At 69.4% G+C, this 55,774-nt stretch carries 56 protein-coding genes (2 of these 56 cut by a window edge); 13 read left to right on the top strand and 43 right to left on the bottom strand.

Annotation, left to right across the window (positions count from 1 at the left end):
* The 9 genes from QRN21_RS12090 to rsmI all read right to left on the bottom strand — a co-directional run.
* On the bottom strand, nt 1-535 hold the start of the coding sequence (locus QRN21_RS12090; RefSeq protein WP_285364225.1) for a molybdopterin-dependent oxidoreductase. The gene continues 1,007 nt to the left of window position 1, outside the view; only the first 535 of its 1,542 coding nucleotides appear in the window; the start codon lies at nt 533-535; its stop codon lies beyond the left edge, outside the window.
* A gap of 43 nt (nt 536-578) precedes the next feature.
* Nucleotides 579-1,748, bottom strand: a complete 1,170-nt coding sequence (locus QRN21_RS12085; protein WP_053097102.1) for a glycoside hydrolase family 1 protein — start codon at nt 1,746-1,748, stop codon at nt 579-581.
* A gap of 12 nt (nt 1,749-1,760) precedes the next feature.
* Nucleotides 1,761-3,485: an ABC transporter ATP-binding protein gene (locus tag QRN21_RS12080; protein WP_083569357.1), complete on the bottom strand. Its 1,725-nt coding sequence runs from the start codon at nt 3,483-3,485 to the stop codon at nt 1,761-1,763.
* On the bottom strand, nt 3,482-4,396 hold the full coding sequence (locus QRN21_RS12075) for an ABC transporter permease (RefSeq protein WP_053097105.1): 915 nt from the start codon (nt 4,394-4,396) through the stop codon (nt 3,482-3,484). Before QRN21_RS12075 ends, QRN21_RS12080 begins: the two co-directional genes overlap by 4 nt.
* Nucleotides 4,393-5,373, bottom strand: a complete 981-nt coding sequence (locus QRN21_RS12070; protein WP_285364224.1) for an ABC transporter permease — start codon at nt 5,371-5,373, stop codon at nt 4,393-4,395. The genes QRN21_RS12075 and QRN21_RS12070 overlap by 4 nt, the downstream gene beginning before the upstream one ends.
* Nucleotides 5,370-7,034, bottom strand: a complete 1,665-nt coding sequence (locus tag QRN21_RS12065; RefSeq protein ID WP_232224459.1) for an ABC transporter substrate-binding protein — start codon at nt 7,032-7,034, stop codon at nt 5,370-5,372. The genes QRN21_RS12070 and QRN21_RS12065 overlap by 4 nt, the downstream gene beginning before the upstream one ends.
* Nucleotides 7,035-7,212: 178 nt before the next feature.
* A complete protein-coding gene (locus QRN21_RS12060) occupies nt 7,213-8,319 on the bottom strand; it encodes a LacI family DNA-binding transcriptional regulator (RefSeq protein ID WP_072591560.1) in 1,107 nt (368 codons plus the stop codon).
* 49 nt (nt 8,320-8,368) lie between these two features.
* Nucleotides 8,369-8,989 (bottom strand): class I SAM-dependent methyltransferase, encoded by a 621-nt coding sequence (locus tag QRN21_RS12055; RefSeq protein ID WP_285364221.1) that lies wholly within the window; start codon nt 8,987-8,989, stop codon nt 8,369-8,371.
* Nucleotides 8,989-9,807, bottom strand: coding sequence for a 16S rRNA (cytidine(1402)-2'-O)-methyltransferase (rsmI, locus tag QRN21_RS12050; RefSeq protein WP_056279993.1), 819 nt, complete (start codon nt 9,805-9,807; stop codon nt 8,989-8,991). Before rsmI ends, QRN21_RS12055 begins: the two co-directional genes overlap by 1 nt.
* Nucleotides 9,808-9,855: 48 nt before the next feature.
* Here rsmI and QRN21_RS12045 point away from each other — a divergent pair, with 48 nt between their 5' ends.
* Nucleotides 9,856-11,421: a dolichyl-phosphate-mannose--protein mannosyltransferase gene (locus QRN21_RS12045; RefSeq protein WP_285364219.1), complete on the top strand. Its 1,566-nt coding sequence runs from the start codon at nt 9,856-9,858 to the stop codon at nt 11,419-11,421.
* A gap of 28 nt (nt 11,422-11,449) precedes the next feature.
* On the opposite strand, the gene QRN21_RS12040 is transcribed toward QRN21_RS12045, so the two are convergent.
* The 5 genes from QRN21_RS12040 to QRN21_RS12020 all read right to left on the bottom strand — a co-directional run bounded on the left by QRN21_RS12040 (nt 11,450) and on the right by QRN21_RS12020 (nt 17,441).
* A complete protein-coding gene (locus QRN21_RS12040) occupies nt 11,450-12,859 on the bottom strand; it encodes an amino acid permease (protein WP_285364218.1) in 1,410 nt (469 codons plus the stop codon).
* Nucleotides 12,860-12,937: 78 nt separating this feature from the next.
* On the bottom strand, nt 12,938-14,737 hold the full coding sequence (locus QRN21_RS12035; RefSeq protein ID WP_285364217.1) for a thioredoxin domain-containing protein: 1,800 nt from the start codon (nt 14,735-14,737) through the stop codon (nt 12,938-12,940).
* A 37-nt stretch (nt 14,738-14,774) separates the two neighbouring features.
* Nucleotides 14,775-15,344 (bottom strand): FMN reductase, encoded by a 570-nt coding sequence (gene msuE / locus QRN21_RS12030; protein WP_053099190.1) that lies wholly within the window; start codon nt 15,342-15,344, stop codon nt 14,775-14,777.
* Between the two features lie 76 nt (nt 15,345-15,420).
* Entirely contained in the window at nt 15,421-16,257 is an 837-nt protein-coding gene (locus QRN21_RS12025) for an aldo/keto reductase (protein ID WP_053097128.1), read from the bottom strand.
* On the bottom strand, nt 16,254-17,441 hold the full coding sequence (locus QRN21_RS12020; RefSeq protein ID WP_285364216.1) for a heparan-alpha-glucosaminide N-acetyltransferase domain-containing protein: 1,188 nt from the start codon (nt 17,439-17,441) through the stop codon (nt 16,254-16,256). The genes QRN21_RS12025 and QRN21_RS12020 overlap by 4 nt, the downstream gene beginning before the upstream one ends.
* 25 nt (nt 17,442-17,466) lie before the next feature.
* Here QRN21_RS12020 and hrpA point away from each other — a divergent pair, with 25 nt between their 5' ends.
* Together hrpA and QRN21_RS12010 are read left to right on the top strand one after the other, a co-directional pair.
* Nucleotides 17,467-21,345 (top strand): ATP-dependent RNA helicase HrpA, encoded by a 3,879-nt coding sequence (gene hrpA / locus QRN21_RS12015; protein WP_285364215.1) that lies wholly within the window; start codon nt 17,467-17,469, stop codon nt 21,343-21,345.
* Nucleotides 21,346-21,354: 9 nt separating this feature from the next.
* Nucleotides 21,355-22,299 (top strand): quinone oxidoreductase family protein, encoded by a 945-nt coding sequence (locus QRN21_RS12010; protein ID WP_285364214.1) that lies wholly within the window; start codon nt 21,355-21,357, stop codon nt 22,297-22,299.
* A gap of 5 nt (nt 22,300-22,304) precedes the next feature.
* Here the strand turns inward: QRN21_RS12010 and QRN21_RS12005 are convergent, their stop codons facing one another.
* From QRN21_RS12005 to QRN21_RS11945, 13 genes are all read right to left on the bottom strand, one after another.
* A complete protein-coding gene (locus QRN21_RS12005; protein WP_285364213.1) occupies nt 22,305-22,589 on the bottom strand; it encodes a WXG100 family type VII secretion target in 285 nt (94 codons plus the stop codon).
* A complete protein-coding gene (locus tag QRN21_RS12000; RefSeq protein ID WP_072591568.1) occupies nt 22,586-23,071 on the bottom strand; it encodes a hypothetical protein in 486 nt (161 codons plus the stop codon). The genes QRN21_RS12005 and QRN21_RS12000 overlap by 4 nt, the downstream gene beginning before the upstream one ends.
* On the bottom strand, nt 23,068-23,553 hold the full coding sequence (locus QRN21_RS11995) for a hypothetical protein (RefSeq protein WP_187250524.1): 486 nt from the start codon (nt 23,551-23,553) through the stop codon (nt 23,068-23,070). The genes QRN21_RS12000 and QRN21_RS11995 overlap by 4 nt, the downstream gene beginning before the upstream one ends.
* Entirely contained in the window at nt 23,550-24,842 is a 1,293-nt protein-coding gene (locus QRN21_RS11990; protein ID WP_285364212.1) for a putative T7SS-secreted protein, read from the bottom strand. Before QRN21_RS11990 ends, QRN21_RS11995 begins: the two co-directional genes overlap by 4 nt.
* Complete coding sequence (locus QRN21_RS11985; RefSeq protein ID WP_187250526.1) at nt 24,842-25,144, bottom strand: hypothetical protein; 303 nt, start codon at nt 25,142-25,144, stop codon at nt 24,842-24,844. The genes QRN21_RS11990 and QRN21_RS11985 overlap by 1 nt, the downstream gene beginning before the upstream one ends.
* A gap of 132 nt (nt 25,145-25,276) precedes the next feature.
* Nucleotides 25,277-25,873 (bottom strand): alkylhydroperoxidase domain protein, encoded by a 597-nt coding sequence (locus QRN21_RS11980; RefSeq protein ID WP_285364210.1) that lies wholly within the window; start codon nt 25,871-25,873, stop codon nt 25,277-25,279.
* On the bottom strand, nt 25,870-26,490 hold the full coding sequence (locus QRN21_RS11975; protein WP_285364208.1) for a CMD domain protein: 621 nt from the start codon (nt 26,488-26,490) through the stop codon (nt 25,870-25,872). The genes QRN21_RS11980 and QRN21_RS11975 overlap by 4 nt, the downstream gene beginning before the upstream one ends.
* A complete protein-coding gene (locus QRN21_RS11970; protein ID WP_230100347.1) occupies nt 26,487-27,506 on the bottom strand; it encodes a putative FMN-dependent luciferase-like monooxygenase in 1,020 nt (339 codons plus the stop codon). The genes QRN21_RS11975 and QRN21_RS11970 overlap by 4 nt, the downstream gene beginning before the upstream one ends.
* On the bottom strand, nt 27,503-29,131 hold the full coding sequence (locus tag QRN21_RS11965) for a dipeptide ABC transporter ATP-binding protein (RefSeq protein ID WP_056279969.1): 1,629 nt from the start codon (nt 29,129-29,131) through the stop codon (nt 27,503-27,505). Before QRN21_RS11965 ends, QRN21_RS11970 begins: the two co-directional genes overlap by 4 nt.
* Nucleotides 29,128-30,024, bottom strand: a complete 897-nt coding sequence (locus QRN21_RS11960) for an ABC transporter permease (RefSeq protein WP_285364206.1) — start codon at nt 30,022-30,024, stop codon at nt 29,128-29,130. Before QRN21_RS11960 ends, QRN21_RS11965 begins: the two co-directional genes overlap by 4 nt.
* Nucleotides 30,021-30,968 carry an ABC transporter permease gene (locus tag QRN21_RS11955; protein WP_053097150.1) on the bottom strand — a complete coding sequence of 316 codons (948 nt, stop codon included), beginning with the start codon at nt 30,966-30,968 and terminating at the stop codon, nt 30,021-30,023. The genes QRN21_RS11960 and QRN21_RS11955 overlap by 4 nt, the downstream gene beginning before the upstream one ends.
* A gap of 22 nt (nt 30,969-30,990) precedes the next feature.
* The gene (locus QRN21_RS11950; protein WP_285364205.1) at nt 30,991-32,625 is read right to left on the bottom strand and encodes a TIGR04028 family ABC transporter substrate-binding protein; all 1,635 of its coding nucleotides are present in this window, start codon (nt 32,623-32,625) and stop codon (nt 30,991-30,993) included.
* Nucleotides 32,626-32,789: 164 nt separating this feature from the next.
* On the bottom strand, nt 32,790-34,208 hold the full coding sequence (locus QRN21_RS11945; RefSeq protein WP_285364204.1) for an NtaA/DmoA family FMN-dependent monooxygenase: 1,419 nt from the start codon (nt 34,206-34,208) through the stop codon (nt 32,790-32,792).
* A gap of 340 nt (nt 34,209-34,548) precedes the next feature.
* Between QRN21_RS11945 and QRN21_RS11940 the strand changes: the two genes are divergently transcribed.
* Nucleotides 34,549-35,544 (top strand): Gfo/Idh/MocA family protein, encoded by a 996-nt coding sequence (locus tag QRN21_RS11940; protein WP_056279965.1) that lies wholly within the window; start codon nt 34,549-34,551, stop codon nt 35,542-35,544.
* Nucleotides 35,537-36,547 carry an NYN domain-containing protein gene (locus tag QRN21_RS11935; protein WP_053097157.1) on the top strand — a complete coding sequence of 337 codons (1,011 nt, stop codon included), beginning with the start codon at nt 35,537-35,539 and terminating at the stop codon, nt 36,545-36,547. Before QRN21_RS11940 ends, QRN21_RS11935 begins: the two co-directional genes overlap by 8 nt.
* A gap of 21 nt (nt 36,548-36,568) precedes the next feature.
* On the opposite strand, the gene QRN21_RS11930 is transcribed toward QRN21_RS11935, so the two are convergent.
* From QRN21_RS11930 to QRN21_RS11895, 8 genes are all read right to left on the bottom strand, one after another.
* Entirely contained in the window at nt 36,569-36,862 is a 294-nt protein-coding gene (locus QRN21_RS11930; RefSeq protein WP_285364203.1) for a Dabb family protein, read from the bottom strand.
* The gene (locus QRN21_RS11925) at nt 36,859-37,884 is read right to left on the bottom strand and encodes a sugar phosphate isomerase/epimerase family protein (protein WP_285364202.1); all 1,026 of its coding nucleotides are present in this window, start codon (nt 37,882-37,884) and stop codon (nt 36,859-36,861) included. Before QRN21_RS11925 ends, QRN21_RS11930 begins: the two co-directional genes overlap by 4 nt.
* Before the next feature lie 27 nt (nt 37,885-37,911).
* Entirely contained in the window at nt 37,912-38,763 is an 852-nt protein-coding gene (locus tag QRN21_RS11920) for a sugar phosphate isomerase/epimerase family protein (protein ID WP_285364200.1), read from the bottom strand.
* 83 nt (nt 38,764-38,846) lie between these two features.
* The gene (locus QRN21_RS11915) at nt 38,847-40,055 is read right to left on the bottom strand and encodes a substrate-binding domain-containing protein (RefSeq protein WP_285364199.1); all 1,209 of its coding nucleotides are present in this window, start codon (nt 40,053-40,055) and stop codon (nt 38,847-38,849) included.
* 2 nt (nt 40,056-40,057) lie between these two features.
* Complete coding sequence (locus QRN21_RS11910) at nt 40,058-41,107, bottom strand: ABC transporter permease (protein WP_285364197.1); 1,050 nt, start codon at nt 41,105-41,107, stop codon at nt 40,058-40,060.
* Complete coding sequence (locus tag QRN21_RS11905) at nt 41,104-42,186, bottom strand: ABC transporter permease (protein WP_285364196.1); 1,083 nt, start codon at nt 42,184-42,186, stop codon at nt 41,104-41,106. Before QRN21_RS11905 ends, QRN21_RS11910 begins: the two co-directional genes overlap by 4 nt.
* Nucleotides 42,183-43,691, bottom strand: coding sequence for a sugar ABC transporter ATP-binding protein (locus tag QRN21_RS11900; protein ID WP_053099192.1), 1,509 nt, complete (start codon nt 43,689-43,691; stop codon nt 42,183-42,185). Before QRN21_RS11900 ends, QRN21_RS11905 begins: the two co-directional genes overlap by 4 nt.
* A complete protein-coding gene (locus QRN21_RS11895) occupies nt 43,688-44,797 on the bottom strand; it encodes a Gfo/Idh/MocA family protein (protein WP_053097173.1) in 1,110 nt (369 codons plus the stop codon). Before QRN21_RS11895 ends, QRN21_RS11900 begins: the two co-directional genes overlap by 4 nt.
* A 112-nt stretch (nt 44,798-44,909) precedes the next feature.
* On the opposite strand from QRN21_RS11895, the gene QRN21_RS11890 reads away from it, so the two are divergent.
* Nucleotides 44,910-46,106, top strand: coding sequence for an ROK family transcriptional regulator (locus QRN21_RS11890; RefSeq protein ID WP_056279954.1), 1,197 nt, complete (start codon nt 44,910-44,912; stop codon nt 46,104-46,106).
* Nucleotides 46,107-46,135: 29 nt separating this feature from the next.
* Here the strand turns inward: QRN21_RS11890 and QRN21_RS11885 are convergent, their stop codons facing one another.
* Together QRN21_RS11885 and QRN21_RS11880 are read right to left on the bottom strand one after the other, a co-directional pair.
* Nucleotides 46,136-47,275 carry a Gfo/Idh/MocA family protein gene (locus QRN21_RS11885; RefSeq protein WP_053097175.1) on the bottom strand — a complete coding sequence of 380 codons (1,140 nt, stop codon included), beginning with the start codon at nt 47,273-47,275 and terminating at the stop codon, nt 46,136-46,138.
* Entirely contained in the window at nt 47,275-48,081 is an 807-nt protein-coding gene (locus QRN21_RS11880) for a sugar phosphate isomerase/epimerase family protein (RefSeq protein WP_285364195.1), read from the bottom strand. The genes QRN21_RS11885 and QRN21_RS11880 overlap by 1 nt, the downstream gene beginning before the upstream one ends.
* 109 nt (nt 48,082-48,190) lie before the next feature.
* On the opposite strand from QRN21_RS11880, the gene QRN21_RS11875 reads away from it, so the two are divergent.
* From QRN21_RS11875 to QRN21_RS11865, 3 genes are read left to right on the top strand one after another with little or no spacing between them, the layout of a single operon-like run.
* Nucleotides 48,191-48,802, top strand: a complete 612-nt coding sequence (locus QRN21_RS11875) for a TetR/AcrR family transcriptional regulator (protein ID WP_285364194.1) — start codon at nt 48,191-48,193, stop codon at nt 48,800-48,802.
* Between the two features lie 9 nt (nt 48,803-48,811).
* Nucleotides 48,812-49,441, top strand: coding sequence for a DUF4166 domain-containing protein (locus QRN21_RS11870; RefSeq protein WP_285364193.1), 630 nt, complete (start codon nt 48,812-48,814; stop codon nt 49,439-49,441).
* Between the two features lie 8 nt (nt 49,442-49,449).
* Nucleotides 49,450-50,424, top strand: coding sequence for an epimerase (locus QRN21_RS11865; RefSeq protein ID WP_285364192.1), 975 nt, complete (start codon nt 49,450-49,452; stop codon nt 50,422-50,424).
* On the opposite strand, the gene QRN21_RS11860 is transcribed toward QRN21_RS11865, so the two are convergent.
* Genes QRN21_RS11860 through QRN21_RS11850 form a run of 3 tightly spaced genes read right to left on the bottom strand, consistent with a single transcriptional unit; the run spans nt 50,421 to nt 52,015 of the window.
* Nucleotides 50,421-50,819 (bottom strand): PLDc N-terminal domain-containing protein, encoded by a 399-nt coding sequence (locus QRN21_RS11860; RefSeq protein WP_285364191.1) that lies wholly within the window; start codon nt 50,817-50,819, stop codon nt 50,421-50,423. The two genes, QRN21_RS11865 and QRN21_RS11860, sit on opposite strands and share 4 nt — an antisense overlap.
* Nucleotides 50,820-50,857: 38 nt before the next feature.
* The gene (locus QRN21_RS11855; RefSeq protein ID WP_187250541.1) at nt 50,858-51,787 is read right to left on the bottom strand and encodes an aldo/keto reductase; all 930 of its coding nucleotides are present in this window, start codon (nt 51,785-51,787) and stop codon (nt 50,858-50,860) included.
* Between the two features lie 18 nt (nt 51,788-51,805).
* Complete coding sequence (locus tag QRN21_RS11850; RefSeq protein ID WP_053097185.1) at nt 51,806-52,015, bottom strand: helix-turn-helix domain-containing protein; 210 nt, start codon at nt 52,013-52,015, stop codon at nt 51,806-51,808.
* 94 nt (nt 52,016-52,109) lie between these two features.
* Between QRN21_RS11850 and QRN21_RS11845 the strand changes: the two genes are divergently transcribed.
* The 3 genes from QRN21_RS11845 to QRN21_RS11835 are packed head-to-tail and all read left to right on the top strand — an operon-like array spanning nt 52,110 to nt 53,588.
* On the top strand, nt 52,110-52,487 hold the full coding sequence (locus tag QRN21_RS11845) for a helix-turn-helix domain-containing protein (protein WP_285364190.1): 378 nt from the start codon (nt 52,110-52,112) through the stop codon (nt 52,485-52,487).
* A 22-nt stretch (nt 52,488-52,509) separates the two neighbouring features.
* Nucleotides 52,510-52,950 (top strand): ImmA/IrrE family metallo-endopeptidase, encoded by a 441-nt coding sequence (locus QRN21_RS11840; protein ID WP_082297859.1) that lies wholly within the window; start codon nt 52,510-52,512, stop codon nt 52,948-52,950.
* Between the two features lie 35 nt (nt 52,951-52,985).
* Nucleotides 52,986-53,588 carry a GNAT family N-acetyltransferase gene (locus QRN21_RS11835; RefSeq protein WP_053097187.1) on the top strand — a complete coding sequence of 201 codons (603 nt, stop codon included), beginning with the start codon at nt 52,986-52,988 and terminating at the stop codon, nt 53,586-53,588.
* Here the strand turns inward: QRN21_RS11835 and QRN21_RS11830 are convergent, their stop codons facing one another.
* On the bottom strand, nt 53,589-53,792 hold the full coding sequence (locus QRN21_RS11830; RefSeq protein WP_053097189.1) for a hypothetical protein: 204 nt from the start codon (nt 53,790-53,792) through the stop codon (nt 53,589-53,591).
* Between the two features lie 105 nt (nt 53,793-53,897).
* On the opposite strand from QRN21_RS11830, the gene QRN21_RS11825 reads away from it, so the two are divergent.
* A complete protein-coding gene (locus QRN21_RS11825; RefSeq protein WP_056279938.1) occupies nt 53,898-54,509 on the top strand; it encodes a flavodoxin family protein in 612 nt (203 codons plus the stop codon).
* A gap of 1 nt (nt 54,510) precedes the next feature.
* Here QRN21_RS11825 and QRN21_RS11820 read toward each other — a convergent pair whose 3' ends face one another.
* Together QRN21_RS11820 and QRN21_RS11815 are read right to left on the bottom strand one after the other, a co-directional pair.
* Nucleotides 54,511-54,843 carry a DUF7882 family protein gene (locus QRN21_RS11820; RefSeq protein WP_053097194.1) on the bottom strand — a complete coding sequence of 111 codons (333 nt, stop codon included), beginning with the start codon at nt 54,841-54,843 and terminating at the stop codon, nt 54,511-54,513.
* Between the two features lie 27 nt (nt 54,844-54,870).
* Nucleotides 54,871-55,774, bottom strand: partial view of a hypothetical protein gene (locus tag QRN21_RS11815; RefSeq protein ID WP_285364189.1) — the 3' portion only. It continues 140 nt past the right edge of the window; only the last 904 of its 1,044 coding nucleotides appear in the window; its start codon lies beyond the right edge, outside the window; the stop codon is at nt 54,871-54,873.

Raw genomic sequence — 55,774 nt, 5'->3', positions numbered from 1 at the left:
GCGCCACGACGCCGGTCGCGGCGACGCCGGCGGTCCACAGCAGGAACTGGCGGCGTTCCTCATGCTCGGCGCGGAGATAGGGGATCGGATGCACCTTGCGCATGAGCAGCCGCAGCGCGACGACCGCGGTCGCGCCGGCGACGAGACCGGGGAGCCAGGCGAAGGGGCCCGCGCCCGGACGGATCATCGCGGCCACCAGCGCCAGCACGCCGAGAGCGGCGAGGATCGCGGATCCCACGCCCGCGCGGCGGGATTCCAGGATGCCGGCGAGCGCGGCGACCCCGACGAGCACCACCGCTATCCCGGTGATCAGCGCCACCTTGTCGCCGGTGCCGAACAGTGCGATCGCCGCATCCTTCGCCCAGCTGGGGGCGAGATCGATGAGACCGCTGCCGATCACGGCGAAGGGGCTCGCGCTCGGCTCGACGATCGCTGCGACCAGCTCTGCCAGGCCGACCGCGACGACGGCCGCGCTCAAGCCGGCGGCCGCCGATCGAAGCCTGTCTCCGCGCTTCGCGCGGACTGCGTGGGTCATGATCAGAGCGTAACCCCGGGGCTGGGCCCCGAGGTTATGCGGCTCAGAGCCCGTTGCGGCGTGCGACCTCTCCCAGCCAGGCGAGCGAGGGCTTCGGCGAACGCTCGAACGTCTCGTGATCGAAGCCGATCAGGCCGAAGGTCGGGCGGAATCCGCTCGCCCACTCGTAGTTGTCGAGTGCGCTCCAGTGCTGGTAGGCCTTGACCTCGATGCCGTCGGAGATGGCACGGTGTAGGCCCTCGAGAGCGCCCTGGGTATAGGCGATGCGCCGCGTGTCGTCGCCGGTCGCGATGCCGTTCTCCGTGACGAGCACCGGCACGCCGCCGCTGCGCTCCCACGCGCTGCGCACGCCCATCTCGAGCGCCTCGGGGAAGAACTCCCAGCCGGTGAGCGTGGTCTCGACGTCGTCGGCGACCGGACGCGGGCCCTCGGGGCCGATGAAGGTGCGGGTGTAGGCCTGCACGCCGACGAAGTCGTCACCGGCCGACTGATCGAGGTACCAGTGGTCGCGGGGGTCGCCGTACTCGGCCAGCATCTCGTCCGCCCCCGGCTCACCGGTGGAGTGGAAGGCCTGCGTCGCGATCGTCCATCCGGCCTGCACGCCCGAGACGGAATGCAGGATCTCGGAGGCCCGGTGGTGCGCGTCGAGCAGCGTGTCCGCGACGGCGAGGTCGGGGTTCGGCAGTCCGAAGGCGACGAGGTTCGAGGCATCCTCTCCCCCGGCGAGCATCGCCGCGATGTTCGGCTCGTTGATCGTGCAGACGTAGGTCACGCCCTCGAGGATCGGCAGCACGGTCTCGACGTAGCGGGAGAACAGGTCGACCGCGTCGTCCGCACGCCAGAAGCCGTCCTTCTGGAACCACTGCGGCACCGTGAAGTGCATCAGCGTCACCGTCGGGTCCAGACCGTTCTCCCGGGCCGTGTCGATCATGCGGCGGTAGTGATCCAGCATCGCCCGCGACACGAAGCCGCGCTCGGGCTCGATGCGCGCCCACTCCATCGAGAAGCGGTACGAGTTCAGACCGGCATCCGCCAGCAGCCGCATGTCCTCCGGGTACCGGTGGAAGTGGTCGGCGGCATCGCCCGAGGGCTCCACCATCGTCGAGCCCGGAGCATGCTCCATGGCCCACCAGTTGCTGGTCGTGTTGTTCCCCTCCACCTGATGGGCTGCGGTCGCAGCGCCCCAGAGAAAGCCGTCAGGGAATGTGAGCACGAGTGCTCCTCTCTATTTCGAGATTCGGGATGGGTTGGGCACGGCGTCGAGCAGCTGCACCGTGTACGGGTCCTCCGGATGCTGGAGGACCTGAGAGGTCTCACCGCGCTCGACGACGCGACCGCCGTTGAGCACGAGGATGTTCTCGGTGACGAGCCGCGCGCTGAGCAGGTCGTGCGTGATGTAGAGCATGCTGATGCCCCACCTCTCGCGCAGGTCTTCGAGCAGCGCGAGCACTCCGGCACGCAGCGACACGTCGAGCATCGACACCGGCTCGTCGGCGATCAGCACCTGCGGATCGCTCGCGAGCGCCCGGGCGATGACCACGCGCTGACGCTGACCGCCTGAGAGCTGATGCGGCAGCTTGGCCGCGAACTGCTCGACAGGTGTCAGGCCCACGGTCTCGAGGAGCTCGAGCACGCGGGCTCTCGCCTCATCACCGCGCAACGGCGTGTAGTTGCGGATCGGTCGGCTCAGCGCGTACTCCACCGTGTGCAGCGGGTTGAGCGCGGCATACGGATCCTGGAACACCATCTGCACGTCCTTGCGCAGGTCGCGCAGGCCCGCACGGCGCAGGGCCGCGACGTCGACATCGCCGAAGCGCACCGTGCCCTCGGTCGGCTTCTCGACACCGGTGATCAGCTTCGCGATCGTCGACTTGCCCGAACCGGAGGCGCCGACGAGTGCCAGGGCCTCGCCGGGTTCGAGTCGGAACGACACATCGTCGACCGCGGTGACGGGCTGCTCGCCCCGACGCGGAGCCGGATACCGCTTCGACACGCCCTCGACCACGATCGCGGCGTCCGCCCGGCGCGTGTCGCGCTGCGACACGGTGGGCAGGGTCTCGGTCAGGTCGGTGCGTGAGCGCCCCTCGCGACGGCGCGTGCCGAGGTCGACGAACCCGGGGATCGAGATCGACTCGGCCCGAGGATCGGCGTAGTGGCTCAGCAGCATCCGCGTGTACTCGTCCTGAGGACGCTGCAGGATGTCGAGGCTCGGCGCGTCTTCGACGATCCGACCCTCATGCATGACCATCACCCGATCGGTCGCCTCGAGCACGATGCCCAGGTCGTGGCTGATGAGGATCGCGGTGAAGTGCTCGGTGCGCTGGAGATCCTTGATGGTGTCCATGACGGCGTGCTGCACGAGCACGTCGAGCGCCGTGGTCGGCTCATCGAACACCATCAGCTGCGGCTCGAGCGACAGTGCCAGCGCGATCGAGGTGCGCTGCCGCATGCCGCCCGAGAGCTCGCTCGGGTATCTGGCCAGCACTGCGGGGTCGAGACCGACCTTGCCGATCAGCTCGCGCGCCCTCGCATCCCGATCGTCGCGGGCCACGTGTCCGTGCGCGGCGAAGATGTCGCGGAAGTGGTTGCCGATCGTGCGCACCGGGTTCAGCGCGTTCATGCCCGACTGCAGCACCATCGCGAACCCGCCCTGGCGCTGACGGCGCAGCTCCTCGGCGTCGAGCTCGCGGATGTCGCGCCCGTCGAACAGGATGCGCCCGCCGCTGATGCGAGCCGGCGGCTTCTGGAGCCGTGTCAGCGCGAAGCCGAGCGTCGACTTGCCCGAGCCGGACTCGCCGACGAGACCGACGAACTCGCCGCGACGCAGCGTGAACGAGACGTCCTCGACGGCGGTGACCGGCGTGGTGCCGGGCGAGGCGTACTCGACCGACAGGCCCTGGACATCGAGCAGCACGTCATCCGTGGGGATGTTCGCTTCCATGGCGCTCATCGGCCCTTCCCCTCTCGCAGGCGCGGATTGGAGATCCCGTCCACGCCGAAGTTGATCAGTGTCAGGCTCAGGGCGAGCAGGGCGATGCAGAGACCAGGGGCGAACAGCAGCAGCCACTGCCCGGTGAGCAGCGAGTTGGAGTTCTGCGCCCAGTAGAGCATGGTGCCCCAGCTGACGATGCTCGAGTCGCCGAGCCCGAGGAACTCGAGGCCCGCCTCTGCGAGGATCGCCGCGGTCGCCGCTCCGAAGAGCGTGCCCGCGATGATCGAGGTCATGTTCGGCAGGATCTCGCGGAACACGATGCGCGCCCTGCTGTCACCCGAGAACTGCGCCGAGGTGACGAAGTCGTTGCCTCGCAGCGACTGCGTCTGGCTGCGCAGCACGCGCGCACCCCAGGCCCAGCCGGTGACGACGATCACCGCGATGATCATCAGGATGCCGCCGTTCTGCAGGTACGCGGCGATCACGATCATCAGCGGCAGACCGGGGATCACCAGGAAGAGGTTGACGATGAAGCCGACCACCTCGCCCAGGAATCCGCGCATGTAGCCCCAGCTGAGCCCGATCAGCACGGCGACGATCGTCGAGAGGATGCCGGCGGCCATGCCGACCAGGAGGCTGATCTGCGAGCCGTAGATCAGCTGACTCAGGACGTCTTCGCCGGCGGCGGTGGTGCCGAGCCAGTGCGCGGCCGACGCGTCGGCGTTGCGCTCGAAGGTGTTCTCCTTCGGTCCGTACGGGGCGAGCAGCGGAGCGAACACCGCCACCAGCACGAACAGACCGAGGATGATGAGGCCCAGACGTGCCTTGCCGTTGGACCAGAGGGTGCCCACCATCCGGGCGAACGAGCGCCACGGGCTGGGAGCCGCGATCCGGTCGGAGGGAACCTTGACATTCATGGTGGAGGTCATCGGCGGGTCCTTGGATCCAGCACGCCGTACAGGATGTCGACGAGGAAGTTGGCGACGAGCACGCTGACGGTGATCATCAGGAAGAGCGCCTGCATGAGCGGGTAGTCCTGCCCGATCACGGCGTTGAAGAGCAGGTATCCGATGCCGGGATAGCCGAACACCTGCTCCACGAGGATCGATCCGCCGACCACGCCGCCGAGCGTGAGCCCGAAGCCGGTGAGGTTCGGCAGGATCGCGTTTCGTGCGGCATAGCGGAGGGCGATGGTGCGACCGTGCAGGCCGTTCGCCTCGGCGAACGTCACGTAGTCGTCACCCAGCGTGTTGATCATCGCGTTGCGCATGCCGATGATCCATCCGCCGAGAGAGGTCAACAGGATCGTGACCGCCGGGAGGACCGCATGCTGCACGAGATCGATGAAGAAGTCCCAGGTGAAGCCCGGCGTGGTCGTCGCCGAATACGCGCCGGTGGTCGGGAACCAGTGCAGCACGTACCCGAAGAAGAACAGCAGCAGCAGCGCTGTCCAGAAGTAGGGGAAGGTGCTGAGGAAGGAGCCGGTCAGCGTCGGCAGCGAGTCCAGCCACGTGCCGCGGCGCCAGGCGGCGGCGGTGCCGATCAGGGTGCCGATCACGAACGCGAGGATCGTGACGATGCCGACGAGGCCGATCGTGTACGGCAGCGCGGTCGAGACCATGCTCGACACGGTCTGAGGGTAGAACGTGTACGAGACACCGAAGTCGAGTCGTGCGACCTGACCGAGGTAGGCGACGTACTGATCCCAGATCGAGCCGGTCGGCACACCGAGCTGCGCCTCGATCGCGGCGCGCGTCGCATCGGACACCGGGCCGTTCTGCGAGAGCTTGGCGATGGCGGCGTCGGCAGGCGAGCCGGGCATCAGCCGCGGAAGGAAGAAGTTCAGGGTGATGGCCGCCCACAGCGTGAGGACGAACAGCCCGATCTTCTGGAAGACGTACTTCATCGGTCGTCCTCCTTCACGCGCTCGAGCCGGGTGAAGATGCCCAGCGGTGCCGAGTCGTAGTTCTGCGGGATCATGTACGGGTCATCCTCTGAGGGCCAGCCGGTGAACTTGGAGTCGTTGAACAGGCCCCAGATGCCGCCGTAGTAGAGGCCGATGACCGGCATCTCCTCGTAGACGATGGCCTGCAGCTCCTGCACGATCTCGGTCTGGCGGGCGGGGTCGACCGTCTCGCGATACTCGGCGAGCAGCGCGTCGGCCTCATCCGACCGATACCGCTCGAAGTTGTTCGCGGTCGTCTCGCCGGACGGCACGTAGAACTCGCTCGAGAGCAGGTTGTTGTATGCCTGGTAGACGTCGCCGTTGCCCATGCCGCCGATGGCCATCTCGAAGTCGCCGTTGCTGATGGCGCTCTGGTATCCGGCCGGCTGCGGGAGCTTGAGCGTCACCTTGACGCCGACGTCGGCGAGTTGGCTCTGCACGGTCTGCGCCGCGCGGGTCCAGTCGGAGAATCCGTTGGCCGTCGTGAGCGCGAACTCGAGCTGCTCGCCGTCTGCACTCACCAGCCGGTCGCCGTCGAGGGTGTACCCCGCCTCGGCGAAGGCCGCGAGTGCGGCATCCCTGTCCTGCGTGATCATGCCCTGATCGGGGATGCCGGGGTCGAGGAACTCCTCCTGGTTCGGGAGCACGAGGCCGGTCTGCCCTGCGGGCTCCATGTAGCCCTCGGAGGCGGTCTCGGCGATCTCCTCGCGGTCGAGCGAGAGGGCGATGCCGCGGCGCACGTTCACGTCGTCGAACGGCGCGACCTCGAGGTTGGGCATCAGCGCGATCACGCCTCCCGGCGGGAACCACCAGTCGTTGTTCTCACTGGCCGCACCCCACGTGCCCTCGACGTCGGAGATGAACGAGTACGCCCAGTCGTAGCCGCGGGTCACGGTGTCGAGCTGCGAGTTCGTCGACGGCAGGATGATGTGCTCGATCTCGATCTTGTCGGCCTGCCAGTAGTCGGGGTTCTTGTCCATCGAGTACTGCTGGTCGTTGTAGTTGCCCAGCACGAACGGGCCGGTGCCGACCGGGTTCTCATTGCGGTACGTGCCCGGGTCCTTCACGTCCGACCAGAGGTGCTCCGGCACGATCATGGTCTGGCCGAGGATCGGCAGCGAGGGCGCGTCATCGGTCTGCAGGTGCATGATGACGTCGTCGCCGTCGACCTCGACGGTCTCGAGGTGCTGCCAGGCGCCCTTGATGTCGAGGGAGGGGTTGTCCTTCAGCAGCTGGAACGTGAACGCCACGTCGTCGGGTGTCAGCTTCTCGCCGTCGCTCCACTCGACGTCATCGCGGATCGTCATCACGACCGTCCGGGCATCGGGCTGCGACCATTCGCTCGCGAGCCACGGGTTCTCGGTTCCGTCGAGCGGGTTCACCAGGATCAGGGGCTCATAGATCCACCGCGACGCGGTGCGCGTGTTGGTGAGATACGGGTTGAAGTTCCGCGTGAAGAACGGGTTCCCCTTGTCCGCGTTGATGAGCATCGTGTCGTCGCCGATCGATGGATCGGGCTGCGAACTGATCTGGATGCTGCAACCGCTGAGCACGACGGCCGCTGCCGCCAGTCCCACGATCGCGGCTCTCCGCCAGCGCCGGAGCATGTGCGTCTTCGCCACACTGCCACCTCATGTCGTCTGTGTCATGAAGGGGGTCCCACGGGTCGGGGCACCCCGCGGCCGAAGCCGCATCAGCAATTGTAAGCGCATACATTTGACCGCTGCAACCCCCTCGCATGACTCCGAGAGCCCCCACTCCCCTGCGACGACCGGCGTGGGAGCGGTATCAAATCCCGTCTCAGTCGGGGCGCTGGGAGCTCTCGCGGACGAGGATCTGCACGGGCAGGCGCACCGTCATCGGCTCGCCGTCCGGGTTCTCGAGACGTCGCGAGAGCAGCTGCACGGCGGCCCGCCCGAGATCGATCATCGGCTGGCGGACGGTGGTGAGGGCGGGACGCGACAGCGCCGCCGCCTCGATGCCGTCGAAGCCCGTGACCCGGACATCGTGGGGCACGCGGATGCCGGCCGATCGGAACGCGTCGATCGCCCCGAGGGCCATCTGGTCGTTCGCGGCGATGAGTGCGGCGGGGACGCCGTCGGCGATCAGCTGTTCGGCCGCCCGCCGCCCGGATGCGCGGGTGAAGTCGCCGCGCAGCACCGTCACGGCATCCGTCGCGATGCCCGCCTCGGCGACCGCCGCGGCGAAACCCTCCCAGCGCTGGGCGCCGTCGGGCGAGTCCTCGGGGCCGGCGAGAAAAGCGAGCGTCCCCTGATCGGCTTGGGCGAGCACCAGTCTGGTCAGCTCCGACATCGCCTCGGCGTTGCTGACGGTCACGTGGTCGTAGCTGTCGCCGCGCGCCGGCCCCGAGAGCACCACCACGGGGATCCGCTGAGCGAGCCGGGCGAGCACGTCGTCGGGCACGCTCTGCGCCAGCACCATCAGCCCGTCGACGCGTCCGGCGATGTCCCGCACGGTCTCGCGCGTCGGATCGTCACGGCCGACGCCGATCATGAGCACGAAACCCTGCTTCCAGGCTTCGAGCTCCGCTCCGCGCAGCACCTCGTCGAGGAACAGCATGGTCGGATGCGGTGCGCCCGCGTCGGCGGACGCCTGCTCGACCGTGAACGGCGGGGCCTCGCCCTGGTCATCGGCCAGCACGTCGAGGACGGGCGCGTCCTCCGAGGCATCGAAACCGGGGAAGTACAGCCCGAGCACGCCGGTGCGGCGCTCGGCCAGACCGCGCGCGCTGCCGCTGGGCACGTAGCCGAGCGCCGAGACGGAGTCGAGCACGCGCTCGCGCGTGGCGGGGCGCACGGCATCCGGCTGCCGCAGCACGCGGGAGACCGTCGCGATCGACACTCCGGCGCGGTCTGCGACGTCGTAGACGGTCGCCCTCTTGCTCACGCTCGGTCCTCCTCCGCTTGCGTGTGCACCAGGCTACCCGGCGAGCGAGTCACCGCCTGCGTGCTTCGAGTGAGCCGTGAGGGCGGGCGCTGATCTCGCCGGGTTCGCGGCCCCGGGTGTCACTCGACACGACCTCGAAGCCCGCGTCGGCGAGAAGCCCGGCGAGCGCGTCGGCAGACCAGAAGTACGCCGGAGCGACGGCATGCGCGAACGGCTCGCGCGGCTCGCCGTCGAAGAAGCCGATCAGGATGCTGCCTCCGGGAGCCAGCACGCGGGCGAACTCTTCGAGGATCCCGGGGATGTCAGCCGGCGAGGTGTGGATCAGTGAGTACCAGGCGAGGATGCCTCCGACCGACCCCGCCGCGAACGGCAGGTCGCGGAACGAGCCGACGTCGAAGGAGATGCCCGGATGCCGTTTCCTCGCCGTCGCGATGAACTCCTCCGACAGGTCGATCCCCTGCGCCACGCGTTCGCCGAGACTCAGGAGCTGGGTCCAGTGCCCGGGCCCGCAGCCGGCATCCAGCAGCAGGCCGGAGGCCGTGTCACGCCAGGCCTCGATGACCGCAGCATCCCGGGCATCCATCTGCTCGATCGCACCGGCGAGCTCCACGTACTCCGCGGCCCGCTCGTCGTAGGCAGCGGCGACGCCCGCGTCCAAGGTGCCTTCCATCAGCTGCGCGCGGCGAGGGCTGCCTGATACAGGTCGCGCGACGACAGGCCCGTCGCCGCGGCGACCTCGGCGCAGGCCTCCTTGAGACGCACGCCGGATGCCACGAGTCGCTGCACCTGCGCGAGAGCGTCTTCCGCCGACGCCTCACGAGGCGCTGCACCCTCGACCACCACGACGATCTCACCCTTGACGCCCGCCGTCGCCCACTCGACGAGCTCGGCGGAGGTGCCGCGGCGCACCTCTTCGTAGAACTTGGTCAGCTCGCGGCAGACGGCGATGCGGCGGTCGTCGCCGAAGGCTGCGCCCATGTCGGCGAGCGACGACGCCAGGCGGGCGGGAGATTCGAAGAAGACCATGGTGCGTGGCTCTGCGGCGAGCGCCCGCAGCGTCGAGCGCCGATCCCCGGGCTTGCGCGGCAGGAACCCCTCGAACGTGAAGCGGTCGGTCGGCAGTCCCGAGATGGAGAGCGCCATCAGCACGGCGCTCGGCCCGGGGATCGCCGTCACCGTCACTCCCTGAGCGACGGCCTCGGCGACGAGCCCGTACCCGGGGTCGCTGATGGCCGGCATCCCCGCGTCGCTCACGACGACGACATCCGTCTCGACCGCGAGTGCGGCGAGCTCCGCCGCTCTCTGCTTCTCGTTGTGATCGTGCAGTGCGATCAGCCGGGGGCGGTTCGAGATCTGCAGAGCCTGCATGAGCCGCTGCGTGGTGCGCGTGTCCTCCGCGACGACCACCTCGGCGTTCTCCAGCACCTCGACGAGGCGACGCGAGACATCCCCGAGGTTTCCGATCGGTGTTGCGGCGAGGATGATCACCCGCCCAGCTTAGGCGGCGCCCATCGGCGGAGTGTCTAGGCTGGTGCGGTGACCGCGCCCCTGCCTCTGCTGCCTCCGCCCGAGCAGCGACTGACGCGCTACGAGCGACTGCGCGACCGCGTGCTGCAGGACCCCGACTGGGGGCGCATGGTGCGCTGGTTCGCGCCGCTCGTGGTGACGGCCCTGGCCGCCGTGCTGCGCCTGGTCAACCTCGGCCATCCGCACCAGCTCGCCTTCGACGAGACCTACTACGTCAAGGACGCCTGGTCGCTGTGGACTCTCGGATACGAAGGCACCTGGGGCAAGGATGCGAACGAGGCGTTCATCACACTGCAGCAGCTGCCGCTGTCGGATGCCGGGTCGTTCGTCGTGCATCCGCCCCTGGGCAAATGGCTGATCGCCCTGGGGATGGCCATCGGAGGACCCGACAACACGGTGGGCTGGCGCATCGCGACGGCACTGCTGGGCGCCGCCACCGTGCTGCTCGTCTATCTGGTCGCCCGCCGCCTGACCGGCTCGATCGTGGTGGCGACGGTCGCCGGCACCCTGCTGGCGATCGACGGCCTCAGCATCGTGATGAGTCGCACGGCCCTGCTCGACGGCCCTCTGACGTTCTTCCTCATGCTCGGCGCGCTCTTCATCCTGATCGACCGCGACCGGGTGATCCCCGTGCTGGAACGCGCAGACCCCGATACCGACTCCGACTCCCCCGCGCCGATGTGGGGTCCTGTGCTCTGGCGGCGTCCGTGGCTGATCGCCGCAGGTGTCGCGCTCGGCGCCGCCTGCGCCGTGAAGTGGTCGGGGCTCTATGCGCTCGCGGCCTTCGGCCTGTACGTCGTGGTGACGGATGCCCTGGCACGACGCCGCGCGGGCGTCGTGCTCTGGCCCACCGCGGCGGCCTTCCGTCAGGGACCGGTCTCCTTCGTGCTGCTCGTGCTGCCGGCGCTCGCCACCTACCTCGCCAGCTGGACCGGGTGGCTCGTCACCGCCGGCGGCTATGCCCGGCAGAGCGATCCGAATCCGCTGATCGCGCTGTGGAACTACCACGAGGCGATCCTGAACTTCCACGTCGGTCTCAGCAAGGGCCACCCGTACGCGAGCCCCGCGTGGGAGTGGCCTCTGCTGCTGCGCCCCACAGCCGTCTGGGTGGGCAGCGACCCCGGGCCCTGCGGCGTCGATCACTGCATCGCGGTGATCTCGACGATCCCCAACCCGCTGATCTGGTACGCCGGTGTCGCCGCGGCTCTCTACCTGCTCTACCGCCTCGTGCGCGGGTGGGCCGAACGTCGCCCCGTCGGTCCAGCCCTCACGTTCCCCCTGGTCGGGCTCGCGGCGACGTACGTGCCCTGGCTGCTGTTCCCTGAGCGGACGATCTTCCAGTTCTACACGGTCGCGATGGCGCCGTTCCTCGTGATCGCACTCGCGGTCGTTCTCCGTCAGATCGCGGGACGCCGGGAGGATCCGCTGCACCGCCGGCAGTCGGGCGAGCGCACCGTGATCGTCTTCCTCGCCGTCGTGGTGCTGGTCTCCGCGTTCTTCTATCCGGTGTGGACCGGCATGAGCGTGCCCTACCAGTTCTGGCTCCTGCACAACTGGCTGCCCGGCTGGATCTGACCCGACCAGCGGCAGCACGTGCGCGCGGTCAGCCCTCGACCACTCCGTCGCGCTCGCCGGCCACCCCCGGGCGAGAGACACCGCGTGTCAGGCGGGCGACGACCAGCAGCATCGCAGTGAGGCCGATCGTGAGCAGCAGCTGCACACGCGCAGCCTCGTCGATCATGGTGAGCGCGATCACTCCGGCGAGCAGCGCCAGGCACAGCCACGACAGCCAGGGGAAGCCCCACATGCGCATCGGCATCGCCGCACCCTCACGATCGGCACGGCGGCGGAGGATGATCTGCGAGACCGCCGTCGCCGTCCAGATGATGAGCAGCGTCGATCCGACCACGTTGAGCAGCGCCGGCAGCACCACATCGGGGAACGCCCAGTTCAGCCCGACCGTGATGAAGCCGAACGCGACGGAGGCGAGCACGGCCACGACCGGCACGCCCGTCGACGTCGTTCGCGTCGCCGCGAGCGGTGCGAGCCCGCGCTCACCGAGCGAGTAGGCCATTCGCGACGCGCCGTAGATGTTCGCGTTCATCGCCGACAGCAGCGCGATCACGACGATGAGGTCCATCACGAGGCCGACGCCCGGCAGCCGCAGCGTGTCGAGCACTGCGGAGAAGGGACCGTCCTTGACGGCGGGATCGTTCCACGGGAGCACCGACACGATCACGAAGATCGAGCCGACGTAGAAGATCAGGATGCGCACGAGGACCTCGCGCACGATCCGGCGGATGTTGCGCGCGGGGTCGTCGGACTCCGCCGCCGCGATCGCGACGACCTCGGTGCCGCCGAACGCGAAGACCACGATGAGGAGCGCCGCCGCGATGCCCGTGAGGCCGTTCGGAGCGAAGCCGCCGTTGTCGACGAGATTGCCGATGCCGGTCGCGGGCACGCCGGGGATGAACCCCAGGATCGCGCACACGCCGACCACGAGGAACACGATGATCGCCGCGACCTTGATCGCCGCGAACCAGAACTCGAACGTGCCGTAGTTGCGCACCCCGAAGAGGTTGACCGCGGTCAGGGCGACGACGAAGACGAGCACCCACACCCAGGCCGGGATGCCGGGGATCCAGGCCGCGATGATCCCGGCGGCGCCGGTGGCCTCGGCGGCGATCACGACGACGAGCTGGATCCAGTAGAGCCACCCGACCGCGCTGCCGGCGCTGCGGCCCATCGCCTTCTGCGCGTATGAGCTGAAGGCTCCTGAGCTCGGGCGGGCGGCGACCATCTCGGCGAGCATCGCCATGATCAGCACGACGATGCCGCCGGCGACGAGGTACGAGATGAGTACGGCAGGACCGGCGATGCTGATCGCCTGTCCCGACCCGACGAACAGCCCGGCGCCGATCGCCCCGCCGAGCCCCATCATCGAGATCTGCCGACGGGTCAGCCCGGGGTGCAGACCCTTGGTCGTGGTCGTCGTGGTGGGAACCTCGGTCATGCGCGTGCCTCCTGCGTGCGATGAGCAGACTGCTCAGCCTACGCGGCTCCGCCCGCCGTCCAGGATCGCAGCCTGAGCTCACCGCGCGAGCGGGAGGTCTGCGGGGTCGCGCACCGGGAGCCGGCACACGAACGAGCGGCAGTCGAACGCCTGCTCCATCGCGTCGCCCTTGCCGTCGAACAGCTCGAAGCCGGCATCCGCGAATGCCTGGGCCTGCACCGGGGTGACGATCGCGACGACGTCCGCGTCGGCCCTGCGGGCTGCCGAGGCGAGTGCACCCTCGGGCGTCTCGGTGACGACGACGAGCTGCCTCGGCGCATCGACGAGCCCCGCTGCCACACGCAGCAGGCTGCCGTGCGCGAACGGCTGTGCGATGGCGGGCGCGGCATGCTCGCGCACGCGTTCCGCGGCTGCCTCGCGATACCGATCCCCCGCGCCGAGACGCCAGGCGGTGAGGGATGCCGCAGCCACGGCCGCCGAATCCGACGGCAGATCGCCGTCGGTCTGATCGGGCGCTGTGGCGATCCCGTGCTCGGCGAGCAGCGGGTCGCCCACGAGGCCCTCGATCGCCGCGTCGAGCAGTGTGCGTGCCTCCACCGCCCACGCCGCCTCACCTGTGGCCGCGGCGAGCGCGAACAGCCCGTCGGCCAGGAGAGCGACATCGGCCGCGGTGGCGACGGCACCCGAGGCGACCCCGTCGAGCGAGGCCCGCACGAGAGCCCCGGTCGCATCCCTGTTGACTCGCAGCACGTACTCGGCAGCCTCGGCCGCGGCCCGCACCCAGGACCCTTCCGCCAGAGAAGCTCCCGCGCGGGCGAGACCGGTGATGGCCAGACCGTTCCATCCCGTGATGACCTTGCCGTCGACGGCAGGGAGCTCGAGACCGGTCCTCTCGGAGGGCGGTCGCAGGTAGTAGCCGCCCTCGCTGCGTTCGCCGTCGATCCACGACTCCGAGTCCTGAGCCGCGCCGAACCCGCCGCCCGCCCTGCGCAGCGTGCCCAGGAGGAAGTCGGCGATGCCGCGTGCGGTCGCGTCGTCACCCGCGTCGAGCGCCACGTCGAGCAGCTGCGCGTTGTCGGTCAGCATCCGCTCGTAGTGCGGCACGCTCCAGTCGCGTCGGGTCGCGTAGCGGAAGAACCCCCCATCGGCATCGCGCAGATCGGAGGCGGCCATCGCGGCGAGCGCCCGGTCGGCCGACTCGGCGGCATCCGGGGCCTCTCTGCGCACGAGCGGTGTCTGCAGCATCCTCAGGGTCGTCGCGACCGGGAACTTCGGCGCATCGCCGTAACCGCCGAACCGGCGATCCTCCCGAGCCGCGATCGTCCGCGCCGCGCCGGCGAGAGCATCGGCGTCCGGAAGATCGGAGGGGGTCGAGGCGCCTGCGCGGGCGAGGGCGTCCGTGACGGCATCCGCAGACTCCTCGGCCTGGGCACGGCGCTGGGTCCACGCCTCCTGCACCGCGGCGAGCACGTCACGGAACGCGGGCATCGGCTGTCGCGCCTCGGGCGGCCAGTAGGTTCCGGCGTAGAACGTGCGGCCCCGCGGCGTCGTGAAGACGGTGAGGGGCCAACCGAGATTCTGCGTGAACGCCGAGGCAGCCGCCATGTAGGCGCCGTCGACGTCGGGATGCTCCTCGCGGTCGACCTTCACCGCGACGAAATCGCGATTGATCAGCGCAGCCGTGTCCGGGTCGGCGAACGACTCCCTGGCCATCACATGACACCAGTGGCAGGTCGAATACCCGATCGAGATCAGCAGCGGCACATCGCGGCGCTGCGCCTCGGCGAAGGCCTCCGGGCCCCAGGGATACCAGTCGACAGGATTGTCGGCGTGGGCGCGGAGGTACGGGCTGAGCGTGTCGGCGAGCCGGTTCGTCATACGTCCACGCTACGCCGATCGGCGCCTGACGAGACGGTCAGGAGACGAGCAGCTCCGCCGGCCGGGATGCCGCATAGCCGACGAGCGGCAGCGCACGCTCGGCAGCGAGGGCGATGCGCGCGTGGAGCACGTCGGAGGCGATCACGTAGCCGTCGAAGTCGGTGTCGCTGGCGTAGACACCCAGGGGCAGCGTCAGCGCCTGGAAGAACGCGAACAGCGGCCGCAGCTGGTGCTCGATGATGAGCGCGTGGCGTTCGCCGCCGCCGGTCGCCGCGAGCAGCACGGGCTTGCCGACGAGCTCGTACTGACCCACGAAGTCGAACAAGTGCTTGAAGAGGCCGGTGAAGGATGCGCGGTAGACGGGGCTGCCCACGATCAGCAGGTCTGCCGCCTCGATCGCCACCAGCTTCTCCTCGACGCGCGCCGGAAGCTGGTCGCGACGCAGCGCTCCTGCGAGCGACGGGCCGATGTCGGTGAGCTCGATGACCTCGATCTCGACCTCGGCGCGCTCGGCGATCGCCCCGGCGATCGCACGGATGAGCGCCGTGGTCTTGCTGGGCTCGTGCAGAGATCCGGAGACGGCGACGACGCGGTAGGGAGCTGTCATGCGGACGACGCTACTCACGACGACGCCCCGTGTCGCGGGAAGCGACACGGGGCGTCATCTGTCGACACGGAGCGTGTCAGTTCACGTCGTCGGGGTGCGATCCGACCCGACCAGAGCCGTCGAGCGGGTCGAGGGCGTCGATCGCCGCGACCTCGGCGTCGGTGAGCTCGAACCCGAACACGTCGAGGTTCTCGCGCAGGCGCTCGGCGCGCACCGACTTCGGGAAGACGATGAATCCGCGCTGCAGGTGCCAGCGCAGCACCGCCTGCGCGGGGGTGACGCCGTGCGCCGCCGCCGCCTCGGCCACCGCCGGCGTGCCGAACAGGTCGTACTTGCCCTGGCCGAGCGGGCCCCACGACTCGATGCGGATGCCGTGCTCGGTCGCCCAGTCGACGACGTCGCGCTGCTGGTAGGCCGGGTGCAGCTCGATCTGGTTGACCGCCGGCGTCACGCCGGTCTCGGCCACCACGCGCTCGAGGTGCGGAACGAGGAAGTTCGAGACGCCGATGCTGCGTGTCAGTCCTGCCTCGCGCAGCTCGATGAGCCGAGCGAAGGCGTGCACGTAGTCGTCCTTCGCCGGAGTGGGCCAGTGCACGAGGTAGAGGTCGACGACATCCAGCCCGAGCTTCTCGAGGCTCTCGCCGATCGCCGCACGCGGCTCGTCGTCGTGGTGGCGGTCGTTCCAGAGCTTGGTCGTGATGAACAGCTCGTCGCGCGGGATGCCGGAAGAGGCGATCGCCGCCCCGACGCCCTCTTCGTTGCCGTAGATGGCGGCCGTGTCGATGTGGCGGTAGCCGATCTCGAGCGCCTCGCTCACGGCGCGCTCGGTCTCGTCGGCCGGAACCTTGAACACCCCGTAGCCGAGCTGCGGGATGGAATGGCCGTCGTTCAGTTCGAGTGCAGGAATCGTCATGAATCCACCCTACGACCTGTGATGACAGGTCGACCAGGAGGAACCTCCGCCATCCTCGAGGCGACCCAGCCGACCAGCCTCTCGAGCGGGCCCCTCCCGAACAGGATCGACCACAGCGTGGTCGCGAGAAGCAGCGCGACGGCCGTCGCCAACCAGAAAGCGTTGCTCGAGAAGAAGCCGCCGGGTCCTGCCACGAGCGCGACCGAGACGACGTGCACGCTGTAGGCCGACAGGGGCATCGACCCCAACGCCCCGAGCGGAAGGAGCACCGCACGCAACGGCCCGCTGAGCAGCACGCACAGCGCGATGACCGACAGTGCGAACCCGCCCGAGCCGAGGATCTCGGCCGTTCCGCCGGAGTGCGGTTCGACGGCGAAGATCGCCCGGACGACGGCCCCTGCCGGATCCGCTGCGGCCAGCGCGTCGGAGTAGGTGCTCCACCCCGCGGCGGGCTCGCCGCCGAAGATCGCCGAGCCGGAGCCGAGGCGGGTGACTCCTCCGACGAGGCCCAGTCCGTAGCCGATGACCATGAGTCCGACGCCCGCGCCCAGCGTGATCGCCGCGGTCTCGAGCTTCTCGACACGCAGGCGCCCGAGCGCCATACCGGCGAAGACGAACGCGAGCCACGCGGTGATCGGATACGAGCCGTAGAGGACGAGGCTGACGCCCGCGCCGGTGGGGTTCAGGGTGAGTGCGGCGAGCAACGCGAGCAGCGCCGGTGCCGCGAGTGCCAGGATGCCGGCGGCGATCAGCAGCTTCCACGGCTGCCACCGGAGGAACGGGATGACGGCGACGTAGAGCAGTCCGTAGAGCGTGAGGATCACCGCGATCGGCGTGTTCAGCATCTCCAGCGCCAGACCGATCAGGAAGATGACCGCTCCGCGACCGATCAGCTGCAGGCGGAGGCTCGGCATCCGCTCGGGATCGGGCAGCACGCTGCGGCCGGTCATCAGGGCGATCGAGACGCCGGCGAGCACGGCGAACAGGATCGACGATCGCCCGTGCACCAGGTCGGTCCAGGTCGACAGGTCGAAGGGATCGAACGCCTCGGTCTCGCCGATGTGCGCTCCGGCCATGCCGAGGATCGCCAGCCCTCGGGCGACGTCGAGTCCGAGGATGCGCGGAGCCCGCCCGAACTCGTGGAACCACCGCGATGCGGGAGGAGGCTTCGACACAGTGCTCACGGATGAATCGTACGATGGGAGTTCTATGCCTTCCCCCGTGATCTTCTATCCTCCCGAGCTGCCGGTCAGCGCTGCGCGGGAGGAGATCGCCGACGCCATCCGCGACAACCAGGTCGTCATCGTGGCGGGAGCGACGGGCTCGGGGAAGACGACGCAGCTGCCGAAGATCTGCCTCGATCTCGGGCGCGAGCGCATCGCGCACACGCAGCCCCGACGACTCGCCGCCCGCACGATCGCCGAGCGCGTCGCCGAGGAGCTGCAGGTCGAGCTCGGCGGCCTCGTCGGATACAAGGTGCGCTTCACCGACAAGGTGTCCGACGACACGCGCATCGCGCTGATGACCGACGGCATCCTGCTCAATGAGATCCACCGCGACCGGCTGCTGCGCCGCTACGACACGATCATCATCGACGAGGCGCACGAGCGCTCGCTCAACGTCGACTTCCTGCTGGGATACCTCGTGCGGATCCTTCCCGAACGACCGGATCTCAAGGTGATCATCACGTCGGCGACGATCGATCCCGAGAGCTTCGCCCGACACTTCGCGACGCCCGAGGGTGTGCCCGCGCCGGTGATCGAGGTGTCCGGCCGCACCTTCCCCGTCGAGATCCGCTACCGCGAGCAGACGGAGGAGACCGAGGAGTCCGACGAGGTGACCGCCATCGTCGCGGCCCTCCGTGAACTCGACCGCGAGGAGCCGGGCGACGTGCTGGTGTTCCTGCCGGGCGAAGCCGAGATCAGGGATGCCGCCGATGCCGTGCGCGGCGCGTACGCGAAGGACCGCTCCCCCACCGAGGTGCTGCCGCTGTACGGCCGGCTGTCGGCGGCGGAGCAGCACCGGGTGTTCGAGAAGAGCCGCGTCGCCGGTGTGCGGCGCCGGGTCGTGCTCGCCACGAACGTCGCCGAGACCAGCCTCACCGTTCCCGGCATCCGCTACGTGATCGACACCGGCACCGCGCGCATCTCGCGATACAGCAACCGCTCGAAGGTGCAGCGGCTGCCGATCGAGGCGATCTCGCAGGCCTCCGCGAACCAGCGTTCGGGCCGCGCCGGGCGCACGAGCGACGGCATCGCGATCCGCCTGTACAGCGAGGAGGACTTCGACAAGCGCGCGGAGTTCACCGAACCCGAGATCCTGCGCACCTCGCTCGCCTCGGTGATCCTGCAGATGCTGTCGCTCGGCTTCGGCGACATCACCGCCTTCCCGTTCCTCACCCCGCCCGACTCCCGGGGAGTCAAGGCCGCCGTCGACCTGCTCACCGAGCTGGGCGCCGTCATCGGCAGCGGAGACGCACCTCGACTCACCCGCATCGGTCGAGACATCTCCCGAATCCCGATCGACCCCCGCTTCGCCCGCATGCTGATCGAGGCCGGACGCCCCGGCGGCGCCGACGTCACCCGTGACGTGCTCGCGATCGTCGCCGGAATGTCGATCCAGGACGTGCGCGAGCGGCCGTCGCAGGAGGCGCCGCAGAGCGTGCGCGACGAAGCCGACCGCATGCATGCGCGCTTCACCGACCCGACGAGCGACTTCCTGTCGATCCTGAACCTGTGGAACCACCTCCGGGAGCAGCAGCGCGAGCTCGGTTCGAGCGCCTTCCGTCGCCTGTGCCGTTCGGAGCATCTCAACTACGTCCGGGTGCGTGAATGGTTCGACGTGCACCGTCAGCTGCGGTCGCTCGTGCGGGAGAAGGACTCCTCGCGCGGGGGGACCGCGGATCCGGATGCGATCCATCGGGCTCTGCTCGCCGGACTCCTGTCGCAGATCGGCATCCTCGACGAGCGCAACACCGGCAAGGGCCTCGATCCGAAGAAGAAGAGGATGGCGGAATACCGTGGCGCCCGCGGCATCCGCTTCTCGATCTTCCCCGGATCCGCCCTGCGCAAGAAGGCCCCGCAGGCGGTCATGGCCGCCGAGATCGTCGAGACCTCACGCACCTACGCCCGCACGGTCGCCGCGATCGACCCCGCCTGGGCGGAGGCGCTCGCGGGCGATCTCGCGAAGCGCCAGGTCACCGAGCCGCACTGGTCGAAGGATGCCGGCGCGGCGGTCGCGTACGAGAAGGTGACGCTGTTCGGGGTCGAGATCATCCCCCGTCGCCGTGTGCAGTTCGCCCGCATCGACCGAGCGGCGTCGCGTGAGATGTTCGTGCGACACGCCCTCGTCGAGGGCGAATGGGATCCGACGCGCATCGACAAGCGGGTCAGCGCTTTCTGGCGCAGCAACGCCGAACTGCGCAAGCGCCTCGAGAAGCTCGAGGAACGTGAGAGGCGTCGCGACATCCTGGCCGGCGACGAAGCGGTGTTCCGCTTCTACGACGAGCGGATCCCGACCGACGTCTTCGACGTGCGCTCGTTCGAGAAATGGTGGCGCGACGCGCTGGCCGCGACCCCGAAGCTGCTCGTGATGCGCGAGGCCGACCTGCTCGACGACGAGAGCAGGGCCGATCAGAGCGAGTTCCCCACCCGGTGGACGCAGGGCGACCAGGTGCTCGGGCTCGCGTACCGTTTCGAGCCGGGGGCGGCCGACGACGGCGTGAGCGTCGTGATCCCGTTGCCTCTGCTCGCGCAGATCGAGGACAGGGGCTTCGACTGGCAAGTGCCGGGGCTGCGCGCCGAACTCGTCACCGGCCTGCTCCGCGCACTGCCCAAGGCGATCCGACGGCACGTGGTGCCTGCGGCCGATTGGGCCGACAAGTTCGGTGCCGAGCTCGCCGGAGACGGCCCCGAGTCGCACGGCGGCCTTCCTCATCGCACGCTCAAAGAGGCGCTGGCACGCCTCATCCAGCCGCTCGCGAATCAGCTCGTCTCGGCTGCCGACTTCGAAGACGATCGCGTGCCCGCGCACCTGCGGATGAACTTCCGCGCCGTCGACGAGCGCGGGCGCGTCGCGGGATCGAACCGCGACCTCAGTGCGCTGCAGGCCGAGCTCGCCGACCGTGCGCGCAGCAGCGTGGCCCGGTCGATCGCGACCCCGCCCCGCCGCCCCGGCCCCTCGAAGGGACCGCAGCCCGCTGCCGTCGCCACCTCGATCGAGAAGGACGGCCTCACCGCCTGGACGTTCGGCGACCTGCCCGAGGTGCTCGACACCCGCGTGGCCGGCGGAGTGGTGCGCGGGTACCCGGCGATCGTCGACCAGGGGAAGACCGTCTCGGTGCGCGTCGAGTCCACGGCGGATGCCGCCGCCACCGCCACGCGGGCGGGCGTGCTGCGCCTCGTGCTGCTCGGTGTGCCCTCGCCCTCGTCGTACGTGCAGCAGCACCTCACCAGCCAGGAGAAGCTCGCACTCGCCGCGTCGCCCTACCAGTCGGCCGCCGCGCTCATCGAGGACTGCCGGGCCGCGGTCGTCCAGAGCACGATCGATCGGCTGGCGCCGGGCGGCCTCGTGCGCACCGAGGCCGAGTTCGTGCGCGTGCGCGACGCGGTGTCGGCGTCGCTCGTCGACGACCTCTTCGCCTGCGTGTCGCTCGTCGCTCGCATCCTCACGAAGACCCGCGATGTCGAGCGCGGCATCCGTTCGCAGAACTCCCTCGCACTGCTCGGGCCGCTGAACGACATCCGCACGCAGCTCGCGGGACTCCTGCACCCCGGGTTCGTCTCGGCGGCAGGCGTCGAGCGCCTCACGCACTTCCCGCGATACCTCGACGGGATGCTCGAGCGGCTGAAGACGCTCGCGAACGAGCCCGGCAAGGACCGCACCCGCATGAGCGAGTTCGAGCGCATGGCGAAGGCCTTCGAGGATGCCGGGGGCGCGATCCCGCTGCCCGCCGACGCGCCGCCGGCCCTGGTCGAGACCCGCTGGCTGCTCGAGGAGTACCGGGTGAGCGTGTTCGCGCAGCGTCTCGGCACCGCGCAGCCCGTCTCTCCGCAGCGGATCATGAAGGTGCTGTCGTCTCGGGGGTAGCCTGAATCCATGGCTCGCGCGATCGTCTACACAGAGTTCGGTTCTCCTGATGTGCTGCACCTGATCGAGATCCCCGATCCGATCGCGCTCAGCGGCGAGGCCGTGGTGCGCATCGAGGCGGCGGGTGCCAACCCGATCGACGCCAAGCTGCGCAGCGCGAAGCGCCCCTCACCGCCGGTCACCGAGCCGCGTGCCGTCGGGTTCGACGGTGCCGGGGTCATCGAATCGCTCGGCGACGACGTCGACGGATTCGCGGTGGGCGACCGCGTCGCGATCCGCGACACCGTCGGCACCTACTCGAGCATGCTCGCCGTACCGGTCGACAAGCTCGTCGCGCTGCCCGATTCCGTCACCGCAGCGGAGGGTGCCGGCATCGGCATCCCCGCCGGCACCGCCTATCAGGCGCTCCGCTCGCTCGGAGTCACGGACGGCGACGTGCTGCTCGTGCACGGCGGTTCGGGCTCGGTCGGCCAGGCAGCCGTGCAGTTCGCCGTCGCCTGGGGCGCCACCGTCATCGCGACCGCCAGCCCGGCCCGACACGATCAGCTGCGTGACCTCGGTGCGATCCCGGTCGCATACGGAGACGGGCTGCTGGAGCGCGTACGCGAGGCCGCACCGGTCGGGGTGACGGTCGCGCTCGACTGCGCGGGGACCGATGAGGCCATCGAGGTGTCGCTCGAGCTCGTCGCCGACCGCGACCGCATCGCGACGATCGTCCGCGGCCCCGATGCCGCGTCGTTCGGCATCCGGGCGTTCTCGGGCGGTTCACCCGTGCCGCTCACCGAGCAGGAGCTCGCGTGGCGCGCGGAGGCCCTCGGCGCGACCGTCGACCTGCTGGCGGCGGGCGACTTCACGATCGAGCTCGGCCCCGAACTGCCGCTGAGCGAGGCGGCACACGCTCATGAGCTCATGGAGTCCGGAGCCGCCTCGGGCAAGATCGTGCTGATCCCGTAGGCCGCTCAGGACCAGACGCGGGCAGCCGTGGACGCCGTCGCCATGGAGAGGGAGTTCGCGGCGATCAGTCGGCGCGTGGCTTCGGCCAGCAACGCTCTCATGCTCTCGAGCGCGTTCGACCATTCCCGCTGGGCACGGTCATAGGCCCGTTGCGCTTCCCCGTCCCAGGTCGATTTCAGTAGCGTCGCCTCGGAGCCGAGGGCGTCGAGTTCGTGCTCGATGGCTTTCACGGTGAGCGCGAGCTCGGCGACGGTCTGTGCCACGGCGTCGTGACGAACAGCGACCTTCATCGTTCCTCCGAGAGTTCCAGTGCGAGGTCGAGCTCACGCAGGACGTAGGGCGGCGAGACGGCTTCGGTGAGGTAGAACGTGTAGAAGATCTCCGCGGCTTCGTCGGCGGTGAAGATCTCGTTCGAGAACACTCGTACCGCGCGGTCGTCGCTCATAGGGATGAGAGTGGTCGTGCCGTCAGCGGTCTCGGGCCGGCCGATCGTGTACAGATGGCTCTCCCCGTCGGCGCCGAGGAGCCGCGCTTCCACCGTCATCGCATCAGCCGAGCCCGCGGCCTGCATGAAGAATTCATTCGCCTGCTCGTGGTAGCCGTCGATCCTTGTGGGGTCAGCGCCGCGCCAGATCGAGTACGTGTAGTCCTTGCGGGCGTCCAGCCACTCCAGCGTGCGTCGGAGCCGTTCGGGAATCGTGAGATGCTCGTCGGCCAGCCAGCCGGTGCGACCGTCGTTCGCGGCCTGGACGAAGGGTCCATAGAGCGTCATCGTTCCTCCGAGAGTTCGTTGGAGAGATCCAGCTCGCGAAGCACGTAGGGCTGCGAGACGGCATCGGTGAGGTAGTACGTGTAGAAGATCACTGCGGCTTCGTCGGCGGTGAAGATCTCGTTCGAGAACACGCGCACCGCGCGGTCGTCGCTGATGGGGATGAGGGTGGTCGTGCCGTCTGCGGGCTCGGGCCGTCCGACCGAGTACAGGTGCGACTCACCGTCGGGGCCGGGAAGCCGCACCTCGACAGTCATAGCGTCCGCGGAGCCTGCGGCCTGCATGAACGAATCATCTGCCGGCACGCGGAATCCGATGGTGCTCGAAGGATCGGAGCCCGGCCAGATGATGTACGTGTACTTACCGTCGCCGTCAAGATGTCCCAGCATGAGGCGCAGGTGATCGGGGATCGGGCGATAACCGTCCGTCACCCACCCCCGCATCCCGCTGGGAGACTGCTCGCCGTGCGTAAACGGTGCTCTCATGGAATGTCCTTACTGTCCACCCGTGTGAGGAGGATGTCCTCGCCGTCCATCTTTCCGTGCGCTGGTGTACCCGCGTTCACAACGTCATCGAACTGTCGCTGCGTGCTTCCTGGCCTGTTGTATGCCTCGATAGCACTGCCGGACTTCACCTCCACACCCGTATAGGTATTCGGCCCGTCGGTATTCTTCACAAGCCCGTCGTAGAAGCGCCCATTCTGCGGAGAACCCTCGTAGTCGACTTTGATCTTCGAGCGGATCACCTCGACTTCGAAGTCTTGGGCATACTCCGTGAGGCCGATCTTCTCTTTATCAACCCACAGCGGATCCTTCTGGCCATTCGCGAACGTCCCCGCGTCGTCGCGTCCATCGCCGCGGTCGAGGCCGCGGACTCGGTCGCTGACGCCGTAGCTCTCGGTGAGCCATCGGCCGGCGGCGTCGCCCATCATCGTCGCGCCTGCACCGGCCACTCCGACTCCGGCGACGACCAGTGCGGGCGAACCTGCCAGCGCACCGGCTCCGGTGACGGTGATGGCCCCGCCTCCGGCTGCCAGCGCCGCGCCGCCGAGGAAGGTGGCAGCGCCGCCCAGGAGTTCGAGGATGATGTCGGGGTGCTCCCAGAGCGTCTGCGCCGAGATCGCGAGCATGTCCATCGTGGCTCGGAACGGCTGGACGACAACGAGGTTGACGATCACCTCGGTCGTCGCGTGCTGTGTTCGTGTCGCGGCCTCCGCGTCGGTCAGCGGAATCCGCGCCGCATCCGCGGCATCGTCCAACCGGATCGCGCAGTCGCGCGCATAGACCTCGAGAGTCGCCCGGGCGTTGAACAGGACCTCCCGCGCTTCATCGTGTGCAGGACCTGACGGATCGACGAAGGGCACGTCGGCCTCGGGGTGCCGGAGCCCTTGCCCGACGCGCAACTCCCGCACGTGTGCACGGTGGGCGGCCAGCGCCGCAGCAGCCTGTTGCTCTGCCTCGTTCCAGAGAGTGATCGCACGGTCGGCTTCGTCCTGCGCCCACTGCAACGCGTCGGCCCACGTGAACAGTACGCTCGCACCCGCGCGGAGCGCCTCGCCCGCATGCTTCCAGTGCAGCAGCTGCCGCTCGAACCGGTCGAGGTAGGCGTCGTAGGCAGCGCCTCTCCACGTGCCGTCGTCATCCAGCGTGGCGAGGTCATCGCGTACACGGGTCGCTTCAGCGCCACGAGCCTTCCACGCTTCCGCGGTCGCCCTGACCTCGGACGCCGAGCCCGGCACGAGGTCCGCCGCCGACTGGGTCTGCCCCAGCTCCATCAGTCGTCCCAGATCATCGCGTCGACTTCGACCTTCGCCGCATCGGTGCCTTCGTCGAAGATCCGAGCGGTCGTGCTCAACCTGTCTGCGAAGTCTTCGGTGTCGGCCACACGGACGCAGAGCCCGTCGGACCATGCGCTGCTGAAACGCGTCGCGGCTGCGACGACCCACTCGTGTCCGGCGTCAGCAGGCTTCGCGGCATCGGACGAGCCCAACTCGCCGACGATGCGACGCGCCTTCGACGCCATCGCACGCAGCACGTCGGTATCGACTTCGTAGAATGCTCCGCCCGCGACTGCCATGCGTCGACGTTAGCAAGCGATACGTCGTCATATGGAGACAGCAATAAGTATGCCGATACTCTCGCAAAAGGACACCAGCCCACCCCCGACGGTGACACGTCAGAGGTGGGCCGGTGCTGATCTCTCGACCGATCAGGCAGGCGCGACCGGCCTCCCGATCGACAGCATCAGACGGTTCGCCCAATTGAAGAACGCGGCGCCGTGGATCACGTCGGCGATCTCGAGGTCGTCGAGTCCCGCCGCCCGCAGCCGGGCGATCTCGTCGGCGCCGAAGGTGCTGGGCGTGTCGGTCAGGGCGACGGAGGCCGCGACGACCGCGTTCCACCGCTCCCCGAGGTCGGCGTCGACTCCCTGATCCAGCAGGAGATCGACGTCGTCGACCCGCTTGCTGTGGTGCGCCGCGAAGCGCGAGTGCACCGAGGCGCAGAACACGCAGCCGTTGTGACGCGAAGCCGCGGTCGCCGAGAGCTCGCGCTCGGCCCGGGGAAGACCCTCCTTGGCGTTGTAGAAGATGTCCTTGTCGACGAGCGTGCGCGCCTTGAGCACCTCGGGGTCGCGCGCCAGCAGCCGGAAGTAGTCGTTCTTCGCCCGAGAGGCGTCGACGAGACCGTCGTAGTGGCGCTCGGTCAGCTCCTCCTCCGCGAGCGGCGGCAGATGCGGGGTCCACCCCACCTCGGCTCGCGTGAACGCCTCGGGGTGCGGTGCGTCATCGCGCAGAAGCTCGGTCATGCTGCCTCCTCCTCGGAGTCGGATGCCGCGGCGATGCCGGCGGCGGAGAGAACCCTCAGTCCCGTGATGACGCGCTGCTGGAACGCGAGGAACGAGACGAGCTGCGAGAGGGTGACGATGCCGTCGGCCGACCACCCCGCATCCACCAGCCGCTGGATGTCGACGGCCGCGGATTCGCGCGGCCGGAACACGAGCAGGTGCGTGTGCGCGAGCGCGGCGGCGACCCGCCCGCCGAGCGCCTCTGCGACCTCGGACGACGGCGCGTAGCGCTCGCCCTCGGTGTTCTCGCCCTGCAGTCCCGCTTCGGTGTACGAGCCGAAGGGCCCGGTCACCGCGGCGTTCGTGGCCTCGGCGATCACGACGGTGGCGCGCTGCGGGTCCACAGCCAGGGCCCGGTCTGCGTAGAACTCGGCCGTCGCATCCGCGTCGCCGGCGAGGCGCGTCGCGAACGCGGCGATCAGCTCGCGCTCGGCCTGCGACACCTCCTCCGTCGACACCGGCGCGAAGAGCGCGTCGAAGCTCGCCTGCAGCTGCTCCCTGGTGACGGGCCGACGGCGCCGCAGCGCATCGAGCTCGGGCGTCACCCCTACGATCTGATCGACGATGTCGGTGGTCATGCCTTCTCCTTGATGGTGTCGGTGAGGGTGTATCCGAGAGCGGGGGCGACGTGCTCTGCGAAGAGCTCGATCGAGCGCAGCACGTGCTCGTGCGGGGCGTCGACCGAATGCACCTGGAACGCGACCTCGGTCGCCCTGTCGAGCGTGGCGTCTGCGGCGAGGGACTCGGCGACCTCCTCCGGGGTGCCGAGGTGGGTGTCGAGGGCCACGATCAGCTCATCGAGGGTGTCGCCGGGGATCGTCTGGCCCTGTCGGCGGAACCCCTCGGCGGCACGACGCAGCCCGACCTCAGCGAAGCGCAGGGCCTCCGCGCGGTCATCCGCGACGAACACGGTGCGCGAGGCGGTGACACGCGGGGCGACGCCGTCGGGGAGAGCCTCGAGGTACGCGTCGATGATCGGATCCTGCAGCGCCGAGAGCGGGGCGTGCAGCGCGTCCGTCGACCGCGGCTGAGTGCGCGAGAGCAGGAGGCCATGCCCGTGGATGCCGGCGCGATGGCCGCCGGGGGCCGAGAAGGTCGCCTGCCAGATGCGGTCGCCGAGAGTGCCGGCATCCGGATAGAGGGTGTTGTCGGCGCCGATGTCCCGCCCCGCGAGCGCGTCGAGCAGCAGTCGCAGCTTGCGGTCGTAGGTCGGCGCCTTCTCGCGCACGTCCTCACCGAACGGCACGAAGGACGAGGGGGTTCCGCCGCTGCCGAGCCCCAGGTCGATGCGTCCGCCCGAGAGCAGGTCGGCGACCACCGCATCTTCGGCGACACGCACCGCATCTTCGAGCGGCAGCGTGACGACCCCGGTGCCGAGACGGATGCGCGAGGTCTGCGCGGCCACGTTGGCGAGATAGACGAGTGGCGAGGGCAGGCCGCCCTCCGCGGCGCGGAAGTGGTGCTGTGCGACCCAGGCGCGACCGACGCCGTGCCGTTCGGCGTGCCGGATCTGCTCGGTGGCCAGCGCGTAGCGCTCGGCGGGCGACGCGTCGTCGAGCAGCCGGGTGAAGAAGGCGATCGTGGGTGCGGTCATGCGGGCTGCTCCGTTCGTCCGGGGACGGCCGCGAGCAGCTCCCGGGTGTAGTCGTGCTGGGGGTCGTGGAAGAGCTCCTCGGTGACGCCTTCCTCGACGATCCGCCCGCGGCGCATCACCGAGACGGTGTGACTGATCCTGCGCACCACGGCGAGGTCGTGCGAGATGAAGAGGTAGGTGAGACCGAGTTCGGCCTGCAGCGAGGTGAGCAGTTCGAGGATGCGCGCCTGCACCGTGACGTCGAGGGCCGACACCGCCTCGTCGAGCACGACGATCTCGGGGTCGATCGCGAGGGCCCTGGCGATCGCGACCCGCTGTCGCTGGCCACCCGAGAGCTCACGCGGTGTGCGCTGCGCGAGGTCGCTCGGCAGCGACACCCTGTCGATCAGGGCGAGCGCCCGATCCCTGCGGTCGGAGCGGGAGCCCACCCCGAAGTTCTGCAGCGGCTCGGCGATGATGTCGACGACCTGCTGTCGCGGATCCAGCGATGCGAAGGGGTTCTGATAGACGAGCTGGATGCGCCGGCGCAGCGCGCGCAACCGCTGGCCCGACAGCCCTGTTACGTCTTCGCCGTCGATCTCGATGGCCCCGGCATCCGGTTCATGGAAGCGCGTGATGAGGCGCGCGGTGGTCGTCTTGCCCGATCCGGACTCGCCGACCAGCGCGTGCGTCGTGCCCCGGCGCACCCGGAACGACACGTCGTCGACGGCCCGGAAACGCTCACGCCCCGCGACCCTGAACTCCTTGACGAGACCGCTCGCGGTGATCGCGAACGGGTTCTCGGCCGCGACCGCTGCGGCATCCCGCAGGAAGGGCGGAGCCTCGGGGCGGCGGAACCCCGTCGTGAACGCCGGGGCGTCGGCGAGGAGCTGCTTCGTGTATCCGTCCGAGGGTGCCGCGAGCACCTGGGCGCTCGCTCCCTGCTCGACGATGCGGCCGTCCTTCAGCACGACGAGCCGTTGGGCGCGGTCGGCCGCGACGCCGAGGTCGTGGGTGACCAGCAGGATGCTCGTGCCCTCCTCTCGACGCAGCTCGTCGAGCAGATCGAGCACCTTGCGCTGGACGGTCGCGTCCAAAGCGCTCGTGGGCTCGTCGGCGATCAGCAGCCGTGGCCGCAGCGCGATGGCCGAGGCGATCAGCACACGCTGGCGCATACCGCCCGAGAGCTCGTGCGGGTACTGCCGCGCTCGGAGGTCCGGATCATCGATACCGACCCGGTCGAGGAGCTCGATCGCCCGCGCGCGCCGCGAGCGACGATCGCGGTGGCCGTGCAGCTTCAGCACCTCTTCGACCTGGGCGCCGATCGGGCGCACGGGATCGAGCGAGGTCACCGGGTCCTGCGGCACGAGTCCGATCTCCGGACCCCGGATGCCGCGCAGTGCGCGATCCGTCCAGCCCGAGATGTCGAGCTCGCCGAGGCGCACCGTGCCGCCGTCGACCCTGCCACCCTCGGGCAGCAGGCCGAGCAGGGCGTGCGCGGTGGTGGACTTGCCCGATCCCGATTCGCCCACGAGCGCGAGTGCCTCTCCCTCGGCGATCTCGAAGGAGACCCCGTGCACCACCTCCCGGCGACCGGCTCGGGTGGCGTACGAGACGGCGAGGCCGTCGACGGTGAGCACGCTCATCGCGGGTTCCTTCCGATGCGGTGCGAGATGCGGTTGGCGCTGAGCACGACGACGACCACGATGAGTCCTGGCAGTGCCGTGAGCCACCAGGCGGTCGCGATGTAGTTGCGTCCCTCGGCGATCAGCAGCCCCCATTCGGGGGTGGGTGGCGGAGCACCGTAACCGAGGAATCCGAGGGTCGAGATCGCGAGGATCGCGGTGCCGAACTGCAGGGCGGCGAGCGCGACGATCGGCGTGAGCGAGTTCGGCAGGACATGGCGACGGAGCACCGTGAAGAAGGTGCCCCCGCTGCCGTACGCCGCCTCGACGTATTCGCTGCGGCGCACTCTGGCGACCTCCGACCGCATCAGGCGGGCGAAGGCGGCGACGCTGCCGAGGCCCACGGCGATCGCGGCGTTCACCGTGCCGAAGCCGAGGAGGATGATCACCGACAGCGACAGCAGCAGGCCGGGGATGGCGAGCAGCACGTCGACGACGCGCATCAGGATGTCGTCGACGACGCCGCCGATCGCGCCGGCGATCGCACCGAGGATCGTCCCGAGCGCGAGGCCCACGGTGACGGCGATGAGCGCTCCCGAGAGCGAGTGCACGGCGCCGTGGACGACGCGGCCGAACAGGTCGCGACCGAGCGTGTCGGTGCCGAAGAGATGCGCCGCGCTCGGTGGCAGCAGCTTGTCGGCGGGGGTGCCGGTGAGAGGGTCGCCGGGTGCGAAGACCCCGGGGATCAGCGCCCAGAGCACGGCGAGCGAGACGACGGCGATCGCGAGGTAGAGCCCCCACGGCAGAGCGAGCAGTCCGCGCACGCGTCGAGGCGATCGGGTGAGCGTTGCGGCATCCTGCTGCGGTGTCTCGGGCGGGGTGTCGACGGATGCGGCCACGGCGGCGACGGTCATGCCGATGCTCCTGACTTCGAGAGGGCGCGCTGGCGCGGATCGATCAGCGGGGTGACGAGGTCGACGGCGAAGCTGATGAGCACGAAGCCGAGGGCCGACAGCAGCACGACGCCCTGCAGCACCGGGATGTCCTGGTTCGACACGGCCTGCTCGGTGAGGCGGCCGATGCCGGTGCGACCGAACACGGTCTCGGTGACCACGGCCCCTCCCACGAGCTCGCCGAACAGCACCCCGGCGATCGTGAGCGTCGGCAGGGCCGCGTTGCGCGCGACCGACCGGGTGAGCACCCACGACGGCGGCGCGCCCTTGGCACGGACGACGGTGATGAACGGCTGCGCCTGCACCTGATCGATGGCGCGCACCAGCACCTGGGCGAGCGGAGCGGAGATCGGCACGGCGAGGGTCAGCACGGGAAGGACGAGCCCGGCGACAGGGTCGGCGCCGACGATCGGCACCCACCCGAGACCGAACGAGAAGACCTGGATCAGCAGGATGCCGAGCCAGAACACCGGCACCGCGACGAACAGCCCCGGCACCTGACGGATGCCGTCGCGCAGCCACGCGAACGGCGCGAGAGACGAGAGCCCTGCGACGAGCACGGCGATCAGCAGCGCGACCACGAGCCCCAGCGACGCGAGCAGCACGGTCGACGGCAGTGCCTCGGCGAGCATCTCCAGCACCGGGGTGCCGAACTGTGTCGAGTAGCCGAAGTCACCGGCCGCGAATCCGAGACCTGCGTGCACGTACTGCTGCCACCATGGCAGATCGGTGCCGTAGGTGGCGCGGATGCCGTCGAGCTGCTCCGGCGACAGCCCGAGGCTGGGGTCGGAGAACTTGATCAGGATCGCATCCCCCGGCAGCAGCTGCAGGAGGAAGAAGGTGGCCGTGAAGGCCGCGATCAGAACGATCGCGGCCTGCCCGGCTCGTCGGAGGACGAAGCTCATCGGTGCACCGTCTCAGTCATGCTCAGTGCTCGGCGAGCCAGACGCCCGAGAAGGTGGGGCGACCGACCGACTCGAAGTCCACGCCGTGCACGTAGGTGGCGGCGCCGTAGACCTGCGGCTCCTCGAACAGCGGGATGACGTAGGCCTGCTCGGCGATGTAGTCCTGCACGGCCTGCGAGGCCGCCGCTCGCTTCTCGGTGTCCGGCTCCGAGGCGACCGCCTCGAGCAGGGCGTCGAGCTCGGCGTCGTTCGAGATCAGCGCGTCACGGTTCTTCGTGTAGTACTGGCTCTTGATCACGTCGAAGTCGGCGCGGCCGACCATCGAGTGGTAGAAGCCCGTCTTGAGCGGGTCACGGGTGTCCTCGGCATACGACCCGGCATCCGCCGGCTTGACCGTGAGCTCCACGCCGACCTTCGCGAGCTGCTGGGCGACGAGCTCGAGCGTCTGCTTCGACAGCGGTTGCGGTGCGGCCTCGTACACGGTGATCGCGAGGCGCTCGCCGTCCTTCTCGCGGATGCCGTCGGCCCCGGCCGTCCAGCCCGCCTCGTCGAGCAGCTTCTCGGCCTTGTCGGGGTCGTATGCGTAGTGCTCCGACTCGTCCTTGTATCCGAGCGCCTCCTGCGACAGCACCGAGGTCGCGACGGGGTAGTTCTCGGTGAACAGGGTGTCGACGACCTCCTGGGCGTCGACCGCGGCGACGAGCGCCTGACGCACCCTGATGTCGCTCAGCAGCGGGTTCTCGGGACGCAGCGAGATGGAGTTGTTCACGCCACGGGTCTGCGGTGCGTACAGCGTGAAGCCCGAGCTCTCGACCCGGTCCTCGTCGAAGGCCTGCACGTAGCGGACGTAGTCGGCCTGACCCGCGAGCAGCGATCCGATGCGCACGGAGTCCTCGGGGGTGACGAGCACGTGCACGGCGTCGACGTACGGACGGCCCTGGTTCTCGGCGCTCTCCGGCGCCCACGCGTAGTCCTCGCGGGCGGTGAGGGTGAACTCTGTGCCCAGCTTCTCGTCGGTGAGGGTGAAGGGCCCGGCGCCGATGATCTCCTCGGCGTTGCCCGCCCCGAAGTCTTCGATGGTGCCGTCGAGCGTCTCGGGCGAGAGCAGGCCGGAGTTGATGGTCGACGTCGCCTGCAGGAACCCGGGGGCCGGGGCCGAGAAGCGGAAGGTGACCGTGTCGTCGTCGACGACCTCGCTCGAGGCGTAGTTGTTGATCGCCTCGGAGACCGTGAGGCCGCGCTCGGGGTCGCCGAGGCCGTACGTGTCGAAGTTCTTCGCCACGGCCGCGGCGTCCAGCGGCGTCCCGTCCGAGAAGGTGACGTCGGGTCGCAGGTCGAACGTGTACTCGGTGGCGTCGTCGTTCACGGTCCAGGCCGAGGCGATCCACGGCTCGATCTCGAGCGAGTCGGGGTTCTGCCACGTCAGGCGCGCGGCGATGTTGTTGACCACGCCTCCGTTCGGGTAGAACCCGGCCTGCGGCGGGTAGAGGTTCGTGAAGGTCTGGTGCTCCAGATAGGTCAGCGTTCCCCCGGTGACGGGGTCGCCCGCGTCGGCGGAGGCGCCGCTCGGGGCCGGCGAGGACGCGCAGGCGGCGAGTCCCGCCGCGAGGACGAGCGGAAGCGCGACGGCGGCTGCGCGGATGAGACGGCGGTTCATGCGGGTCCTCCTGGACGGGATGCTGTGGTTCGGTGTGCGGGTGAACGTCACGCTAGGGACTCTCACGGTCGTGACGCGAATGGGGTCGTCATGTGCGGACCCGGCCTGTCACGAGGCGTCATGACGGGTCACCAGACGCAATCCGACGTAATGGATGACGCGGTTCAGCGGACGAGAAGCGATGATGCGGCACGCTGCTCGCTGCCGACCTCGACGCCGACGCCGAGACGGTCCCGCAGCGGGGTGGGCGCTCCGTCGCTGCGACCGAGCAGGCCCCGTCGACGCAGTTCGGGCGCGGCGAGGCGGGTGAAGGCCTCGAACTGTGCGGGCTGGAACGCGGAGAGCACGTTGAACCCGTCGGCTGCACCCTGGTCGCGCCAGGTCTCGAAGTGGTCCGCGATCGTCGCGGCGTCGCCGACCACGAATGCGGCAGGCACGGCATGGGCCGCGACGAGGTGGCGCCAGGTCAGCGCCGTCTCGCCGTCATCCCCGACGCGGAGTCCGGCGATGAGTCGCAGGCGCTCGATCAGCGCCTGCCCTGCCTCCCCGAGGCGCCCGGCCTGATCGCGGGTCACGACCTCGTCGAAGCCGGCGGAACGCAGCGGTTCGTCGGCGCCGACGCCCAGGGCGTCGGCCAGCGCGACGACCGATCTGTTCGCGGGGAATGCCGTGCGGGACGACTGATGCCCCTCGTCGAGCGGGACGAGCGCGAGCAGCCGTTCGACGATGCGGTGAGCGTCGGCATCCGTCGGTGCGACCACAGGAAGCACGGGCGCGATCACCGCCAGCCCCTCGGGCGCGCGGCCTGATCGGAGCGCGATGTCGCGCAGCTGCCGCCGGGTGGCGATCGCATCGGCGATGTTCGGGGCGGCGATGAGCGCGAGGTCGGCCTCGGTCGCGGCGAGCGCGCGCGACCGCGGCGAAGTGCCCGCGTGCACGAGAGGGATCCGCCCCTGCGGGGGGCGGGCGACGTTCAGCGGTCCGGAGACGCGCACGTGCTCGCCCCGGAGGTCCGCACCCCGGAGCCCGTCCGGGTCGATGAGCACGCCGCGTGCGGCATCCGCGATCCAGGCGTCCTCGCTCCACGAGTCCCACAGACGGCGCAGGGCGACGACGAACTCCTCGGCGCGGTCGTATCGGCTCTCGTTGTCGGCGTGCGCTTCGCGACCGTGGTTGCCCGCGGCTCGTGGCTCGGCTCCGGTGACGAGGTTGACGCCGGCGCGACCGCCTGTCAGCAGGTCGAGGGATGCGAGCGAGCGCGCCGTCGCATACGGATCGGCGTAGGTCGTGTTCACCGTCGCGATGAGGCCGATGCGAGAGGTGACCCCGGCGAGGTACAGCACGGCGCTCACCGGGTCGATCCGCGCGAGCAGGTACGGGTCGCGGAATTCGAGGTCCGGCCCGGTGGCCAGCCAATCACCGAAGAACAGGTAGTCGAGCCCCGCGTCCTCTCCCTCTCGCGCGATGCGACGGAGGATCTCGGCATCGGCCGAGGGGTCGCGATGCGCGCCCGGCTGACGCCAGCCGGAGGGATACGCGCCGAGAGTGCGCACCATGGCGCCGATGATGAGGGGTTCGGTCATGCACCCGAAAGTATGAGCGAGCTCGGCAGCGGGCCAATCGGCGGGGAAGCGCAGCGAAACGGATCGCAACACGGCGACACATCCTCCCCGAGTGTCGGAGCCCGATCGGAGGATGGGACCATGACCTCGACCTCCTCCCCCGCGCTCTGGGCACCGCGGTGCTGACCGCATGACCGAGTTCGCCACGAAGCGCCTGTCGGCCGGGCTGGAGGATCCGAGCGATCTGATCGCCGACCTCGACCGCGCGTTCGCGCTCGTCTGAACGGCATCCGTTCCGGCCGCCCCCGGATGCCCTGGTCTGAACACCCCGTGCTCAGCCTCCACCCCCTACGCTGAGATGATGACTGGTCTTCGTTGGGGAATCCTCGCGACCGGCGGCATCGCCGGCGCGTTCGCATCCGATCTGCGCACCGCCGGGCTCGATCTCGTGGCGGTCGGCTCGCGCTCGCAGGAATCGGCCGACGCCTTCGCCGCCCGCTTCGACATCCCGCGCGCGCATCCCTCGTACGAGGCGCTCGTCGCCGACCCCGAGGTCGACATCATCTACGTCTCGACCCCGCACCCGATGCATCATGAGAATGCCCGCCTCGCGCTCGAAGCCGGCAAGCACGTGCTGGTCGAGAAGGCGTTCACCCTCAACCACTCGGAGGCGGAGGACCTGCAGCGTCTGGCCGCCGACCGGGGTCTGCTCGCGATGGAGGCGATGTGGACGCGCTACCTGCCGCACATGGCCCGCATCCGCGAGATCATCGCCGCCGGGACCCTCGGTGAGATCCGCGCCGTGAGCGCCGACCACACCCAGCTGCTCCCCTCCGACCCCGAGCACCGCCTCAACGCCCTCGAGCTCGGCGGCGGTGCCCTCCTCGACCTCGGGATCTACCCGATCTCCTTCGTGTGGGACATCCTCGGCGCCCCGACCGGCATCCACGCCGTCGGGCGCCTGATCGAGACCGGAGCGGATGCCGAGGTCGCCACCGTCATGACCCACGACGGCGGAGCGATCTCGACGACGCTCTCGTCGTCGCGTGCCGCGGGCCCCAACGCGGCGAGCATCATCGGCACGACGGCGCGCATCGACCTCGACCGCGTCTGGTACACCCCCACCACGTTCCGCGTCGTGCAGCCGGACGGCACGGTCGTCGAGGAGTACGTGTCGGAGGTCGACGGTCGCGGCATGCAGTACCAGGCCCTCGCGGCCGAGCGCCTCGTGGGCGACGGCGTGCTCGAGGGCGACATCCTGCCGATCGCCGAGAGCGTCGCGATCATGGGCACCCTCGACGAGATCCGCGCGCAGATCGGCGTGCGCTACCCGCGCGAAGGAGTGAACCATGGCTGAGGCCACCGACGCCCGCGTCGCCGTCTACCTGGACTTCGACAACATCGTCATCTCCTGGTACGACCGTGTGCACGGACGGAACGCCTATGGCAAGGACCGCCAGCGGATCACCGAGAACCCGACCGATCCGGAGGTCACGGAGCGGCTGTCCCGCGCGATGATCGAGGTCGGCGCGATCATCGACTACGCGGCCTCCTTCGGCACGCTCGTGCTCACCCGGGCGTACGCCGACTGGTCGTCGCCCGTGAACGCGGTCTACCGGTCGCAGCTCGTGGCCCGCGCCGTCGACCTCGTGCAGCTGTTCCCGGCCGCCGCCTACGCGAAGAACGGCGCGGACATCCGCCTCGCCGTCGACGCGGTCGAGGACATGTTCCGTCTGCCCGACCTCACGCACGTCGTGATCGTCGCCGGAGACAGCGACTACGTCCCGCTCGCACAGCGCTGCAAGCGTCTGGGTCGCTACGTCATCGGCGTCGGCGTCGCGGGGTCCACCGCGAAGTCCCTCGCCGCCGCGTGCGACGAGTTCGAGGCGTACGACTCGCTTCCCGGTGTGGTGCGCCCGAGCAAGACCGCGCCCGCGCCCGTCGTCACCGTTCCCGAGGTCGCCGTCGAGCCTGTGGCCGAGCCGGCCGCCGAGCCCGCCGCGAAGGCCAAGTCGCGACCGCCGACGAAGGCCGCCAAGGCGAAGGCCGCCGCAGCGGCGGCGACCGCTGCGGCACCGTCGTCGTCCGCGAAGCTCGACGAGCACGGAGAGGGCACCGAGCAGGGCGAGGCGACGGAGCTGCTGCATCGCGCGCTGCGCCTCGGGCATGACAAGGCCGATGCCGACGAGTGGCTGCACAGCTCGGCGGTGAAGACGCACATGCGTCGCATGGACCCGTCGTTCAGCGAGAAGGCCCTCGGCTACCGCTCGTTCTCGGACTTCCTCAAGTCGCGCGAGAGCATCGCGGAGCTCGAGGAGACCGGCCACGAGCGCCTGGTGAAGCTGCGCGACTCGGTCTGATCCGCGCCGCCGGTCACGTCGTCACTCCTCGAAGTCATACTCCTGGAACGCCGCGACCTCGGGCACCCAGCGTTCCGAGACGAACGCCGTGTGCGCGGGGTGCGCGTCGTAGGCGCGGTACGCATCGCGGTCGCGGAACACCATCGAGAACTGATGCTCGAGGTCGCTCTTCGGGCTCACCTGGCGACGGATCGTGAAGTCCTCGACACCGGGGATCGACGTGAGCACCGATCTGCCCGTCGCGAGGAACTCGCGCTCCTCGGGGCTGCCCGCCTCGTGCACGAGGCGGAAGACGACGGTGTGCTGGATGGTCATGCGGGATCTCCGGTCTGCTGGCTGCTGAAGGCGTCGTCGAACGCGGCGGTGGGCACGGGCCAGAGCAGCGACCGCACGTAGGCGAGGGCCTCCGGCGCGCCGTGCAGGCGGTCCATTCCCGCGTCCTCCCATTCGATCGAGATGGGGCCGTCGTATCCGATCGCCTCGAGCGCGCGGAACGCGTCCTCCCAGGGCACGTCGCCGTGGCCGGTCGAGACGAAGTCCCACCCGCGTCGCGGGTCGCCCCACGGCAGATGCGATCCGAGCACGCCCGCACGCCCGTTGTGCGGTCGCATCCGGGTGTCCTTGCAGTCCACGTGGTAGATCCGGTCGGCGAAGTCGACGATGAACCCGACGGGATCGATGTTCTGCCACATCATGTGCGACGGGTCCCAGTTGAATCCGAACGCCCCACGGTGCTCGATCGCCTCCAGCGCCCGCACGGACGACCAGTAGTCGTAGGCGATCTCACCGGGGTGCACTTCGTGCGCGAACCGCACGCCCTCGCCGTCGAACACGTCGAGGATCGGGTTCCAGCGCGCGGCGAAGTCCTCGAACCCGCCTTCGATGACGGATGCCGGTACCGGCGGGAACATCGCCACATAGGGCCAGATCGATGAGCCGGTGAACCCGACGACGGTGTCGACGTCGAGCTTGCGCGCGACCCGCGCCGCCCGCTTCATGTCGTCCGCCGCACGGGCGCGCACGCCCTCGGAGTCGCCGTCGCCCCACACGTAGTCGCGCAGGATCGCCTGGTGACGGAAGTCGATGGGGGCGTCGCACACCGCCTGGCCCGCGAGATGGTTCGAGATCGCGAAGATCTGCAGACCGTGCCGGTCGAGGATCTCGCGGCGCGAGGCGACGTAGGCGTCGTCCTCGTCGGCTCGCCGCAGGTCGAGATGGTCCCCGGATGCTGCGACCTCGAGGCCGTCGTATCCCCACTCGGCCGCCAGCCGGGCGACCTCCTCGAACGGCAGATCGGCCCACTGGCCGGTGAACAGGGTGACCGGGTGCGTGGTCATGGACACTCCTTCGTATCGCGTGACGGGTCAGGTGCCGAGCGCTCTCAGCGCCTGGATGCTGCGGGCCGCGAGCTCGTCCTGGCTCGCCGCGAGTGGTCGCCAGACGGATGCGGCGACGGCTATCGTCGCGTTCTCGCCCGTGAAGCTCTCCAGCCCGAGCGGCCCTCGATAGTCCGCATCGTCGAGGGCACGGAGGATCTCCGGCCAGTCCGTGTGGTCGTCGCCCACGGCGCCCCGATCGCTGCCGCACACCTGCACGTGCGCGATCGCCGAGCCCGCCGCGCGGATGGCCTCCGCGGGCTTCTTCTCCTCGATGTTCAGGTGGTAGGTGTCGAGCGCGAGCCCGACGCCTGCGCCGAGCAGCGGTGCGAGCGCGTCGAGGCTCTGCTCGACCGTGTTGAGCACGCTCGTCTCGTAGCGGTTGAGCGGTTCGACGGCCAGGGTGATCCCGGCGGAGGCGGCCTCGGCCGCGACCGGCTCGAGGTTCGTGCGCAGCTCGCGCACCACTCGCGAACGGTCCTCGACGGACATCCGCCAGGTAGCCCCGGTGGGTGCGTAGAAGGGACCGGCGACCACCGCGGAACCGAGCGTCGCGGCCGCCGCGATGCACGAGCGCAGGTAGTCCTGCGTGCCCCCCACATCACCGGCCTGCGCCAGCAGCGAGCGCCGAGGGCCCATGGCCCCGACGACGATCGCGGCGAGGCCGAGGTCGTCGAGCACGTCGCGGGCTCGTGCCGGATCCCAGTCCCCGACGCTCTCGAGCGGAAGCTCGAGCGCCTGATACCCCATCCCCGCCGCCTTCCGCGCGAGCGGCTCGAGAGTCGCGTCGGTCAGTGGAGACGTCCACACCCACGTGTTGACGGCGATCGTGCGAGGCATCCTGCTCCTTCGGGGATGACGCGAGTGCTCCCACCCTCCCATCCGCGAGGCGCAGAGGGGAAGGGTGGGAGCATCACCGCGGGTTACGGGATCTGGCGTTCCTGCCAGACGGTCGGGTAACCGGGAAGGTTCTCGCCGCCGAACTTCGCGTAGTGTCCGTCCGGCATTCCCTCGTTGGCGGCGAGGTAGTCGTCGAGCTCTGCTTCGGTGATCGGCTTCTGCGGGAGCACCCACTCCTTCGGAACCTCTTCGCCGGCGAAGATCATCTGCGCGGCGAGCAGCGGCGTGCGCCACTGGAAGTTCGAGTACACCGGGGCGAGGCCCGTGAGACCCGTGTCCTTCCACTTGCGGAGGAAGCTCATCTCGTCCTCGCCGGTCATCACCGGGTAGTCGGCGCCGGCATCTTCGAAGGCTTCGATCGCGGCGACAGCGCCGTCACCGGCATCCATCCAGATTCCCTGCACGTCGCCCTTGGCGAGCTCGTCGCTGATGATGCTCTTGATCTCCGCGGGGTCGGCGCCCGTGAAGTAGTCCACGGCCTCGATCCCCGCCTCGTCGAAGAGCTTCTCCGCAGCGGCCCACCGGTGCTCGAGCACGTCGACTCCGGGGAGGATGCGCAGCGCCACGACCTTGTCGCCCTCTTCGAGGTTGTCGATGAGGAACTCGGCCGTGTCGATGCCCCACGCGAATCCGCCGATCGGGTGGATGAACGTGACCGGGCAGTCGGTGTCGACGCCGCGGTCGAACACGATCACCGGCTTGCCGGTCTCGCATGCGCGCTCGACGGCCGGCGTCATCGCCGCGGTGCTGTTGGGCGAGATGAGGAAGACGTCGCAGCCGCCCTCGGAGATGAAGTAGTCGATGTCCGCGATCTGCGTGTCATCCGAATCCTGCGCGTCGCGGGTCTCCATCTCGCTGATCGCACCGGCCTCCTGCAGCGACTTGAGCTGCTCGTTCATCGTGATCCAGCCCGTCTGCCGCCACGGGTTCGAGATCGAGGCGTTCGCGAAGCAGGCCTTCTTGGGCCCCTCGCTGGCGAACTCCGACGTGTCGACCATCTCGGCGTTGATGTGCTGGAGATACGGCTCGGTCTCCGGCCCCTGGGGCTCGACACCCCGCTCCTCCATCTGCTTGTCGAACAGCTCCTGGTCGAACCATTCGGTGGTCTCGGCCGACTCCTCCGGGTTCTCCGACTCCGCCGGCGCCACGGACGGGTCTGTCGTACACCCGGCGAGCGCGATGAGGCCGAAGAGAGCCACCCCTGCGGTGGCGATCTTCATCGATCGTCGCATTGCTAATCTCCTCTGATTTCTGTGTGGATGGTGCTGGTTGTTACGGGTTCTGAGGTCTCTGTGCGCGGAACGTCCGGAGACGGCTGCGGGCCTCGCCGGCGCCGTGCCCGGAAGGCGACCGCCGAGTACGCCACTGCGGCGATGATGATCACGCCCTGCACGGCGTCTCGCAGCGTCGAAGGGACCCCCGCGATGTTCAGCAGCATGAAGAGGGCCTCGAGCGCGAAGGCTCCCGCCGCCGCCGCGACGATCCATCCCCGGCCTCCGCCGAGCACGACCCCGCCGAGGACGACGGCGGTGATGGCGACGAACTCGTAGCCGCGGCCGACCGAGGGATGCACCCCGGCGTACCCGACGAGCAGTACGGCGGAGAGCGTGGCCGAGAGCGACGAGATCACGAACGCCCGTGTCGTCACCCAGGCGCTGCGCGCCCCGGCGAAGTCGACCGCGGTCGAGTTGTCGCCGACCGCGATGAGGAGCTTGCCGAGCGGGCGCTTGGTGATCCAGATGCCCAGCGCGAGCCACCCGATCAGGATGAACACCGCCCAGGGGATGAACTCGAGCACCGGCACGTCACGGATGCCGCCACGACCGATCTCGCGGAAGCTGTCAGCCGGGTTGCCCGTGGCCGCTCCCCCGGTCCACCACATGACGCCGCCGAGAAGGGCGAGCATCATGCCCAGCGTGACGATGAAGGAGGGCACCTTGAGCAGCGTGGTGATGACACCGTTCACGAGTCCGACGACCACCCCGAAGACGATCATGAGCAGCAGCACGGGCACGGTGCGGGAGTCGTCCTGCCCGACGAGGTTGCCGGCGACGATCACCTGCGCGGTGATCAGCGAGCCCTGCGACAGGTCGAACTCGCCCGCGATGATGACGAAGTACTGGCCGATCGCGACGATGGCGATCGGTGCGACGCGCTGGATGAACCTCATGAACTGCCCCGGCTCCGCGAAGCTCGGGTTGAGGATCATGACCGCGACGAGCAGGATCACCAGCAGCAGGAACACCGCGCCCCGAGGGCTCACGAGTGTGCGCAGAGCGTTCACGACCGGCCTCCTTCCGCCACGGTGCTCGTATCGGCGAGTTCGGATGCTGCGGCCGCCATCTCGGACTCGGCCGCCTTGGCGGCGTCGTCTCCCCCAGTTCTCGTGCCGCCGGCGCCGAAGCGCGGACGGCGACTGACGATCGACCGACGACTGTAGACGGCCACCGCGGCGACGATCACCACGCCGCGGACGACGTCCTTCAGGAACGGGTTGACCTGCATGACGCTCATCACGTTGTCGACGACCGCGAGGATCGCGACGCCACCGATGGCACCCCAGATCGAACCGCGTCCGCCGAGCAGCAGGGTGCCTCCGAGCACGACGGCTGCGATCGACAGCAGCGCGTAGCCGCCCTGCTGGCCGACCGTGGGACTGCCGACGCCGAGACGGCTGGCGAGCAGCAGGCCGGCGAGGCCCGCGAAGACGGAGCACAGCATGTGCGCGGCGATCAGCGGCGGGCGGGTGCGCACCCCCGACAGGCGCGCGATCTCGGGGTCGCCGCCGACCGCATACAGGTGGGCGCCGGTGCGCGTGCGGTTCAGCAGCAGCCAGACGACGACGGCGAGCGCGATCATGATGATCGTCGACACCGGCACGGGCCCGACGCCGGTGGCGCCGATGAGCTGGAACTCCCACGGCACGCTGCCCGCCGAGCCCTCGAAGTTGGTGTTCAGGATCCCCTGCAGGATCAGCCCCACGCCGAGCGTCGCGATGAACCCGTTGACCTTCAGCACGGTGACGATGAGTCCGTTGACCAGACCGATCCCGGCGCAGACGAGCAGAGTGATCGAGACCGCGGCCGGGATGTTCCCGGGGTTGCCGTTCATGATCGTCGCCGCCAGGAGGCTCGACAGACTCACGACGTAGGTCACCGACAGGTCGAGCGACGCGCCGAGCACCACGAGGGTCTGCCCGATCGCGACGAGCCCGAGGACGCTCATGCCGGTGAGGATGTCGCGGATGTTGCCGGGGCTGAAGAAGTTGCGACCGACGGTGCCGACGAGGATGGCGCCGACGATGAGCGTCAGGATGAGGATCCCGAGCACGATGACGGTCGAGTCGATCCGCACTCTCTTCATCGTGCACCCCCGTCGACCGTCGCGCCCGTGGCTGCGCCGAGGATCTCGTGCTCCGCGGAACCCGCCGGCAGCTCGGCGACCAGTTCGCCGTCGTGCATCACGAGAATCCGATCGCTCATGCCGATCACCTCCGGCAGCTCGCTCGACACCATCAGCACCGCCTTGCCCTGTGCCGCGAGGTCGCGCATGAGCTGGTACACCGCGTACTTCGCACCGACGTCGATGCCGCGGGTCGGCTCGTCGAAGAGCACGATCTGCGGCTGTGTGAGCAGCCACTTGGCGAGCACGACCTTCTGCTGGTTGCCGCCCGAGAGGAAGCGCACCTCCTGGTCGAGACCGCGGGAGCTGATCTCCAGCGAGCTGAGCACCCCCGGCACCTCTCGACGGGACGAGGCGGTGCGAGCGGTGAAGACGCTGCGGATCACGAGCAGGGTGTTGTCGAGCACCGACTGCCCGAGCGCCAGTCCCTGCGCCTTGCGATCCTCCGAGACGAGGGCGAGTCCCGCGCGCACCGCCGCCCTGGCGCTCGTGATGCGCGTCGATGAGCCGTCGACCCGCATCGAGCCCCGCACGAACGGGTCGATGCCGAAGATCCCCTCGACCAGTTCGGTGCGTCCGGACCCCTGGAGCCCGGCGATCCCGACGATCTCCCCGGCGCGGAGGGTGAGCGAGACGCCGTCGACGAAGGCGTTGCCGCAGCCGTCGAGCTCGAGGCGCGGCTCGCCGACGACGGTGCCGGCCACGGCATCCGGGTAGTACGACTGGATGGATCGGCCGACCATTCGGCGCACGAGTTCGTCGGTCGTCAGGGCGCTCGTCTCATCGGTCGAGACCAGAGCGCCGTCTTTGAGGATCGTGATGCGGTCGCACAGGTCGAAGATCTCCTTGAGCCGGTGCGAGACGTAGATCACCGCCACCCCGCGAGACGTGAGCCGGCGGATGATCGCGTACAGCAGCTCGACCTCGCGGTCGCTCAGCGCGGCGGTGGGCTCGTCCATCGAGATGACCTGCGCCTCGAACGACAGCGCCTTGACGATCTCGACGATCTGCTGCTCGGCGACGGTCAGCGAACCGACCCGGGCCTGCGGGTCGATGAACGAGACGCCGAGGTCGGCGAGGAGCTCGCCGGTGCGACGGATCATCGCCTTCTGATCGACGAAGCCGCCGCGTCGGGGCTCACGTCCGAGATACACGTTCTGCGCGACCGTGCGCTCGGGCAGCAGCGTGAACTCCTGGAAGACGGTCACGATGCCGTCGTCCATCGCCTGCCGCGGGTGCGCGTGCCGCACCTCCGCGCCGCGGTAGCGCACCACGCCGTCGTCGGCGGGCTGCACCCCGGCGATGATCTTCATGAGCGTGGACTTGCCCGCGCCGTTCTCGCCGACGAGTCCGTGCACCTCCCCGGGACGCACATCGAAGTCGATGCCCTTCAGCACCTCCACTCCGAAGAACGACTTGCGGATGCCCGAGACCTCGAGCACCGGCTGTGTGATCGTCGCGGTCATGCCGCCACCTCCGTCCATCGTCCGTCCGCGGCCGCCGAGGCGAGGACCGCCTCGGTGAGCACCGCCGAGCGGACACCGTCCTCGAACGTGGGCAGCCCGTCGGGGGTCGCGCCGCCGATCGCCGCATACACGTCGGCGATGAAGCCGTTGAACGCGTCCTGATACCCCATGGCATGCCCCGAGGGCACCCGCTGCAGACGAGCCGAGTCGGGCGATGCGGTGGAGGGGTCGCGCAGCAGCAGCCGGGACTCCTCTCGCATGCCGATCCACAGCTCCTCCGGGCGCTCCTGCTCGAAGCGCAGGGTCTGCCTGGTCCCGTGGAGTTCGAGAGTCAGGGCGTTCTTTCGTCCGGCGGCCATCTGCGAGACGAGCAGGGTGCCCAGGGCACCGGACTCGGTCTCGACGAGGATCGCGACGATGTCCTCCGTGTCGACCGCCCGTCCGGCTCGCTCGGCGAACACCCGGCGGGTGCGAGCGCTCAGCGACCGGATCCGCTGGCCCGTCACGAACTCGATGAGGTCGCAGAGGTGCGAGCCGATGTCGGCGAACGCCCGGGATGCCCCGCCCGATGCCGACCGCACCCGCCAGTCATCGTCGGTGGAGAGGAGCATCCAGTCCTGCAGGTACGAGCAGTCGAGGGTGAGGAGCTCCCCGATGCCGCCCAGGGCGACGCGGGCCCGCGCCTCCCGCACCATCGGGTGGTAGCGGTAGACGAAGGGAACCGCGGTGACGCGGCCGAGAGATCCGGCGACCCGTGCGAGTTCACGGGCGTCCGCAGCGTTCGTGGCGAGGGGCTTCTCGCAGATGACATGCTTGCCGGCTTCGAGCGCGCGCAGCGCAAGTCCGGCGTGCGTGGCGTTGGGGGTGCAGATGTGGACGACGTCGATGTCATCGGCCGCGAGGAGAGCGGCGGCATCGGCCTCAGCACGCACGGCGCCGAGTTCGTCCGCGGCCTGACGCCCGCCCGCGAGGGAGCCGGTGGCGACGGCGCGGAACTCGCCTCCCGCGTCCCTGGCCGCGGTGCGATGCACGCGAGCCATGAATCCCCCGCCGAGTATGCCGACTCGGATCGTCCCGAGACCGGTGTCTGTGACATCCGTTGTCATGGCGGTGAGTCTGACACGGCTCCTCGACTTTTGCTAGGTATTCGTCAAAAGTTCCTCGTAACGAATCGGAAGTCGACCGAGCGGTGGCGCAAGTCTGTGGTTTACTGACGCAATGGTCGACGCACTCCGCACCGCCGCGGCGGCGAATCCCGGGGCGGGCGAGATCTTCCAGATCCTTCGCGACGGCACCGCCCGCACCAAAGCCGAGCTCGCGACCATCACGGGTCTCGCGCGGTCGACCGTCGCGCTGCGGGTCGATGCCCTGCTCGCCGCCGACCTCCTGCGACCGGCAGGCGAGGCGGTCTCGACGGGCGGCCGACCGCCTGCGCGACTCGCCTTCAACTCCCGTGCCGGAGTCGTGCTCGCCGTCGACCTCGGTGCCACTCACGCCACCAGTGCCGTCGCCGATCTCGCCGGCGTGATCCTCGACTCGCGCACCCGCACGATCGACATCGGCGACGGGCCCGAGAGCCTCCTCGATCTGATCCTCGACGATGCGGGCGCTCTCCTCGAGGCCTCCCGCGCTGCCGGCATCCCGCTGCTCGGGGTGGGCATCGGCGTGCCGGGTCCCGTCGAGCATTCGACCGGGCGACCGACCAACCCGCCGATCATGCCCGGCTGGGACCGCTTCGACATCCCCGCCTACGTGCAGCGCACGTTCGACGTGCCGGTGCTCGTCGACAACGACGTGAACATCCTGGCGCTCGGCGAGCAGGCCACCACGTGGCCGCACGTCGATGACCTCGTGTTCGTGAAGGTCTCGACCGGCATCGGGTCCGGCATCATCGCCGGCGGACAGCTGCAGCGCGGCGCGCAGGGATCGGCCGGCGATCTGGGGCACGTCCAGGTGCCGAGCGGCGCAGGCTCGACGAGGGAGCCCGGCGACGAGCGCGACCTCGAAGCGCTCGCGAGCGGGTCGGCGCTGGCCGCAGCTCTGCGGGAGGCCGGGCTTGCGGCGCACAGTCCCGCAGATGTGGTCGACCTCGTCCGCTCGGGCAATGCCGCTGCGATCGAGGCGACCCGTCAGGCCGGCCGAGATGTCGGCGAGGTGCTCGCGACCGTCGTCAATCTGCTCAACCCGTCGATCATCGTGCTGGGCGGCAGCATCGCCCGCGCCGGCGAGCACCTTCTCGCCGGGGTGCGCGAGGTCGTCTATCGACGATCCATCCCCCTGGCGACCCAGCACCTCGCCATCGTGCAGTCGCAGGCGGGTGACCGGGCCGCCGTGCTGGGCGCCGCGATCATGGTCGCCCGCGAGGTGCTCTCACCCGCGAACGTCGACCGCTATGTGGCGACGAAGGCGCGCTGACCGCACCGCCGCCGCCACACCGGCTGACCTCAGAGAGTCGCCTCGAACGGATCGAAGTCGGCATCCAGCGAGCCCACCTCGTCGATCGTGCTCTCGACCTGCACGAAGCTGCGCGACTCGGCGGCCTCTTCGATCGACAGCAGCGTGTCGAGCACGTGATAGCCGAATTCCCCCGTGGCGACATGCGTCCGGCCGGCGGCGATCGACCGCGCCATGTCCAGCAGACCGACGCCGCGTCCCGAGAGCACGCCCTCCTGCTCGACATCGACGACGTCCTGCACGGTCGGCTCCGGCGGCACGAACACGCGGGACAGCGGTCGCGTGATCGTGATCGGTCCGCCGAACGTGTTGGGGTCGGGGATCACGATCGTGCCCTCGGTGCCCGTGATCTCGACGATGCCCTGGCGCAGCAGAGGTGAGTCGGTGCTGTAGAGGCTCTGCGCCTGTCCGCCCTGCTCGAAGTCCATCAGCACGCTCAGCGTCGACGGGATCTCGACCGGGAACTCCTGTCCGGCGAGCTCTCCCACCTGCACCGTGCGCGTCGGAGCACCCTGGAGTCCGAGGGCTGCGACGGCCGCCACCGGACCGAACACGTGCACGAGCGCCGAGACGTAGTACGGCCCCATGTCGAGCAGCGGACCCGCACCCTTGGCATACAGGAACGCGGGGTTCGGATGGAAGATCTCCGGCCCCTGCCACTGGAACGTGGTCTGGGCGAAGAGGGGACGACCGATGTCGCCGCGGGCGATCGCGCGCTTCGCGGTCTGCACGCCGGGTCCGAGCACGGTGTCGGGGGCGACGCCGACACGGAGACCGGCGGCCTCCGCCCTCTGCAGCAGGCGCTGCGACTCGTCGCGGCTGACGCCGATCGGCTTCTCCGTCCACACGTGCTTGCCGGCGGCGAGGATCGCCTCCGACACCTCGACGTGCACGGCGGGGATCGTCAGGTTCACGACGATGTCGATCTCGGGGTCGTTCAGCACGAGCTCGACACCGCCCGCGCGAGGAACGCCGTACTTCTCGGCCTGCGCCTTCGCGCGGTCCTCGAGCAGATCGCCGACGGCGATCACGCGCACGTCGGGGAAGGTCGTGAGGTTCGACAGATACTGGTCGCTGATGTTGCCCGCGCCGATGATGCCGACGCCGACGGGTCCGTTGCCGATCGCCATCAGCCGGCGACCTTCTCGTCGAGGTAGACGCGGCTGCGCTCGACCGCATCCCAGAGGTCGCCGTCGAAGTGGTCGAACTCGACGATCGCGAGCTCGAGAGCGGGGGCGGCCGCGATGGCCTCGATGAGCGGCACGGTGCCCTCACCGGCTGCCACCTGATCGGCGGGCGGGTAGGCGCTCAGGAGCGCGGGATCGAGCGTGCCGTCCTTGGCATGCACCGCGATCACGCGGTCCCCGAGGCGCTGCAGCAGGGCGACCGGGTCGACCCCGCCGCGTGCGACCCAATAGAGGTCGACCTCGAGCACGACACGCTCGTCGAGCAGGCCGGCGAGCACCTCGAGCCCGGTGACGCCGTCGAAGACGGCCTCGAGCTCATGGGCGTGGTTGTGGTAGCCGACGCGCACGTCGACGGTCGCGCCGACGGCGGCCGCCTCGTTGAGCAGGCGCGCGGTCTCCTCGATCTGCTCGATCGACTCCCAGCGCGCGGGCTCCGTGTAGGGGTCGATGACGGTGCCCATGCCGAGCACCTTCGCCGCGGCGAACACCTCGGCGGGCGACGGCACCGGAAGAGTGGTTCCACTGCCGTCCGGGTTGACGAACGACTCGGAGGCGAGGAACGCGTGGCCGGAGGGAGCGGTCAGGCCCGCCGCAGACAGGGCGTCGGCGAGCGGCTGAGCCCGGCGCACGAAGTCGTAGGGCTCGACGGCGGTGAAGCCTCTGGCGGCCGCCTCTTTCAGCGAGCCTTCGAGGTCGGTCTCGAGCTGATCCTTGATCGTGAACAGCTGGATGGAAGTCTGAATCGCCACGGGGTCTCCTTCGGTCGTCGGTGACGTGCGGGCTGCCTTCACCCGTCTGTCCGAGCACGCTATCACCAAATACCTCCGCGCGGAAGTTTTCAATCTGTAGACTCGCCTCATGAGTCAGGATCAGGATCGCCCGCGGCAGCGCGGTGCCTACGCGAAGGGCATCGCCCGTCGCCAGGAGATCCTCGATCGCGCCATCGAGGTCTTCGCCGCACGCGGAGCCGACCGCACGAGCCTCCGCTCCATCGCCAGTGCCGTCGGCGTCACTCACGCGGCCCTCACCCACTACTTCGGGTCGCTGGAGGAGCTGCTCGTCGCGGTCTACCAGGAGAGCACGGCGCCCGGTCGCCAACAGCCCGACGCCCTCCCGGCCGAGGCGACCCCGGTCGAGCGGATGATCGAGTCCGCGCGCACCAACCGCGAGGTCCCCGGGCTCGTCCAGCTCTACTCCATGCTCGTCGCGACCGCACTCGAAGAAGGGCACCCGGCTGCCCGTGACTTCGCGACGACCCGCTTCGCGCGGTTGCGCACGGACATGGCCGCGCTCGTGCGAGAACAGCAGGACACGGGTCTCATACGCGAGGACGTCGATGCCGAGGCCGTCGCCGCCCTGGTCGTGGCCGCCTCCGACGGCCTGCAGACGCAGTGGCTCCTCGACGACACCGCGCCGCAGCATGAGGCACTCGCCCTGCTCGATCGACTGCTGCGTCCGACCTCTCGCTAGGGTGAGGGTGTGACAGCACCCGGCACTGATCGACGGTCGCCCTACGAGCGCGCGCTCGGCGAACGCATGTCGGAACTCCACCCGAAGACCGCCTGGTACTTCCGCACCATCCCCGACGGGCATGTCGGAGTCGGCACGGGCGTGTTCACGAGCGCGGGCTCGCGCCATCGCTGGTTGTGGCCGGTGTTCCGCATCGCGGAATCCCTCGGAGTCGCGTTCGCCGGATGGGAACACGACGTCCCGTTCCGCATCGAGAACCGCACGGTCGCGGGCGAGGCGCTGGCCGTCAGGCACTTCGATCTCCCAGGACGCACCTGGGTCATGCCCGACGTCGTCTCCCTCGGCGCGAACCGCATCCTCCGCAACGAGATCGGCCCCCGTCGCACGGTCGTCACGACCTTCGACATCGACGTGCGTGACGGTGCCGTCGTGCTGACCATCCGCCGGGTCGGGATGCGGTTCGGGCGGCTGCGCATCACCGCTCCGCGCTTCCTGAGTCCGCGCATCGGTCTCGTCGAGCGCTGGGACGAACAGCGCGAGCGGCACCACGTGAACATGACCATCGACGCCCCGCTGCTCGGCCGCGTCTACGAGTACACGGGATTCTTCGAGTACGCGATCGAGAGCGAGACCCCGTGACGGATCCGATGCCCCGCTCCGCAGGACCCGTCGTGATCGGCGGATCGACCGGCTTCATGGGGCAGTACCTGATCCCCCGTCTGCGGTCAGCGGGGCGGGAGGTGATCACCGTCTCGCGATCCGGCGCCGACATCTCCTGGGGAGACCAGGCGGCGATCAATCGGGCCGTCGACGGTGCGTCGCTCGTGATCGGCCTGGCGGGCAAGAGCGTGAACTGCCGCTATACGCCCGAGAACCGCGCCGCGATCTTCCGCTCGCGGCTCGACACGACCTCGTCGCTGAGCTCCGCCATCGCGAAGGCCGCGAATCCTCCCCCACTGTGGGTCAACTCCTCGACGGCGACCATCTACCGTCATGCCGAAGAGCGTCCGATGACCGAGTCGTCGGGCGAGATCGGCACGGGGTTCTCCGTCGAGGTGGCCAAGGCGTGGGAGCGCGCGTTGTTCGCGGACGACCTCCCCCGGACGCGGCGGGTGGCCCTGCGCAGTGCGATCGTGCTCGGCCACGGCGGCGTGCTCGGCCCGCTGAAGAACCTGGCACGACTCGGCCTCGGAGGGGCGCAGCACGACGGGCGCTGGCCGATCAGCCGCGCACGCCGCGCCGCGGGCACGGGCCACCGCCCCGGCGCACGCCGCGGACGGCAGCGGTTCAGCTGGGTGCACGTCGAGGACGTCGCCCGCATCATCGATTTCCTCGAGGTCACGCCGACCCTCGACGGGCCCGTGAACGCCGCATCTCCGAACCCGACCGACAACGCCGACTTCATGGCCACCGTGCGGCGGCTGCTGGAGGTACGCATCGGTCCGCCGATGCCTCGGTGGATGCTCGAGCTCGGCGCCATCGGCATCCGCACCGAGACCGAGCTGATCCTCAAGAGCCGGTGGGTCATCCCCGAGAAGCTGACGCTCGCCGGGTTCGAGTTCGCGTATCCCCACCTCGAAGACGCCCTGCGGGAGTCCTTCGATCTCGAGCGCGTCGGCTAGCTCGACGTGTCCGCGGCCCCGCTCGACGACGCGTCGCCCCCGTCTCGCCGGCGCTTCTCGATCTCCTGACGCAGCCGCCACTCCTCGATCTCACGATCGAGATCCGCGATCTGCTGCTCCGTGCTGCGAGCGTCGACCGGCGGGGCCTGGCGTGGCTCGGGTCGGCGGGTCGCGGGGCGCGCAGCCGGCCGCATCCGGGGCAGCCGCAGACCCGCCTCCGAGTACTCCCTGCCGATCGCGAACCACAGCAGACCGCCGATCAGCGGCAGGAGGATCACGATGATGATCCACGCCATCTTCGGCAGGAATCTCACCTGCGCGTCGTCTCGGCGGATGATGTCGACCAGCGCGCCGATCATCAGCGCGATGACGAGGAGCGAGAACAGGAACGGCATGTGTTCAGGGTAGACGACGCCCGCGTCTCGCGCGCCTGCTACGGGAGCAGGTGACCCGCCGCGCGGAAGAGCTCGTACCACTCGGCGCGCGTGAGCTCGATGTCGGCGCCGGCAGCGGCATCCTGCACCCGCTGCGGCGTCGTGGTTCCGAGCACGACCTGCATCTTCGCGGGATGACGAGTGATCCACGCCGTCGCGATCGCGATCGGTGCGACCGCGTACGACGCAGCCAGCCGATCGATCACGGCGTTGAGCTCGGCATACTCGGGGTTGCCGAGGAACACCCCCGTGAAGAAGCCGCCCTGGAAGGGCGACCATGCCTGGATCGTGATGCCGTTGATGCGGCAGTACTCGACGATGCCTCCGCCGTCGCGGACGATGCTCTGGTCCTCGCCTGCCATGTTCGCGGCGACCGGCTGCGCGAGGATCGGCGCGTGCGTGATCGACAGCTGCAGCTGATTGGCGACCAGGGGCTGAGTGACCGCGGTGCGCAGGAGGTCGATCTGCCGCGGCGTGTGGTTCGAGACGCCGAACGAGCGGACCTTGCCTGCGGCCTCGAGCTCGTCGAACGCCCTGGCGACCTCCTCGGGCTCGACCAGCGCGTCGGGGCGGTGCAGCAGGAGAACGTCGATGTGGTCTGTGCGAAGCGCCGCGAGCGACCCCTCGACCTGGCGGACGATGTGCTCGTATGAGAAGTCGAACGTGCCCTCGGCGGGGTGGATGCCGCACTTGGTCTGCAGCACGATCTCGTCGCGCTCGGCGGCCGTGAGGTCCAGCGCATCGGCGAAGCGGCTTTCGCAGAAGTGCATGCTGCCGCCGTAGATGTCGGCATGATCGAAGAAGTCGATGCCGGCATTGCGGGCGGTGTCGTACAGTTCGCGGATCTGCGCATCATCCTTGTCATCGATGCGCATCATTCCGGCGACGACGGCGGGGGCTGTGGCGGATCCGAAGGGGATGGTCTTCATACCCCCACGCTAGTGCGGTCAGGGCGTGAGCCGTGCGACCGATATGTCGAGCGCCTGCGCGATGTCGGCCAGATCGGCCACGGTGAAGTCGGCCTCACCCGCGAGCTTCCTACGGAGCGCTGCGCGGGCGATTCCCGCTCGATCGGAGAGCCAGGGTGTGTCCCGACCCCCGCGACGCAGTTCTTCTTCGATCGCATTCGCCACCGCACGTCGCACATCTGTCGTCATTCATAGACAGTATCGCCGCATACGGGGTGCGACAAGCGTTCAGCGCACCAGTATGACGGCATCCTGGCTTCATGCCGGTGCTATCGTGACTCACGTGAAGACACCGGGCGAGCAGTTCAATGCGGCGGTAGGCCGCCAGCTCCGCGCCGAGATCGCCGCCGCCGGAAGCAGCATCGCCGCGATGGCGCGCGAGGTCGGCATCGCGAGGAGCGCTCTCGACAACTACGTCACGGGCAAGCGCTCGATCCCGGTTCCCATCCTGTACGCGGTCAGCGCGGCCCTCGACATCGCACCGCACGTGGTGATCACGCGTGCCGAAGAGCGGCTCCGTTCCGAAGGCTTCCGCGGCGGCGCCACGATCACCGCCCTGCGCCCCCGCACCGATGTCCGTGGTCGACGCCAGGATGAATCCGAAGTCGCGTTCGAGTCTCCTCTCGCGCACGCTGACGACACCGACGATCTCTACGACTGACGACCACCCGGCGAGGAGGATCATGGAGGCCCTCCTTCGCCTGCTCGAAGAGAACGGGCTGCACCTCATCGAACGTCGAGGTCGGCGCCCCGGCGGCTACGAACCGCACACCGCGACCATCCGGGTCACCCCCGGTCTCAGCGCGAGGGCCACATCCAGCGTGATCGCGCACGAGCTCGGGCACGCGATGCTCGGTCACACCCCCACCGCGGATTCGTCGATCCGCGCGCGACAGGAGCGCCGAGCAGATGAGTGGGCGGCCCGACTGCTGATCGACGCCGACGCGTACGCCGAGGCCGAGAGAGCGCGAGGCACCCACCCCGCCAGCCTCGCCTTCGAGCTGGGAGTGACCGTCGAGCTCGTGACCGCCTATCGACGGCTGCTGCGTCGCGTCGGGGACACCACGTACGTCGGCGCGAGGATGGGGCGGGGCCAATGGGAGCATCGCGCCCCGATCGTGTGACATGGCGCCGGGCGCGGCGCTGATTGAATGGCTGCATGACCTTCCGCACCGCTCCGGCCCCGATCACCCTCACCGGCCGCCTCGTCGAACTCCGACCTCTGGAGACGTCTCATCACGACGGCCTCCTCGATGCGCTGCTCGAGGGTGAGCTGTGGAAGCAGGCGTGGTACACCTCGGTGCCCTCCCCCGACGGGCTCGCCGCCGAGATCGACCGTCGCATCGGCCTGATCGAGACCGGTGGGATGATCCCGTTCACCGCGTTCGACGCCGAAGGGCGGATCCTCGGCCTCACGTCCTATTACGACCTGGAGGCCGACGTCCCCCGGCTGCACATCGGCTACACCTGGAATCGCCCGTCGGCCCACGGCACCGGCACCAACGCCGAGTCGAAGCTGCTGCTGCTCCGGCACGCGTTCGAGGACCTCGGCGTGTTCCGTGTGGGCTTGACGACGCAGTGGGTCAACTTCCAGTCGCGGGCGGCGATCGAACGTCTGGGAGCGAAGCAGGACGGTGTCATGCGCGCGATGAGCCGATACCGCAACGGCGCGCTGCGCGACAGCGTCGAGTTCTCGATCATCGAGCCCGAGTGGCCCGCGGTGAAGGCCAACCTCGAGGCGAGGCTGGCCAGACGCGCCTGACTACTCGGTGGCGTTGCCCGACCAGTTGTCCTTGCGACGGGTGGCCGAGCCGCTGGCGCGCATCACGAACGCGAGCGACAGACTCACGATGAGCAGGCCGGCGATGAAGACGATCGCCTGGAAGTCCTCGAGCGACTGCGCGAGCCCCATGAGCCAGATGCCTCCGAGGAAGAGGATCATGAAGAAGATGAAGCTGAGGATCACGGGATCTCCTGTCGTAGCGGCCGTCATCCAGGATACCGCCTAGCGCACACGCGGCAGCGACGGAACCCCCTGGGCGATCGCCCGCGGGGGTGATTGCGTGCAGGGATGAGCACACGACTGACTGCCCTCGCCATCTCCTGCACCCTCAAGCCGTCTCCCGCGGAATCGAGCAGCGACCTCCTGGGGTCCCAGATCCTGCAAGCTCTCGCGGAGCACGGAGTCGCCGGCCAGCTGGTGCGCGCCGTCGATCACTCGATCAGTCCCGGCGTCGAGACCGACATGGGCGAAGGCGATGAATGGCCGACTCTGCGCGAGCAGGTGCTGGCGGCCGACATCCTCGTGTTCCTGACCCCCACCTGGATGGGCCAGCACTCGAGTGTCGCGCAGCGGGTGCTGGAACGCCTCGACGCCGAACTGAGCGAGACCGACGATGCGGGTCGACCGATCCTGTTCGACAAGGTCGCGATCGCCGGAATCGTCGGCAACGAGGATGGAGCCCACCACATCGCCGCGATTCTGTTCCAGGCGCTGAACGACGTCGGGTACTCGCTGCCCGCCCAGTCGTCGATCTACTGGAACGGCGAGGCGATGCAGACCATCGACTACAAGGATCTGTCCACGACCCCTGAGAAGGTCGCGCAGGCCACGGCGACGGCAGTGCGCAATGCCGTGCACCTGGCCCGCAGTCTCCAGGCAGACGGATACCCCGCGGAGTAGTTCAGGACTTCGGCGCGCTCCCGCTGTCAGCCTTCGGCTGCACGTAGTCGTCGATCACGAGCTCGCCCGTCGCGTTGAGAGCGCGCATCATCTCTTCGATGCGCGCCTTCTCGATGTTGTGCGGGTCCGGAGAGGTGAAGAGGAACTGCAGCGGGATCGCCGGGTGCATCCAGACGGTGAGACGGCCGGGGTCGCCGCCTTCGCGAGGATGCCAGGTCATCATGAAGCTCTCCTGGCGACGGAGCTTCGTGCCGACGATGACCTTCAGATGAGCGAGCGTCTCGTCGTCGATGAGGATCGGCTCCGAAGTGCCGTCATATCGCAGTCTTCCCATGAAGGAAACCGTACCCCGACGCGCGTGTCATCGAGTACTCGCGTGCGCGCTCTGGCGCGGCGAGAACGTCACAACCTCATCACGGCGCGAACGCTCCACGTCGAGCCCTGCGAGCTCGAGTCGTCGGAAGACCCGACGCGGAAGCGCGGGCAGTTCGGCCGTGCGGCCCGACGGCGGCTTCGCGAGCCCGGTGATCAGCGAGAGATCGACGCCCGCGCCGCGCACCTCGATGCGGGCGTAGTCCGATCGGGTCCGCCAGACGAGATGCTGCAGCTGCCGGAAGGGGATGCGGTGGGTCGCGTTTCCGGAGCGGATGCGCAGATCGTCATCGCCGAACGCGACGCTGCAGGACAGCGTCCGTCGCCTCAGCACGGCGCGGAGCATCAGATAGACCGGCAGTCCGACGACCGCGCCCGTGAGGATGATCGCGAGGCGGGCGCCCATGTGCATCACTGCGTCGTCGAATGCGATGAGCAGCACGGTGCCCGCGGTGCCGACGACGAGGACCACCGCCACGATGGCGACCGTCAGCGCCCGCATGCGCAGGTCGATGGCGGAGAACTGGACGTGGGATCCGTCGCCGTTCTCGTCACGCTCCCATTCGGGTGCGACAGGAGGCGGGCGCCTGAGGGCATCACGCCGTCCGATGCGGTCTGTGAGGCGCGACAGAAGGCCCAGCCAGATCCATCCCGCGGCGGGACCGGCGGCGATCTGCAGCACGACGATGACCGCCCGCACGGGTTCGGGCAGGCCGGCGAGCAGCTCGCTCCCGGCGTCGATCACGACGATCATCACAGCCGTCAGCACCACGGCGACACCGAGGTGCACGGCGACGCCGGCGCGCACCGGGCGCATGTCCATCGTCGCGTTGACGAAGGAGAAGGCGATGCTCCAGCCGCCGAGCAGCATGAGCAGGAACGGGAAGAAGCTC

Origin of the sequence: Microbacterium sp. LMC-P-041 (genome assembly GCF_030209555.1) — a bacterium.
GTDB lineage: Bacteria > Actinomycetota > Actinomycetes > Actinomycetales > Microbacteriaceae > Microbacterium.
This window is presented reverse-complemented; position numbering and strand designations above follow the sequence as displayed.

Bases quoted from the DNA above. Each gene is read 5' to 3' on its own strand.
- QRN21_RS11920 (WP_285364200.1), bottom strand. From the start codon at position 38,763: ATGCCTCGCACGATCGCCGTCAACACGTGGGTGTGGACGTCTCCACTG.
- QRN21_RS11820 (WP_053097194.1), bottom strand. From the start codon at position 54,843: ATGGGAAGACTGCGATATGACGGCACTTCGGAGCCGATCCTCATCGAC.
- QRN21_RS11995 (WP_187250524.1), bottom strand. From the start codon at position 23,553: ATGAGAGCACCGTTTACGCACGGCGAGCAGTCTCCCAGCGGGATGCGG.
- QRN21_RS11950 (WP_285364205.1), bottom strand. From the start codon at position 32,625: ATGAACCGCCGTCTCATCCGCGCAGCCGCCGTCGCGCTTCCGCTCGTC.
- QRN21_RS11990 (WP_285364212.1), bottom strand. From the start codon at position 24,842: ATGGAGCTGGGGCAGACCCAGTCGGCGGCGGACCTCGTGCCGGGCTCG.
- QRN21_RS12070 (WP_285364224.1), bottom strand. From the start codon at position 5,373: ATGAAGTACGTCTTCCAGAAGATCGGGCTGTTCGTCCTCACGCTGTGG.
- QRN21_RS12075 (WP_053097105.1), bottom strand. From the start codon at position 4,396: ATGACCTCCACCATGAATGTCAAGGTTCCCTCCGACCGGATCGCGGCT.
- QRN21_RS11935 (WP_053097157.1), top strand. From the start codon at position 35,537: ATGGCTGAGGCCACCGACGCCCGCGTCGCCGTCTACCTGGACTTCGAC.
- QRN21_RS11975 (WP_285364208.1), bottom strand. From the start codon at position 26,490: ATGACCACCGACATCGTCGATCAGATCGTAGGGGTGACGCCCGAGCTC.
- QRN21_RS11960 (WP_285364206.1), bottom strand. From the start codon at position 30,024: ATGACCGTCGCCGCCGTGGCCGCATCCGTCGACACCCCGCCCGAGACA.
- QRN21_RS11930 (WP_285364203.1), bottom strand. From the start codon at position 36,862: ATGACCATCCAGCACACCGTCGTCTTCCGCCTCGTGCACGAGGCGGGC.
- hrpA (WP_285364215.1), top strand. From the start codon at position 17,467: ATGCCTTCCCCCGTGATCTTCTATCCTCCCGAGCTGCCGGTCAGCGCT.
- QRN21_RS11915 (WP_285364199.1), bottom strand. From the start codon at position 40,055: ATGCGACGATCGATGAAGATCGCCACCGCAGGGGTGGCTCTCTTCGGC.
- QRN21_RS11875 (WP_285364194.1), top strand. From the start codon at position 48,191: ATGAGTCAGGATCAGGATCGCCCGCGGCAGCGCGGTGCCTACGCGAAG.
- QRN21_RS12025 (WP_053097128.1), bottom strand. From the start codon at position 16,257: ATGACGATTCCTGCACTCGAACTGAACGACGGCCATTCCATCCCGCAG.
- QRN21_RS12010 (WP_285364214.1), top strand. From the start codon at position 21,355: ATGGCTCGCGCGATCGTCTACACAGAGTTCGGTTCTCCTGATGTGCTG.
- QRN21_RS11855 (WP_187250541.1), bottom strand. From the start codon at position 51,787: ATGAAGACCATCCCCTTCGGATCCGCCACAGCCCCCGCCGTCGTCGCC.
- QRN21_RS11955 (WP_053097150.1), bottom strand. From the start codon at position 30,968: ATGAGCTTCGTCCTCCGACGAGCCGGGCAGGCCGCGATCGTTCTGATC.
- QRN21_RS12080 (WP_083569357.1), bottom strand. From the start codon at position 3,485: ATGAGCGCCATGGAAGCGAACATCCCCACGGATGACGTGCTGCTCGAT.
- QRN21_RS11840 (WP_082297859.1), top strand. From the start codon at position 52,510: ATGGAGGCCCTCCTTCGCCTGCTCGAAGAGAACGGGCTGCACCTCATC.
- QRN21_RS11860 (WP_285364191.1), bottom strand. From the start codon at position 50,819: ATGCCGTTCCTGTTCTCGCTCCTCGTCATCGCGCTGATGATCGGCGCG.
- QRN21_RS11945 (WP_285364204.1), bottom strand. From the start codon at position 34,208: ATGACCGAACCCCTCATCATCGGCGCCATGGTGCGCACTCTCGGCGCG.
- QRN21_RS11885 (WP_053097175.1), bottom strand. From the start codon at position 47,275: ATGGCGATCGGCAACGGACCCGTCGGCGTCGGCATCATCGGCGCGGGC.
- QRN21_RS12055 (WP_285364221.1), bottom strand. From the start codon at position 8,989: ATGGAAGGCACCTTGGACGCGGGCGTCGCCGCTGCCTACGACGAGCGG.
- QRN21_RS11895 (WP_053097173.1), bottom strand. From the start codon at position 44,797: ATGACAACGGATGTCACAGACACCGGTCTCGGGACGATCCGAGTCGGC.
- QRN21_RS11940 (WP_056279965.1), top strand. From the start codon at position 34,549: ATGACTGGTCTTCGTTGGGGAATCCTCGCGACCGGCGGCATCGCCGGC.
- QRN21_RS11900 (WP_053099192.1), bottom strand. From the start codon at position 43,691: ATGACCGCGACGATCACACAGCCGGTGCTCGAGGTCTCGGGCATCCGC.
- QRN21_RS12040 (WP_285364218.1), bottom strand. From the start codon at position 12,859: ATGACCGAGGTTCCCACCACGACGACCACGACCAAGGGTCTGCACCCC.
- QRN21_RS11970 (WP_230100347.1), bottom strand. From the start codon at position 27,506: ATGACCGCACCCACGATCGCCTTCTTCACCCGGCTGCTCGACGACGCG.
- QRN21_RS11825 (WP_056279938.1), top strand. From the start codon at position 53,898: ATGAGCACACGACTGACTGCCCTCGCCATCTCCTGCACCCTCAAGCCG.
- QRN21_RS12000 (WP_072591568.1), bottom strand. From the start codon at position 23,071: ATGACGCTCTATGGACCCTTCGTCCAGGCCGCGAACGACGGTCGCACC.
- QRN21_RS11850 (WP_053097185.1), bottom strand. From the start codon at position 52,015: ATGACGACAGATGTGCGACGTGCGGTGGCGAATGCGATCGAAGAAGAA.
- QRN21_RS11965 (WP_056279969.1), bottom strand. From the start codon at position 29,131: ATGAGCGTGCTCACCGTCGACGGCCTCGCCGTCTCGTACGCCACCCGA.
- QRN21_RS11890 (WP_056279954.1), top strand. From the start codon at position 44,910: ATGGTCGACGCACTCCGCACCGCCGCGGCGGCGAATCCCGGGGCGGGC.
- QRN21_RS11865 (WP_285364192.1), top strand. From the start codon at position 49,450: ATGCCCCGCTCCGCAGGACCCGTCGTGATCGGCGGATCGACCGGCTTC.
- QRN21_RS11980 (WP_285364210.1), bottom strand. From the start codon at position 25,873: ATGACCGAGCTTCTGCGCGATGACGCACCGCACCCCGAGGCGTTCACG.
- QRN21_RS12035 (WP_285364217.1), bottom strand. From the start codon at position 14,737: ATGACGAACCGGCTCGCCGACACGCTCAGCCCGTACCTCCGCGCCCAC.
- QRN21_RS11835 (WP_053097187.1), top strand. From the start codon at position 52,986: ATGACCTTCCGCACCGCTCCGGCCCCGATCACCCTCACCGGCCGCCTC.
- QRN21_RS11925 (WP_285364202.1), bottom strand. From the start codon at position 37,884: ATGACCACGCACCCGGTCACCCTGTTCACCGGCCAGTGGGCCGATCTG.
- msuE (WP_053099190.1), bottom strand. From the start codon at position 15,344: ATGACAGCTCCCTACCGCGTCGTCGCCGTCTCCGGATCTCTGCACGAG.
- QRN21_RS11985 (WP_187250526.1), bottom strand. From the start codon at position 25,144: ATGGCAGTCGCGGGCGGAGCATTCTACGAAGTCGATACCGACGTGCTG.
- QRN21_RS12005 (WP_285364213.1), bottom strand. From the start codon at position 22,589: ATGAAGGTCGCTGTTCGTCACGACGCCGTGGCACAGACCGTCGCCGAG.
- QRN21_RS11905 (WP_285364196.1), bottom strand. From the start codon at position 42,186: ATGAAGAGAGTGCGGATCGACTCGACCGTCATCGTGCTCGGGATCCTC.